This is a genomic window from Streptomyces sp. NPDC017225 (genome assembly GCF_044331465.1).
Lineage (GTDB): Bacteria > Actinomycetota > Actinomycetes > Streptomycetales > Streptomycetaceae > Streptomyces.
The window spans coordinates 348,192-404,718 of the sequence record NZ_JBIRNE010000004.1; the positions used below are offsets into that span (position 1 = coordinate 348,192).

Annotated in this window: 51 protein-coding genes, 2 tRNA genes and 4 pseudogenes (1 of these 57 running past the window's edge); 35 read left to right on the forward strand and 22 right to left on the reverse strand. The window is 69.1% G+C overall.

Annotated elements, in window-relative coordinates; all coding sequences use genetic code 11:
• Positions 1-516: 516 nt before the first annotated feature.
• Together ACH4NX_RS12250 and ACH4NX_RS12255 are read left to right on the forward strand one after the other, a co-directional pair.
• Positions 517-801, forward strand: a pseudogene (locus ACH4NX_RS12250) (recombinase family protein); the annotation flags it as partial.
• A gap of 37 nt (positions 802-838) precedes the next feature.
• A complete protein-coding gene (locus ACH4NX_RS12255; protein WP_351390607.1) occupies positions 839-967 on the forward strand; it encodes a helix-turn-helix domain-containing protein in 129 nt (42 codons plus the stop codon).
• A 22-nt stretch (positions 968-989) separates the two neighbouring features.
• On the opposite strand, the gene ACH4NX_RS12260 is transcribed toward ACH4NX_RS12255, so the two are convergent.
• A complete protein-coding gene (locus ACH4NX_RS12260; RefSeq protein WP_398128882.1) occupies positions 990-1,466 on the reverse strand; it encodes a class I SAM-dependent methyltransferase in 477 nt (158 codons plus the stop codon).
• Positions 1,467-1,541: 75 nt separating this feature from the next.
• On the reverse strand, positions 1,542-1,976 hold the full coding sequence (locus ACH4NX_RS12265; protein WP_398128881.1) for a glycine-rich domain-containing protein: 435 nt from the start codon (positions 1,974-1,976) through the stop codon (positions 1,542-1,544).
• Between the two features lie 450 nt (positions 1,977-2,426).
• Between ACH4NX_RS12265 and ACH4NX_RS12270 the strand changes: the two are divergent.
• Positions 2,427-3,134, forward strand: a pseudogene (locus tag ACH4NX_RS12270) (XRE family transcriptional regulator); the annotation flags it as partial.
• Positions 3,135-3,246: 112 nt separating this feature from the next.
• Here ACH4NX_RS12270 and ACH4NX_RS12275 read toward each other — a convergent pair.
• Positions 3,247-3,504 (reverse strand): glutaredoxin domain-containing protein, encoded by a 258-nt coding sequence (locus tag ACH4NX_RS12275; protein WP_398128880.1) that lies wholly within the window; start codon positions 3,502-3,504, stop codon positions 3,247-3,249.
• 177 nt (positions 3,505-3,681) lie between these two features.
• Between ACH4NX_RS12275 and ACH4NX_RS12280 the strand changes: the two genes are divergently transcribed.
• The 4 genes from ACH4NX_RS12280 (at position 3,682) to ACH4NX_RS12295 (ending at position 7,244) form a co-directional block, all read left to right on the forward strand.
• Entirely contained in the window at positions 3,682-5,883 is a 2,202-nt protein-coding gene (locus ACH4NX_RS12280) for an ATP-dependent DNA helicase UvrD2 (protein WP_351390596.1), read from the forward strand.
• Between the two features lie 164 nt (positions 5,884-6,047).
• The gene (locus tag ACH4NX_RS12285; RefSeq protein ID WP_351390594.1) at positions 6,048-6,380 is read left to right on the forward strand and encodes a hypothetical protein; all 333 of its coding nucleotides are present in this window, start codon (positions 6,048-6,050) and stop codon (positions 6,378-6,380) included.
• 175 nt (positions 6,381-6,555) lie between these two features.
• Positions 6,556-6,924, forward strand: a complete 369-nt coding sequence (locus tag ACH4NX_RS12290) for a WhiB family transcriptional regulator (protein WP_351390591.1) — start codon at positions 6,556-6,558, stop codon at positions 6,922-6,924.
• Entirely contained in the window at positions 6,921-7,244 is a 324-nt protein-coding gene (locus tag ACH4NX_RS12295; RefSeq protein ID WP_351390589.1) for a hypothetical protein, read from the forward strand. The genes ACH4NX_RS12290 and ACH4NX_RS12295 overlap by 4 nt, the downstream gene beginning before the upstream one ends.
• A 104-nt stretch (positions 7,245-7,348) precedes the next feature.
• Here ACH4NX_RS12295 and ACH4NX_RS12300 read toward each other — a convergent pair whose 3' ends face one another.
• On the reverse strand, positions 7,349-8,725 hold the full coding sequence (locus ACH4NX_RS12300) for an ABC1 kinase family protein (RefSeq protein WP_398128879.1): 1,377 nt from the start codon (positions 8,723-8,725) through the stop codon (positions 7,349-7,351).
• A complete protein-coding gene (locus ACH4NX_RS12305; RefSeq protein WP_398128878.1) occupies positions 8,718-9,932 on the reverse strand; it encodes a TOMM precursor leader peptide-binding protein in 1,215 nt (404 codons plus the stop codon). Before ACH4NX_RS12305 ends, ACH4NX_RS12300 begins: the two co-directional genes overlap by 8 nt.
• 316 nt (positions 9,933-10,248) lie before the next feature.
• On the opposite strand from ACH4NX_RS12305, the gene ACH4NX_RS12310 reads away from it, so the two are divergent.
• The 4 genes from ACH4NX_RS12310 to ACH4NX_RS12325 all read left to right on the forward strand — a co-directional run bounded on the left by ACH4NX_RS12310 (position 10,249) and on the right by ACH4NX_RS12325 (position 14,231).
• Positions 10,249-10,845, forward strand: a complete 597-nt coding sequence (locus tag ACH4NX_RS12310) for a M48 family metallopeptidase (protein ID WP_398128877.1) — start codon at positions 10,249-10,251, stop codon at positions 10,843-10,845.
• A gap of 149 nt (positions 10,846-10,994) precedes the next feature.
• Complete coding sequence (locus tag ACH4NX_RS12315) at positions 10,995-12,764, forward strand: TerD family protein (protein ID WP_351390579.1); 1,770 nt, start codon at positions 10,995-10,997, stop codon at positions 12,762-12,764.
• A gap of 13 nt (positions 12,765-12,777) precedes the next feature.
• A complete protein-coding gene (locus tag ACH4NX_RS12320) occupies positions 12,778-13,458 on the forward strand; it encodes an AIM24 family protein (RefSeq protein ID WP_398128876.1) in 681 nt (226 codons plus the stop codon).
• A gap of 17 nt (positions 13,459-13,475) precedes the next feature.
• Entirely contained in the window at positions 13,476-14,231 is a 756-nt protein-coding gene (locus ACH4NX_RS12325; RefSeq protein WP_398128875.1) for an AIM24 family protein, read from the forward strand.
• A gap of 110 nt (positions 14,232-14,341) precedes the next feature.
• Here ACH4NX_RS12325 and ACH4NX_RS12330 read toward each other — a convergent pair whose 3' ends face one another.
• Both ACH4NX_RS12330 and ACH4NX_RS12335 read right to left on the reverse strand, forming a co-directional pair.
• Complete coding sequence (locus tag ACH4NX_RS12330; RefSeq protein WP_351390573.1) at positions 14,342-14,857, reverse strand: NUDIX hydrolase; 516 nt, start codon at positions 14,855-14,857, stop codon at positions 14,342-14,344.
• On the reverse strand, positions 14,854-16,338 hold the full coding sequence (locus ACH4NX_RS12335; RefSeq protein ID WP_351390570.1) for a zinc-dependent metalloprotease: 1,485 nt from the start codon (positions 16,336-16,338) through the stop codon (positions 14,854-14,856). The genes ACH4NX_RS12330 and ACH4NX_RS12335 overlap by 4 nt, the downstream gene beginning before the upstream one ends.
• A gap of 192 nt (positions 16,339-16,530) precedes the next feature.
• Between ACH4NX_RS12335 and ACH4NX_RS12340 the strand changes: the two genes are divergently transcribed.
• From ACH4NX_RS12340 to ACH4NX_RS12355, 4 genes are all read left to right on the forward strand, one after another.
• Positions 16,531-17,652: an SDR family oxidoreductase gene (locus ACH4NX_RS12340; RefSeq protein ID WP_351390567.1), complete on the forward strand. Its 1,122-nt coding sequence runs from the start codon at positions 16,531-16,533 to the stop codon at positions 17,650-17,652.
• A gap of 251 nt (positions 17,653-17,903) precedes the next feature.
• Positions 17,904-18,365, forward strand: coding sequence for a molybdenum cofactor biosynthesis protein MoaE (locus ACH4NX_RS12345; protein WP_398128874.1), 462 nt, complete (start codon positions 17,904-17,906; stop codon positions 18,363-18,365).
• A gap of 120 nt (positions 18,366-18,485) precedes the next feature.
• Positions 18,486-18,650: a hypothetical protein gene (locus ACH4NX_RS12350; RefSeq protein WP_351390564.1), complete on the forward strand. Its 165-nt coding sequence runs from the start codon at positions 18,486-18,488 to the stop codon at positions 18,648-18,650.
• Positions 18,651-18,705: 55 nt separating this feature from the next.
• Entirely contained in the window at positions 18,706-19,800 is a 1,095-nt protein-coding gene (locus ACH4NX_RS12355; RefSeq protein ID WP_351390561.1) for a PDZ domain-containing protein, read from the forward strand.
• Between the two features lie 51 nt (positions 19,801-19,851).
• Here the strand turns inward: ACH4NX_RS12355 and ACH4NX_RS12360 are convergent, their stop codons facing one another.
• Entirely contained in the window at positions 19,852-20,394 is a 543-nt protein-coding gene (locus tag ACH4NX_RS12360; protein WP_351390559.1) for a PPA1309 family protein, read from the reverse strand.
• Positions 20,395-20,558: 164 nt separating this feature from the next.
• On the opposite strand from ACH4NX_RS12360, the gene ACH4NX_RS12365 reads away from it, so the two are divergent.
• From ACH4NX_RS12365 to ACH4NX_RS12380, 4 genes are all read left to right on the forward strand, one after another.
• Positions 20,559-23,561, forward strand: a complete 3,003-nt coding sequence (locus tag ACH4NX_RS12365) for a UPF0182 family protein (RefSeq protein WP_351390723.1) — start codon at positions 20,559-20,561, stop codon at positions 23,559-23,561.
• Between the two features lie 75 nt (positions 23,562-23,636).
• Positions 23,637-23,710, forward strand: a tRNA-Met gene (locus tag ACH4NX_RS12370).
• 232 nt (positions 23,711-23,942) lie between these two features.
• Positions 23,943-25,769 carry a tetratricopeptide repeat protein gene (locus ACH4NX_RS12375; RefSeq protein ID WP_398128873.1) on the forward strand — a complete coding sequence of 609 codons (1,827 nt, stop codon included), beginning with the start codon at positions 23,943-23,945 and terminating at the stop codon, positions 25,767-25,769.
• A gap of 230 nt (positions 25,770-25,999) precedes the next feature.
• A tRNA-Met gene (locus ACH4NX_RS12380) sits at positions 26,000-26,073 on the forward strand.
• A gap of 126 nt (positions 26,074-26,199) precedes the next feature.
• On the opposite strand, the gene ACH4NX_RS12385 is transcribed toward ACH4NX_RS12380, so the two are convergent.
• On the reverse strand, positions 26,200-26,616 hold the full coding sequence (locus tag ACH4NX_RS12385; protein ID WP_279559876.1) for a Fur family transcriptional regulator: 417 nt from the start codon (positions 26,614-26,616) through the stop codon (positions 26,200-26,202).
• 144 nt (positions 26,617-26,760) lie between these two features.
• On the opposite strand from ACH4NX_RS12385, the gene ACH4NX_RS12390 reads away from it, so the two are divergent.
• Positions 26,761-28,212, forward strand: a complete 1,452-nt coding sequence (locus tag ACH4NX_RS12390) for a catalase (protein ID WP_351390553.1) — start codon at positions 26,761-26,763, stop codon at positions 28,210-28,212.
• Positions 28,213-28,428: 216 nt separating this feature from the next.
• Here ACH4NX_RS12390 and ACH4NX_RS12395 read toward each other — a convergent pair whose 3' ends face one another.
• Positions 28,429-28,836 (reverse strand): CBS domain-containing protein, encoded by a 408-nt coding sequence (locus ACH4NX_RS12395; RefSeq protein ID WP_351390550.1) that lies wholly within the window; start codon positions 28,834-28,836, stop codon positions 28,429-28,431.
• 144 nt (positions 28,837-28,980) lie between these two features.
• Complete coding sequence (gene hisN / locus ACH4NX_RS12400; protein ID WP_398128872.1) at positions 28,981-29,781, reverse strand: histidinol-phosphatase; 801 nt, start codon at positions 29,779-29,781, stop codon at positions 28,981-28,983.
• 282 nt (positions 29,782-30,063) lie between these two features.
• Here hisN and ACH4NX_RS12405 point away from each other — a divergent pair, with 282 nt between their 5' ends.
• Positions 30,064-30,672, forward strand: a complete 609-nt coding sequence (locus tag ACH4NX_RS12405; RefSeq protein ID WP_398128871.1) for a TetR/AcrR family transcriptional regulator — start codon at positions 30,064-30,066, stop codon at positions 30,670-30,672.
• A 168-nt stretch (positions 30,673-30,840) separates the two neighbouring features.
• Here ACH4NX_RS12405 and ACH4NX_RS12410 read toward each other — a convergent pair whose 3' ends face one another.
• The 4 genes from ACH4NX_RS12410 to ACH4NX_RS12425 form a co-directional block, all read right to left on the reverse strand.
• The gene (locus tag ACH4NX_RS12410; RefSeq protein ID WP_279559871.1) at positions 30,841-31,164 is read right to left on the reverse strand and encodes a multidrug efflux SMR transporter; all 324 of its coding nucleotides are present in this window, start codon (positions 31,162-31,164) and stop codon (positions 30,841-30,843) included.
• Positions 31,165-31,311: 147 nt separating this feature from the next.
• On the reverse strand, positions 31,312-32,325 hold the full coding sequence (gene rsgA / locus ACH4NX_RS12415; protein ID WP_351390541.1) for a ribosome small subunit-dependent GTPase A: 1,014 nt from the start codon (positions 32,323-32,325) through the stop codon (positions 31,312-31,314).
• 12 nt (positions 32,326-32,337) lie between these two features.
• Positions 32,338-33,654 carry a 3-phosphoshikimate 1-carboxyvinyltransferase gene (gene aroA / locus ACH4NX_RS12420; RefSeq protein ID WP_398128870.1) on the reverse strand — a complete coding sequence of 439 codons (1,317 nt, stop codon included), beginning with the start codon at positions 33,652-33,654 and terminating at the stop codon, positions 32,338-32,340.
• A 137-nt stretch (positions 33,655-33,791) separates the two neighbouring features.
• A complete protein-coding gene (locus ACH4NX_RS12425; protein WP_351390536.1) occupies positions 33,792-34,514 on the reverse strand; it encodes a M50 family metallopeptidase in 723 nt (240 codons plus the stop codon).
• A 656-nt stretch (positions 34,515-35,170) separates the two neighbouring features.
• On the opposite strand from ACH4NX_RS12425, the gene ACH4NX_RS12430 reads away from it, so the two are divergent.
• The gene (locus ACH4NX_RS12430; protein ID WP_398128869.1) at positions 35,171-36,151 is read left to right on the forward strand and encodes an AAA family ATPase; all 981 of its coding nucleotides are present in this window, start codon (positions 35,171-35,173) and stop codon (positions 36,149-36,151) included.
• Between the two features lie 157 nt (positions 36,152-36,308).
• Positions 36,309-38,774: a S8 family peptidase gene (locus ACH4NX_RS12435; RefSeq protein WP_398128887.1), complete on the forward strand. Its 2,466-nt coding sequence runs from the start codon at positions 36,309-36,311 to the stop codon at positions 38,772-38,774.
• A gap of 60 nt (positions 38,775-38,834) precedes the next feature.
• On the opposite strand, the pseudogene ACH4NX_RS12440 reads toward ACH4NX_RS12435, so the two are convergent.
• A pseudogene (locus ACH4NX_RS12440) lies at positions 38,835-39,140 on the reverse strand (helix-turn-helix transcriptional regulator); the annotation flags it as partial.
• Positions 39,141-39,177: 37 nt separating this feature from the next.
• Here ACH4NX_RS12440 and ACH4NX_RS12445 point away from each other — a divergent pair.
• From ACH4NX_RS12445 to ACH4NX_RS12455, 3 genes are all read left to right on the forward strand, one after another.
• The gene (locus ACH4NX_RS12445; protein ID WP_398128868.1) at positions 39,178-39,792 is read left to right on the forward strand and encodes a hypothetical protein; all 615 of its coding nucleotides are present in this window, start codon (positions 39,178-39,180) and stop codon (positions 39,790-39,792) included.
• Between the two features lie 50 nt (positions 39,793-39,842).
• On the forward strand, positions 39,843-40,097 hold the full coding sequence (locus ACH4NX_RS12450; protein WP_398128867.1) for a hypothetical protein: 255 nt from the start codon (positions 39,843-39,845) through the stop codon (positions 40,095-40,097).
• 776 nt (positions 40,098-40,873) lie between these two features.
• Positions 40,874-41,548: a GIY-YIG nuclease family protein gene (locus tag ACH4NX_RS12455; RefSeq protein ID WP_398128866.1), complete on the forward strand. Its 675-nt coding sequence runs from the start codon at positions 40,874-40,876 to the stop codon at positions 41,546-41,548.
• 538 nt (positions 41,549-42,086) lie between these two features.
• On the opposite strand, the gene ACH4NX_RS12460 is transcribed toward ACH4NX_RS12455, so the two are convergent.
• The 3 genes from ACH4NX_RS12460 to ACH4NX_RS12470 form a co-directional block, all read right to left on the reverse strand.
• Positions 42,087-42,428, reverse strand: a complete 342-nt coding sequence (locus tag ACH4NX_RS12460) for a hypothetical protein (protein WP_398153358.1) — start codon at positions 42,426-42,428, stop codon at positions 42,087-42,089.
• A 57-nt stretch (positions 42,429-42,485) separates the two neighbouring features.
• Positions 42,486-43,028, reverse strand: a complete 543-nt coding sequence (locus tag ACH4NX_RS12465; protein WP_398128864.1) for a hypothetical protein — start codon at positions 43,026-43,028, stop codon at positions 42,486-42,488.
• Between the two features lie 480 nt (positions 43,029-43,508).
• Positions 43,509-44,885, reverse strand: a complete 1,377-nt coding sequence (locus tag ACH4NX_RS12470) for an IS1380 family transposase (protein ID WP_398128863.1) — start codon at positions 44,883-44,885, stop codon at positions 43,509-43,511.
• 129 nt (positions 44,886-45,014) lie between these two features.
• On the opposite strand from ACH4NX_RS12470, the pseudogene ACH4NX_RS12475 reads away from it, so the two are divergent.
• Positions 45,015-45,374, forward strand: a pseudogene (locus tag ACH4NX_RS12475) (transposase); the annotation flags it as partial.
• 366 nt (positions 45,375-45,740) lie between these two features.
• Here ACH4NX_RS12475 and ACH4NX_RS12480 read toward each other — a convergent pair.
• A complete protein-coding gene (locus ACH4NX_RS12480) occupies positions 45,741-47,366 on the reverse strand; it encodes a helix-turn-helix domain-containing protein (protein WP_398128862.1) in 1,626 nt (541 codons plus the stop codon).
• 296 nt (positions 47,367-47,662) lie between these two features.
• On the opposite strand from ACH4NX_RS12480, the gene ACH4NX_RS12485 reads away from it, so the two are divergent.
• From ACH4NX_RS12485 to ACH4NX_RS12495, 3 genes are all read left to right on the forward strand, one after another.
• The gene (locus tag ACH4NX_RS12485) at positions 47,663-49,066 is read left to right on the forward strand and encodes a glycosyltransferase family 39 protein (RefSeq protein WP_398128861.1); all 1,404 of its coding nucleotides are present in this window, start codon (positions 47,663-47,665) and stop codon (positions 49,064-49,066) included.
• Positions 49,067-49,212: 146 nt separating this feature from the next.
• Positions 49,213-50,643, forward strand: a complete 1,431-nt coding sequence (locus ACH4NX_RS12490) for a glycosyltransferase family 39 protein (protein WP_398128860.1) — start codon at positions 49,213-49,215, stop codon at positions 50,641-50,643.
• A 145-nt stretch (positions 50,644-50,788) separates the two neighbouring features.
• Positions 50,789-51,034: a hypothetical protein gene (locus tag ACH4NX_RS12495; RefSeq protein ID WP_398128859.1), complete on the forward strand. Its 246-nt coding sequence runs from the start codon at positions 50,789-50,791 to the stop codon at positions 51,032-51,034.
• A gap of 153 nt (positions 51,035-51,187) precedes the next feature.
• On the opposite strand, the gene ACH4NX_RS12500 is transcribed toward ACH4NX_RS12495, so the two are convergent.
• Positions 51,188-51,613 (reverse strand): hypothetical protein, encoded by a 426-nt coding sequence (locus ACH4NX_RS12500; RefSeq protein ID WP_398128858.1) that lies wholly within the window; start codon positions 51,611-51,613, stop codon positions 51,188-51,190.
• A gap of 368 nt (positions 51,614-51,981) precedes the next feature.
• On the reverse strand, positions 51,982-52,362 hold the full coding sequence (locus tag ACH4NX_RS12505; protein WP_398128857.1) for a peptidase inhibitor family I36 protein: 381 nt from the start codon (positions 52,360-52,362) through the stop codon (positions 51,982-51,984).
• Between the two features lie 873 nt (positions 52,363-53,235).
• Between ACH4NX_RS12505 and ACH4NX_RS12510 the strand changes: the two genes are divergently transcribed.
• From ACH4NX_RS12510 to ACH4NX_RS12530, 5 genes are all read left to right on the forward strand, one after another.
• Complete coding sequence (locus tag ACH4NX_RS12510) at positions 53,236-54,051, forward strand: SOS response-associated peptidase (RefSeq protein WP_351390533.1); 816 nt, start codon at positions 53,236-53,238, stop codon at positions 54,049-54,051.
• Positions 54,052-54,130: 79 nt separating this feature from the next.
• Complete coding sequence (locus ACH4NX_RS12515; protein WP_351390720.1) at positions 54,131-54,766, forward strand: alpha/beta family hydrolase; 636 nt, start codon at positions 54,131-54,133, stop codon at positions 54,764-54,766.
• A 257-nt stretch (positions 54,767-55,023) separates the two neighbouring features.
• Positions 55,024-55,707 (forward strand): RNA polymerase sigma factor SigR, encoded by a 684-nt coding sequence (sigR, locus tag ACH4NX_RS12520; RefSeq protein ID WP_003973756.1) that lies wholly within the window; start codon positions 55,024-55,026, stop codon positions 55,705-55,707.
• Positions 55,704-56,015, forward strand: a complete 312-nt coding sequence (rsrA, locus tag ACH4NX_RS12525) for a mycothiol system anti-sigma-R factor (protein ID WP_351390530.1) — start codon at positions 55,704-55,706, stop codon at positions 56,013-56,015. The genes sigR and rsrA overlap by 4 nt, the downstream gene beginning before the upstream one ends.
• 157 nt (positions 56,016-56,172) lie before the next feature.
• Positions 56,173-56,527: the start of an HD-GYP domain-containing protein gene (locus tag ACH4NX_RS12530; protein WP_351390528.1), read on the forward strand. The gene runs 971 nt beyond the window's last position; only the first 355 of its 1,326 coding nucleotides appear in the window; its start codon is at positions 56,173-56,175; its stop codon lies off the right edge, out of view.

Below are 56,527 nucleotides of genomic sequence, written 5' to 3' on the forward strand. Positions count from 1 at the left end.
TCCGGGTCCCCCCCCCCCCCGCCCGCCGCCGGGCCTGTGCGCCCCCGGGGGGGGGGGGGGGGGGCGCCCCCCCCCCCGCGGCCCCCCCCCACCCCTCAACAGCGTCCGAGCGCTCCTGCGCTGTCGCCTACGCGCCGACCTTCTGCTTCACCTGCGCCAGCGACGGATTGTTCGAGCGCACCAGCGCACGACGCCATACGTGTTCCTGTATCTCGGGCTTCCCTTCTCCGAAGACTCAACAGGGACTCCAAAATCTACAGGTCTCCAGAGACAAAAGCGCAGGTCACCGCGTGTGAGGCGCCTCTCAGGCGCACCCCAGAACCGTGGCAGTATTTGGGCCGCCAGGACACGGCGGTCGAGCAAGGCCCCTTCAAGGGGTCATACCCCACCCCCTTCCGCCGTTGCCTCTCACGTCGCCGCGAGAGCGCAAGGGCAGGCAGGCATGCGCACGACCGTGACGCAGCGTGACCAGTAACGGGCGTCTCGAAAACCAAGGTTTGTGAGACGAGACGGGAAGTGCCCCGGAGAGGGGCGCAGTGCGCCCGCATTTTCGAGGACAAGGCCAGCGGGAAGAACACCAACCGGCCAGAGCTGACGGTCGCACTGGACTACGCCAGACCTGGCGACACCCTGTGCGTGTGGAAGCTCGACCGGTTCGCCCGGTCCCTCATCGACCTTGTGACCATGGTCGACACCCTTCGAGAGCGAGGCATCGGGTTCAAGGTGCTCACGGGTGCACTGGCCAACATCGACCCCGGTACGGCGGACGGCCGTCTCATGCTTCAGGTGGTCGGAGCCATGGCGGAGTTCGAGCGCAGCCTCATCAGGGAGCGCACCCGTGCCGGACTCGATGCTGCTCACCGTGGCCCGTGCCAGGCAGGCGAAGGGCGAGAGCGTGAGCGCCATCGCCAAGGCTCTCGGGATCTCCCGTGCCACCTTGTACCGCCACCTCGCAGAGGGCGCCTGAGGCAGCCCGTACAGCCGCGCGGTCAAGTCGACCAGGCGCAGACCAGCATGGTGCCCACGGCCTTGCCCTCCGGTGGACCAATCAGGGAAACGCTCACGTCGGAGAAGCCGTGCCCCGTCAGGATGTGCCTCCACTCGTCTGGGGTGCGGTCGTGCCGCAGCCCGGCTGTGGCGGGCTTGGGCCCCTGGCTTCCTGGGGGCAAGTGCGAGAAGGCCAGGATTCCGCCCGGCACCATGCGCGAGCGGATCAGCGGGAGCAGGGTGTCCGGATCGACGAACCACACGGCACCAAAGATCGAGAGCACGACACCGAACGTCTCGTCCGTCTCGTTCAGGAACGCCGTCGCCTCCGCCGTGCGGAACTCAAGGCCCGGCAGGTCGCCCCAGCGCTCCCCTGCGACCGTCTCACGGGTGGGGGCAACGTCCACTCCAACGCCTGTCGCGCCCAGCGCCACCAGGTGGGCGAGGTTACTGCCGCTCCAGGACTCAGCCAATGACATGCGGTGATCCTTTCCGGCATGAGGGGCCCGCCCCCAACATACGAGGGCAGGCCCCAACTCACATGCCGCTCCCTACTACTTGGGTGAGTCGTGGCACCCGGCGTGGCACTGGTTGCAGTCGGCCGCGTCCTCCATGCCCCACAGGGCGGGGTCGATCTCAAACCCGGCCGCCTTGATGGCCTTGATCGTCTGTTCCAGCACGAGCGGGCCGCCGGTCTTGAGGTCGTGGCCGTCCAGCGTCGCCTTGTCGTCGCTGATGCACTGGACACCATCCGCCGTCCCCGGAAGTTCCGGCACGTGGTGGATGTACCGGCCGAAGTGCCGGCTGGTGAAGTGGTGGTACGGGATCGAGTCGAGCATGAACGAGTGCCATGCCTCGTCCACCTGCTTGGACGGGCCTACGAGAAGGTCCGGGTTCTCGCCGCACGTGACCATGTAGGCGATGGCCTGTCCGAACTTGGCCTCTGCAAGTTCGAGCGTGTTCTCCGGGTTGCGGAGGAGGAGGGCCACCTCCCGCTCTCACACGTCCGGGGTGACGTACGCCTTCGGGTCGCGGATCACTACTGCCGTGCTCATGCTGGTTTGCCTCCACGTAATTGGGGGTCCGTGGTGCTCCGGTCATTTCGCCCACCCCTGCACTTGGGGCACAGGCACGGCGGCATCAAGCCAGTGGCAAGGGGGTCCCCGCCCTCACCCTCGTACAGGGTGCGTGGCTCGGTCCGAGTGCCGTCGGCTCTCACCGTGTAGGCGCTGATGTGGATGGGCATGGCGACCATGTTCCGGATCGGTCGTGGCCATTGCGGCGACGTTCAAGGCGTCTCTCGGACGGCATGCCGGCGTCAGCCCGAGGGCGTCAAACCGGTGTCATTGGAGGCGGGACGTGGCTACTCTCGGATCATGACGACTACGGCCTAGCGTGAGCGAATCCCCAACGATGTGCTGACCTCTGTACGCAAGTCGATGAACCTCAGCCAAGACGAGTTCGCCCAAGGCCTGCGTCGCGCGGGTGAGGAGTTGGGGGAGCCGAACGACGCCTCCAAGCGACTGGTGCAACGCTGGGAGTCCGGGGAGACCAGGACATGCCGCCCGCTTTACGCGCGGGCGCTGAAGCAGCTCACCGGCCGCACCCCCGAGTCACTCGGGTTCGCGATCCCGATGGCACGCGTCCACTCGGATGGGGCAGGAGGCCACGACATGGAGGCTGGGGAAGTCGGCACCGTTGACGGTGTCACAAGCCCGGAGCCGGAGCTACAGAGCGAGTACGCGGGGATCTGGCTGTCCCGGTACGAGTTCTACTCGTCCAGCCGTGACGAGACATTCGACTGCAAGCATCACGTCGTGATCGTCCAGCACGGCAACCGGCTGACAGCTCAGAGCCTGCCCGGAGCGTCGACCAATCCGGACAGCCCGATGTCTCTGGACCTCACCGTCGACCGGAACGTTGTCACCGGTACATGGACCGAGCAGACGGCGGCTGACGGGTACTACCAGGGTGCCCGGTACCACGGTGCGCTTCAGCTGCTCATCGAGCCGACGGGCCGACGCATGGCGGGCAAGTGGGTCGGGTTCGGCAAGGACTTCGATGTGAACACGGGTCCATGGGAGCTGCGCCTACTCGACCGGTCCACGGGGCGCGCAAGCATTGAGCGGTACTCGACCCCCCCGGATCGAGGCGGGTGTGCCCTTGCGCGGGCCCTTCCGAAGGGCGGAGCAAGACAGCAGACGACCCCCGTCGAACTCGATGACGGGGGTCTCTCTGCGTGCTGTGGGGAGCGGGTCGTCAGGCGCCGAGCGCCTGCTTCACCTGGGCAAGGCTCGGGTTCGTCATCACGACCTCGGCGCCACCACCGGAGGGAACTACCAGAACAGTCGGCACCGTCTGGTTTCCGCCATTCGCCTTCTCCACGAACACGGCGGACTCCGGGTCCTGCTCGATGTTGATCTCGGTGTACGCGATGCCCTCGCGGTCCATCTGGCCCTTCAGCCGACGGCAGTAGCCGCACCACGTGGTGCTGTACATCGTCACAGTGCCCGGCATGTCTATCGCGCTCCTTAGGCGGCTCGGGGATGAGGTCGCACCGTGGGAACGTCCGCGCGGGCGCCACCATTCCCGGCGTGACCGCGACGCGTGATGCCTGTCGCATTGGTACGACTATCAGTGCGTGCCTGTGGACAACCGACTCACGCGTCTCCCACGACCTGGCAGCATGGCAGGGTGACAGCAGCAACGCACTCCACCCTCTTCCCGCAGGTACCGGACTCGGCCGACGCGGTGCTCGACGGGCTCGACCCCGAGCAGCGCGAGGTGGCGACCGCCCTGCGCGGCCCGGTGTGCGTGCTGGCCGGCGCCGGTACCGGCAAGACCCGGGCGATCACCCACCGCATCGCCTACGGGGTGCGCGCAGGGATTCTCCAGCCCTCCAGCGTGCTCGCCGTCACCTTCACCAATCGTGCCGCCGGGGAGATGAGAGGCAGGCTGCGCCAGCTCGGGGCCGCCGGCGTCCAGGCCCGCACCTTCCACTCGGCGGCCCTGCGCCAGCTCCAGTACTTCTGGCCGAAAGCGATCGGCGGCTCCCTGCCCAGGCTCGTCGACCGCAAGATCCAGCTCGTCGCCGACGCGGCCGCCGCCTGCCGCATCCGCCTCGACCGGGGCGAGCTGCGCGACGCCACCGCTGAGATCGAGTGGTCCAAGGTGACCCAGACCGTCCCCGCCGACTACGCCCTCGCGGCGGCCAGGGCCGGCCGCGAGATGCCCCGCGACCCGGCCGAGATCGCCCAGCTCTACGCCGCCTACGAGGACCTCAAGCGCGGGCGCGGCGTCATCGACTTCGAGGACGTGCTGCTGCTGACGGTGGCCGTTCTCCAGGACCGTCACGATGTCGCCGACCAGGTCAGGTCCCAGTACCAGCACTTCGTGGTCGACGAGTACCAGGACGTCAGCCCCCTGCAGCAGCGGCTGCTGGAGCTGTGGCTCGGCGACCGCGACGACCTGTGCGTGGTCGGCGACGCCAGCCAGACGATCTATTCGTTCACAGGAGCAACACCCGATCATCTGCTCGACTTCCGCAGCCGTCACCCCGGCGCCACCGTCGTCAAGCTGGTCCGCGACTACCGCTCCACCCCGCAGGTGGTCCATCTCGCCAACGGTCTGCTCGCCCAGGCCCGGGGCCGGGCCGCGGACCACCGGCTGGAGCTCGTCTCCCAGCGTCACGCCGGCCCCGAGCCCGTCTACACCGAGTACTCGGACGAACCGGCCGAGGCCGAGGGCGCCGCCCGCCACATCCGCGAACTCATGGACTCGGGCGTCCCGGCCGCCGAGATCGCGGTCCTGTTCCGCACGAATTCCCAGTCGGAGACCTACGAGCAGGCCCTCGCCGACGCCGGGGTCCCCTACCAGCTGCGGGGGGCGGAGCGTTTCTTCGACCGTCCGGAGGTGCGCAAGGCCATCAGTTCCCTGCGGGCCGCGGCGCGCTTCGGCGGCAACGACTCCCTGCTCGACGACGTCGTCGACCTGCCCTCCCAGGTGCGCGCGGTGCTGTCCGGGGAGGGGTGGACCACGCAGCCCCCGGCCGGTTCGGGTGCGGTCCGCGAGCGCTGGGAGTCGCTGGCCGCCCTGGCCAACCTCGCCCAGGACTTCGCCGCCGCCCGAGCGGGCGCCACGTTGAGCGACCTCGTCACGGAACTCGACGAGCGGGCGGGCGCCCAGCACGCCCCGACGGTGCAGGGCGTCACCCTCGCCTCCCTGCACTCGGCCAAGGGCCTGGAGTGGGACGTCGTCTTCCTGGTGGGCGTCACCGAGGGCATGATGCCGATCGCCTACGCAAAGACCGACGAGCAGATCGAGGAGGAACGCCGTCTCCTCTACGTCGGCGTCACCCGTGCGCGCGAACGCCTCCATCTTTCCTGGGCGCTCGCCCGTTCGCCCGGCGGACGGGCGAGCCGCCGTCCCAGCCGCTTCCTGAAGGGCCTGCGGCCCGGTTCGGGGACGGCAGGTGGGCGTACGGCCGCCGGCGGCTCCGGCGGCGTCGAGCGCGGCATCGGGGGCGGCGGCGCAGCCGCCGCCGTACCCAGACGGACACAGCGGACCCCGGCCCGCTGCCGGGTCTGCGGGCGCACGCTCACCGACGCCGGCGAGATGAAGCTGATGCGCTGCGAGGACTGCCCGTCCGACATGGACGAGGGTGTCTACGAGCGGCTGCGCGAGTGGCGGGCGATCCAGGCGGGAAGCAGCGGGCAGCCCGCGTTCTGCGTCTTCACCGACAAGACGCTGATGGCGATCGCCGAGTCCGTCCCGGAGGACGAGCGCGAGCTGGTACGGATCCCGGGTGTCGGGGTGCGGAAGCTCAACCGCTACGGAGCGGACGTCCTGGCCATCTGCGCAGGCCGGGACGGAGCGGGGCTTGACGGAGACGGCTGATACGAACTCGTCGAAAAAATAGTTTGCGCATGCCCCGGGAATCCCCATAGGTTCTTGGTCACGGGAGCAGCGGCCTTCCCGGAGGCCCTGAATCCGTGTTGTACTTGCATATCCGAGGACTGGTTCGTCCCAGTCCCCCGAGACGCCGAGAGGAGGCGAGCCCAGTGATCAGCATCAACTTCAGCTCCATCATCAGCTCCACCGCCAAAATGACCGATCGCTCGGCCGTCTCCCTGTGCATGCTCGGCGCTTCCAACCCGGGCACCGGTCTGTCCGGCATTCGTGCCGCGCGTCCGGCCGCCGCCTCCGTTGCTCCCGCGGGCCTTCCCTTCCGCGAGTGCAATGAGCGACCGACCAAGGCACTGGAAGCAGCAGTAGAGGCACAGGCGAAGGCCTATGCCTTTACCGCGACCGGTGCCGGATTCCGGAAGCAGACGACGCAGCACCACCTGATGTGGGCCTTCCGTGGGCCAGAACCCTGGAGTGATCCAGCCTGATCGTCGATCAGGCCGGCGCCTTCAGGGCCGCGGAACCCCATCCGGGATCCGCGGCCCTTTTGTTTGTCCCCGAACGGGGGCGACAGCACGAAGGAGCCTCGGGACAAGAAAAGAACCCGGTACCAAGCCGCCAACCGGCCGACCGGCCGGAACGACCAGACGAGGAAGAAGACCCGTGCAACTCGAAGCGCACGCCCCGTCCGTACCGCCTTCCGACACGATCCCCAAGCCCGTCCCCACGGAGGACTCCACCTTGACCCCGCTCACCGCGCTCACCGCGCTCGACGACGCCATCGAGAACCTGGGCGTGCCCGTCCCCTGCCGCTCCTACGACCCGGAGGTCTTCTTCGCCGAGTCGCCGGCGGACGTCGAGTACGCCAAGTCCCTCTGCCGCACCTGCCCGCTGGTCGAGGCCTGCCTCGCCGGCGCCAAGGAGCGGCGTGAGCCCTGGGGCGTCTGGGGTGGCGAGCTGTTCGTGCAGGGCGTCGTCGTCGCCCGGAAGCGGCCCCGTGGCCGTCCGCGCAAGAACCCGGTCTCAGCATGAACACCGCAGGAACGATCGACCGCCCCCTCACGTACGACCCCAAGAAGCAGGCCCCGATGAAGCCGTCCACCCACGACATCGCAGGCTCCACGCCTGAAGACTTCACCATCAGCGACGCGAAGGACTCGCGTCAGAACAGGAACCGCGAGATGCAACTCATCCCAGAAGCCCTGGCTCGTGCGCATATGCACGACCGCCTGCAGGAGGCGGAGCGGGAACGCCGGGCGCTGCGGCTGGCGACCGCTCGCCGGATGCAGCGTCGGGCCGAGCGCGCCTCGATGCGTGCCCGGCGGGCGCTCGCCATGGCGGTCATGCAGTAACCGAGCACACCCGAAGCGCTGGCCTCCCGGCTCGGGAGGCGGAACTCTCCCGTGGGGGCCGGTCCGAACGGACCGGCCCCCACGGCGCGTTCGGCCCCGGCGGCTCACGCCTCCGCCGCAGTCTCCTCCACCTCGTACCCGTCCTCCTCCTCGGGGAGGAAACCGACCAGCCAGTCCTCCAGCTCGTCGCGCAGCCGCACCGTCGCTCCCAACTGGCACAGCACACCGATGGTGCTCAGGGTCACGCGGTGGATCAGGAGGTAGGCCGGCGGCAGGTTGAGCTGCTTGGCCAGCTGGTACGCGGGGGAACGCGGGTCGCCGATGCGGGCCGCCTGGCTCCGTATCCAACCGCGGGTGAAGGTGAACTCGTCGACCCGGGCCGGCTCGATGATCGGCACGAGGTAGTCGAGGACGGTGTCGGGGTCCAGCTCTATCGACTCCTTGACGAAGCCCTCCGCGCAGAGCATCTCGTAGACGGCGTCCGCCTCGCCGTCCAGCGTCATGCGCAGGGCCGCCCCGATGGGCTCGGGCAGGCCGCCCGGGAGACGGTCGACCGTGCCGAAGTCCAGGACGCCCAGGCGCCAGTCGTCCTCGCCGTCCGGCCCACCGGGCAGCAGACGGAAGTTGCCCGGGTGCGGGTCGGCGTGCAGAAGGCCGGTGCGGGCCGGGCCCGAGAACAGGAAGTGGGCCAGGAGCTGGCCCGCACGATCGCGCTGTCCCGGTGTGCCGTCCGCGATGATCTCCGCCATCGGAATGCCGTCGATCCACTCGGTGACCAGCACCTGCTCGCACTGGTGGACGACGTCCGGCACCACGATGTCCGGGTCGTCCGCGAACTCCTCGGCGTGGGTCTGCTGGGCCCGCGCCTCCAGGTCGTAGTCCAGTTCCTCCGAGACCCGGTCCTTCAGCTCTGTGATCAGCGGCTTGATGTCCATACCGGGGACCAGTGGGCCCAGCAGGCGGGCGAAACGGCTGAGCTGGTTCAGGTCGGACAGCAGGGCCTCGCCGGCGCCCGGGTACTGCACCTTGACCGCCACCTCGCGGCCGTCGTGCCACACCGCCCGGTGCACCTGACCGATGGAGGCGGCCGCGGCGGGCTTGTCCTCGAACTCCAGGAACAGGTCGTGCCAGTCCTCGCCGAGCCGCTCCGCGAGCACGGAGTGCACCGTGCGGGTCGGCATCGGCGGTGCCGCTTCCTGCAGCTTGGTCAGCGCTGCCCGATAGGGGCCGGCGACCTCCTCGGGCAGCGCCGACTCGAAGACGGACAGGGCCTGCCCGAACTTCATCGCTCCGCCCTTGAGCTCGCCCAGCACCTTGAACAGCTGCTCCGCGGTGCGCTGCTGCAGCTGCTGGCCGACGATCTCCGCGGACTCGCCCACGATTCGCTTGCCGAGCCCCCAGGTCGCCCGCCCGGCGAAGCCGAGCGGGAGCGCGGCGAGCTTGGCGGTACGGGTGACCGCCTTGCGCGGAAGATCAGACATGCGCCCTCCAAGTCCCAGCCGGCCGCGCCGGTTCTGCCTCATGGCGTACTTCCGCCGACGGCCCTTGCTCAGCCATTGTCGCGCGCCGCCCCCCATCCTCGGGGGTGTGTTCCTGCCCACCTTTTCCGGCGGCTCCGCACGGGCACGCGGGGTGCGCCCGGACCGGCCGTGCGCGCCACCGCAGTCCGGGCAGCGAGACCTCCCAGCGTGTGCCGACGCTCGAGGGTGTCCGGCCGTCCAGGAAGGCGAGCGCGTGGGCCGCGGCCAGGCCGGCGACCGTCGTGGCCAGGGTGAGGTCGCAGGGCCGTACCTGTCGCTGCTTGCCGGAGCGCCACTGCGCGACCAGACGGGGCCAGACCGGGTCCCGGTCGGCGCGGTCGGCGTACAGACAGCCCGCGCACCCCGTCTCGCCGGGCAGGACGAGAGGGCCGACCACACCGGTCCCCTCCACGACACCGGCGTACAGGTGGGGTGTACCGGAGGCCATGAGGGATTCCGCGGAGGCGGGGTCGGGAGAGTGCACCGCGACGTCGTCGCGCGGGGCGACGACCACCAGGGAGAAGCCCGGTGCGTCCTCCTCGGGCGGCGTCGTGGGACCGCGGCGCGGCGGACGGCCCGGCGCGGCCCGGCGGACGACACGACGGGCCGTCTCGTCCCGGCGGTCGCCGACGGACTCGGCGGGGAGCCCGCCCGGGGCGACGTCCCACGGCTCGACACGTCCGCCGTCGAGCACGTCGATCTCGCCGACGCCCGCGCCCGACAAGAGGCCGGACAGCACCGCGCCCACCCGCCCCGCACCTCTCACGCGCACCCGCAGGGCACGCCGGGCGGCCAGATGTCTCATCGCGCCTCCCGGCTCGGAGGTGGTCAGGGACAGGGAGGCCAGGTCGGGGCGGAGCCGGTCGAGGACCTCCTTCCTCTCCCGCAGGGCGTCGGCGTCAGGTCCGCCGCCCCGGGAGTCGTCGAGGAGCCCGGCCCGCGCCAGCCCCTCCACGACCCGGTCGACATGTCCTTCGGGCAGGTCCATGCGATGCGCTTCCTCGCGCAGGAGCGCCGGCCCGCGGGTCCCGTTGAGCAGTTCGAGGAAGCTGCCTGTGGCCGTGTCCACCGGGCCGAGCGTCAGCGCATGCGCCGGCGTCATTCCGAACTGCACGGTGTTCAGATCGCGCCAGCCGCGCCTGAGCGCGGGTTTCACCATCGGATGCATGCCAGATCCCCCGTAAGAATCCGAAAGTCGTCGAACGTCTGCTGTGTCCGGCGGTGGTCGGTCCCGTGTCGATTCATGCGGTCGGTCGCGAATCAGCCGGCCAGTGCCAGCATGCCCGGATGTGCGGCCGGGCGTCGAAAGTTATCCACAGGCGGTGGGTATTCGTCGTACCGGTCAGTCGTACCGGTCAGTCGTACAAGGCGGTCGTACAAGGCGGTCGTACAAATCAGTCGGGGATCGAAAGGTGTGGTGGCGGAACGGCACCGAACCCTCCCGGAGCCGGGACTTCCCCGTGTGCAGCGGGTAACGTCGTGGCGTGTCCGCCGACCCACTGCACCGCGCCGGGGCGCCCCAGCACGCATCGACGAATCCGCCGCCGAACGGCTCGGGGACGAGCGCGATCGAGGTCCGCAGGAGCACCCGGCGACGCCGGACGGTCTCCGCGTACCGCGAGGGCGATCGCACCGTCGTACTGATCCCCGCCCGGATGTCCGAGGCGGAGGAGCAACGCTGGGTGAGCGTCATGCTGGACAAGCTGGCCGCCCAGGAGAGCAGGAGAGTCCTCGGCGACGCCGAGCTGGCCGAGCGCGCGGAGCGCCTGTCGGGCCAGTACTTCGACGGGCGGGCGCGACCCACCTCGGTCCGCTGGGTCACCAACCAGAACACGCGCTGGGGCTCGTGCACCCCGTCCGAGGGGAGCATCCGGCTGTCGCACCGCCTCCAGGGCATGCCCGAGTACGTCGTCGACTACGTCCTCCTCCACGAGCTGGCGCATCTGCTCGTCCCCGGGCACGGGCCCCGGTTCTGGCGGCTGCTGGAGGCTTATCCGCGGACCGAGCGGGCCCGGGGCTACCTCGAGGGTGTGGTCGCCACCGACCGGCTGCCGCACGTGCCCGGGGCCCGCAGCGAGTAGTGGCGCGTCCCCGAGGGTGCCCCGGCGGGGCGTTCGGCACAGCCGCGCACGGGTTCTGTACCGGGTCGGTACCGACTTCCTCCGGTGTCAGGGTTTGCCGTTAGCCTGGCGCGACGCACTCGTATTCGGATGGGGGACGGTCGTAACGCATGGCCAGGGAATTCCAACGCGGCCACAAGGCCAGGATCAGTGACCTCACCTCGGGCACGGATCTGTACGTAGGCGTGCAGATCTCCGGCCCCGGGCTGAGCTTCGACATCAGCTGCTTCGGTCTCGACGCCGACGAGCGGCTCTCCGACGACCAGTACTTCGTGTTCTTCAACCAACCGAAGACCCCTGAGGAGTCCATCCAGCTCCTGGGTGCGCAGGCGGGTGACACGGAGTCCTTCCGGGTCACCCTCGACAGGATCCCGTCGCGGATCCAGAAGCTCTCCTTCACGGCCACGATCGACGGCGCCGGGCAGATGTCGCAGGTCGGCCCCGGGTACATCAGGATCGTCGCGGGCGGCGAGGAGGTGGCCCGGTACCCGTTCAACGGCTCCGAGTTCTCCACCGAGCGTGCTGTGATGCTGGGTGACTTCTATCTGAAGGACGTGTGGCGGTTCGCCGCCATCGGGCAGGGCTTCGACGGCGGGCTGGACGCGCTGCTGAAGAACTTCGGCGGCGAGGTCGCCGAAGAGGAGGCCCCCGAGGCGCAGCAGCCGCAGACCGGCGCCGCCCCGGGCTTCGCCCCGCCCGCCCAGGCCTCGGCACCGCCGGCGTTCGGCGCCCCAGCTCCAGCCCCCGCCCCGCAGCCCGTGCAGCCGGCCCCGCAGGGCTTCGCACCTCCGACCGGTGCCACGCCGCCTCCGGTTCCCGCCCCGGCGCCCGGGCCCGACGTGCACGCCGCGCAGACCATCGTCGCGCCCATGAACACGCCGCCCGGCGGCTCCCCGGTGCCGCCCCCGGCCCCGGCGCCCGCGCCGTACGGCCAGCCGGGCCAGCAGCCGCCGTACGGGCAGATCCCCGGCCAGACCGCCCCGCCGCCTCCCGGCTACGGCCAGCCCCAGGCCCCCCAGGCCCCGGCCCCGCCGCCCGGTTACGGCCAGCCGACCCCGCCTCAGGGGTACGGCCAGGCCACCCCGCCGCCCGGTTACGGCCAGCCCACTCCGCCGCAGGGTTACGCGCAGCCCGCCCCGCCTCCCGGCTACGGTCAGCAGGCCCCCCACGGAGTCCCGCAGGGCATGCCCCAGGGGGCTCCGCAGGGAGCGCCGCAGGGCGCCGGGGTCATGGCCGCGCTCCAGCAGTTCAAGGAGACGGCGACGGGACAGCGCTGGACCCAGCAGAACAAGAAGCTGGTCCGCGTCGACCTCGGAGCGGAGGGTCACCCCGTACTCGCCCGGCAGGGCAGCATGGTGCTCTACCAGGGCAAGGTCGACTTCAGCTACAAGGGCGCCGGATTCGCCGGCCGGGTCGTGGGCAACGCCACCGGCCAGGAGATGCAGCTGATGCGCTGCACCGGCAAGGGACAGGTGTTCCTCGCCGACAACTCCGCGATGCTGCACCCCATCGAGCTCCAGGGCGACGCCATCTGCGTCTCCGCGGAGAACGTCCTGGCCTTCGACGAGAGCCTCCAGTACGAGGTCCGCCGCGTCGAGGGACACGGCATCCCCGGTGGCGCGCTGTTCACGATGCAGTTCCAGGGCACCGGCACGATCGTCGTCAAGACGCATGGCGTGCCCGTGGTGCTGCCGGTCACGCCCACCACCTTCGCCGACTGCAACGCCGTGGTCGCCTGGTCGGCCGCCGCCCAGGTGGTCGTCTCCAGCCAGGTGCGGATGCGCCGCAACTCCTACGCGGGCGACACGGGCGAGAGCGTCAACCTGCAGTTCCGGGCGGCACCCGGCAACTTCGTCATCGTCCAGCCGTACGAGATCTGAGGGAGAGCCCGACATGAACCAGCCGCTCGCGGGCTATGCTCCCGCACCGGTCACCGCCCGCATGGAGAACCACGGCAACCACATGCTGAAGGTCGCCATGCAGACCGGAAACGACCTCCTCGCGCGCGTGGGCTCGATGACCGCCTACGAGGGCTTCGTCCAGTACGAGCCCAACCCGCCGGCCGTCCGCCAGATCGCCAAGGACTGGATGACCGGCGAGGGCGCCCCCCTGATGAAGTGCTCCGGCGACGGCCTGCTCTACCTCGCCGACTACGGCGCGAACGTCGTCGTCATCAACCTCAACGGCGACGGAATCTCCGTCAACGCCACCAACCTGCTCGCCTTCGACGCCCACCTCACCTGGGGCGTGGAGCGGGTCAAGGGCCTGGCCAAGCTCGCCGGGCAGGGTCTGTGGAACACCAAGATCTCCGGACAGGGCTGGGTCGCGCTGACCTCCCGGGGCAAGCCGATCGTGGTCGACTGCGGCGGTGGCGAGGACGAGACGTACGTCGACCCGGACGCGCTCGTCGCCTGGTCCCCGAACCTCAAGGTGAAGGGCAAGCGCAGCTTCAAGGCGCAGTCGTTGATCGGCCGCGGCAGCGGCGAGGCCTACCAGATGGCCTTCTCCGGTCAGGGCATCGTCGTCGTCCAGCCCAGTGAGGACAGCACCGACCGCCTCCGGGTCCGGGGCTGAGGGGGAGCCAGAACATCATGCAGAGCCCGCTTTTCGCCCACAACGACCAGCAGACCCAGGAAGCCTGGAGCCTGCAGAACAAGCACATGCTCCGCGTCGCCCTGGACGGCCACGACGACGTGCTCGCCCGTAAGGGCACGATGGTCGCCTACCAGGGGCTCGTCGAGTTCGACGCCGAGTACCAGAGCAACAACCAGTCACGCTCGCGCGCGCACACGGGTGAGGGCCTCGACCTGATGCGCTGCCACGGGCAGGGCACGGTCTTCCTCGCCAACCTCGCCCAGCACATCCACGTGATGGAGGTCGACCAGGAGGGTCTCACCGTCGACAGCAGCTACGTGCTGGCGATGGACTCGTCCCTGCACCACGAGGTCATCGCGGTCGACAGCCTGTACGGCATCTCCGGCTCGGGGAAGTACCAGCTCAACATCACCGGCCGGGGCAAGGTCGCCCTGATGACCTCGGGCGCCCCGCTGCTGATGCAGGTGACACCCGACAAGTACGTCAACTGCGACGCCGACGCGATCGTCGCCTGGTCCACCGGCCTGCGCGTGCAGATGCAGGCCCAGACGCACTCCTCCGGAGTGTGGCGGCGCCGCGGCAGCACCGGCGAGGGCTGGGAGCTCAGCTTCATGGGCAGCGGCTTCGCGCTCGTCCAGCCCAGCGAGCTGCTGCCGCCGCAGAACGCCCAGGTCGGCCAGGGCGTCGCCGCGCAGTACGGCATGGGCCAGCAGGGAGCCCGTGGTCAGAACCAGGGGAACGTCTGGAGCTGAGCGCGGTCCGGTAGCGCGGCCCGGTGAGCACGGGCCGGTAAGCGCCGGTACGGCCCCGGGTAGCACCGTCCGGTAAGGGGTGATCGCACAGGCGGTCACCCCTTACGGGTTCAGAGCCGGGCTCGCGCTGCCTCGAGCAGGCGTACGACCGAGTCGTCGGCCACGTCCGCGACCTCCGCGTACGGGAACCAGCGCAGGTCGAGGGACTCGTCACTGATCGCCTCCACGGCCCCCTCGGGAGCCACCGCCGCGTACTGGACGTCCAGGTGCCAGGCGCACGGCGTGTGGTGGCGGTCCAGCCGCACGGGACCACCGGGCAGCAGGGTGAGTCCGGCGACGCCCGACTCCTCCGTGCCTTCGCGCAGGGCCGCCCTCGCCAGGGTCTCGTCGACCGGCTCGCAGTGACCGCCCATCTGCAGCCACATGCGCAGCTTCTTGTGGAGGGTCAGCAGGACCCGCTCGCGCGACGGGTCGATCACGAGGGCGCTCGCCGTGATGTGACCGTCCCCGCAGGACTTCCACAGGCCGTCCGGGTGCGTCGCGAGGTGGTCCAGGTAGACCCGACGCAGCTCGTCCTGGCCCTCGTAGCCCTTCAGGACCAGGACCGCGTCGTCGTGGAGGCTCACTCGGCGTCGTCGCCCTTGCCCTCGCCCTTGCCGTCGGTCTCGTCCTGACCCTTCTCGTCCTTCTTCTCCGGGGCGGGCTTCTCCGGGTCGGACTTCTTCAGGTCGGGCTTGCCCGCCGCCTCACCGAGCATCTTGTCCAGCTCGGAGAAGTCGAGCTGCTCACGGTGTACGAAACCGTCCGGGTCGTCCAGGTCGGACGCGGTCGGCAGCATGTCCGGGTGGGCCCACAGGGCGTCCCGGCCGTCGACGCCGTGCGCGTCCGTCAGGGACGCCCACAGACGCGAGGCGTCGCGCAGGCGGCGCGGACGCAGCTCCAGGCCGATGAGCGTGGCGAACGTCTGCTCCGCCGGGCCGCCCGAGGCGCGTCGGCGGCGCAGCGTCTCGCGCAGCGCGTCGGCGGAGGAAAGGCGCGGCTTGGCGGCGGCGTGCACCACCGCGTCCACCCAGCCCTCGACGAGCGCCAGAGCCGTCTCCAGACGGGCCAGGGCGGTCTTCTGTTCCGGGGTGTCCTCCGGCTGGAACATGCCCTGCTGAAGGGCTTCCTGCAACTGTTCGGGATTCTGCGGGTCGAACTGGCCGACCACGTCCTCCAGCTTGGCAGTGTCGACCTTGATCCCGCGGGCGTAGCCGTCGACCGCGCCGAACAGGTGCGAGCGCAGCCACGGCACGTGCGCGAAGAGGCGCTGGTGGGCGGCCTCGCGCAGGGCGAGATACAGCCGCACCTCCTCCTGGGACACGCCGAGGTCCTTGCCGAACGCCTCGATGTTCGCGGGCAGCAGCGCGGCCCTGCCGGCCGGACCGAGCGGCAGGCCCACGTCGGTCGAGCCGACGACCTCGCCGGCGAGTACGCCGACGGCCTGCCCGATCTGCGTGCCGAACATGGCGCCACCCATGGATCGCATCATGCCGATGAGCGGGCCGGCCATGGCCTGCATCTCCTCGGGCAGCACGTCGCCCATGGCGGTGCCGACGCGCTCGGCGACCGGATCGACGAGCTCCCGCCAGGCGGGCAGGGTCGCCTCGACCCACTCCGCCCGGCTCCAGGCCACCGCGGTGCCCGCGCCGGAGGGCAGGGCGGTCGCGTCGTCCAGCCACAGGTCGGCCAGGCGTACGGCCTCCTGGACGGCGGTGCGCTCGGCGGGACCGATGCTGGCGTCCTTCGTGCCGTCCGGCGTGCCCTGGGAGACCGTCTGGCGGGCGATCTGCTTGGCCATGTCCCAGTTCACCGGGCCGCCCTCGTAGGAGAGCATCTGGCCCAGCTGCTGGAACGCGGCGCCCAGGTCGTTGGGGTTCATGGAACCGAACATGGCAGCGAACGGGTTGTCCGCGCCGGGGCCGCCAAGGCCGCCGGCTCCGGGCCCGAATCCGAACGGGTTGGCCGGTCCCTGACCACCGCCGCCCTGCTGGTCCTTCTTCTTGCCCTCGTCGCCGTCGTCCGGCTCCTCCGGCGGAAGGCCGAATCCGAATGGGGTGTCACTCACGGGGTTCCTCGGCTGGTAGGGCCGCCGGTTCTTTCCGGCGGCACGGCTGCCCGACTTCACCACCCAGCGTAGACACCCGGGGCGGTTCGGGCCTCGGTGCTTCGCCGACTGACGGCCTGCGGCAGGATGGATGCCACCTGGTACGTACGCGTCGCTCGCGCCCGTACTGAAGACAACCGCTGGAGACGCCCGGTGAGTTCCCCAGATCCGCAGGTTCGCGCAGCGCGAAACCAGTCAACCAGTTCCCCCCGCCCCGGCGCGCGCGGACCCGTCGTCGCGGTCACCGGCGCCGCGTCCGGTGTCGGGGCGCTGCTCGCCGCACGGCTCGCGGCATCCGACGAGGTCAGACAGGTCGTGGCCATCGACGAACGGCGCGGTGAGTGCGCGGCGGCACAGTGGCAGATCCTGGACGTAAGGGACCCGGCCATCGCCGAGAGACTGCGCGGCGTGGACGTGGTCGTGCACCTGGCGCTCGACCTCGATCTGGAGACCGACGCGGCCGCCCGGACGGCTTACAACGTCCGGGGGACACAGACCGTCCTGACCGCCGCGGCGGCGGCCGGCGTGCGCCGTGTCGTGCTGTGCACCTCCGCGATGGTCTACGGCGCCCTGCCGGAGAACGAGCTGCCGCTGTCCGAGGACGCGGAGCTGCGCGCCACGGCCGAGGCCACCGGGGTCGGGGACCTGCTGGAGATCGAGCGGCTCGCACGGCGCGCACCCCGCGCGCACCCCGGCCTCAACGTGACCGTCGTCCGGCCGGCGGTGCTGGTCGGAGGTATGGACACCGCGCTGACCAGGTATTTCGAGTCGCCTCGGCTGCTTGTCGTGGCCGGGTCGCGGCCGGCCTGGCAGTTCTGCCACATCGACGACCTGTGCAGTGCCCTGGAGTACGCCGTGCTGGAGAAGGCCGACGGGGAACTGGCCGTCGGCTGCGACGGCTGGCTGGAGCAGGAGGAGGTCGAGGAGCTCAGCGGCATCCGGCGGATGGAGCTGCCGTCGGCGGTCGCGCTCGGCGCGGCGGCCCGGCTGCACCGCATCGGCCTTACCCCGTCCCCGGCCGGGGACCTGGCGTACACGATGTACCCCTGGGTGGTGAGCGGCAGCCGGCTGCACGACGCCGGATGGCGGCCGAAGTACACCAACGAGGAGGTGCTCGCGGAGCTGCTGGAGGAGGTCGCCGGGCGGCACACGGTCGCCGGGCGGCGGCTCGGGCGCAAGGACGCGACGGCGGCGGGGGCCGCCGGAGCGACGGTGGCGCTGCTGGGCGCGGCCGCGGTGGTGCGGCGGGCGCGGAAGGTCCGGCGGCGGATCTGAGGCGGACGCCGGGCGGCGCCCGGGTCCTGCCCGCGCCGGCGCCTGGGCTCCCGCCCGTACCGGTCCTCGGCCTCTGCCCGCGCCGGCGCCTGGGCTCCCGCCCGTACCGGTCCTCCGGCTCCTGCCCGCCATGCGGTCTCCTCCCCGGGCGGGCGGCCGCGAGGCCCTGTAGGAGGCTCCAAAGCGGTACGCGTGCGTGCGGGGCGATAGCGCTATTCCGCGCCGTCCGTGGCGTGGGGCACGATGGGCGTATGGCAACCACGAACGACCACCCCGGTGAGCTGGCCGCGCCGGATCCCGTCAAGCTGATCGGTATCCGGGAGGCGCCCCTCTCCGTGGACGAGGTGTTCCGGGCCGTCGGAGACGACGCGGCCGGCGGGACCGCGCTGTTCGTCGGGACGGTCCGCAACCACGACGGGGGGACCGACGTCGACCGGCTGGGGTACTCGTGCCACCCCAGTGCCGAGGACGAGATGCGGCGGATCGCCGAGAAGGTCGTCGCCGAGTACCCCGTACGGGCGCTCGCGGCGGTGCACCGGGTGGGGGACCTGGAGGTCGGGGATCTCGCCGTGGTCGTCGCCGTGTCCTGCCCGCACCGGGGCGAGGCCTTCGACGCCTGCCGCAAGCTGATCGACGACCTGAAGCACGAGGTGCCCATCTGGAAGCACCAGTCCTTCTCGGACGGGACAGAGGAGTGGGTCGGCGCCTGCTGAGACCGTGCCGACCCCGTCACTCCGGTTGCGTAACCGACCCCCCGGCGTGAGCGTTGTCACTGCGGATGGTTAATCTGCTGATCAGTCAGTCGCGGACGCTCATGGGGTTGGGAGGTCGGCATGGCAGCGCTTGCCTGGTTGCTGATTCCGTTTGTGGCCGCTGTCGGCGCGGGTCTGTGGGGCAGTTGGGCCAACCGGACCCGCAAGGCCCGGAGCGACGGTCCCGAGCTGGACGGCTACGCCCGCTTCCGTGAGGCCATGGAGAAGCCCCGCACCGGGGCCTGATCGCACGGCGCATCCCTGACGGTGTTCTGACAGCCCTGTCCCGTACTGTCGTGCCATGCCACGCCGCACCGCGACGATGCTCGCCTCCACCCTGATGCTGATCGCGCTCCTGTGCGCGGGTGTGTTCATCCCCGTGCCGTACGCGGAGATGTCCCCGGGGCCGACGGTGAACACCCTTGGCGATCACGACGGCGAGCCGGTGCTGCGGATCGACGGGCGCGAGACCTACGAGGCGAGCGGCCATCTGAACATGACCACCGTCCGGGTCACCAGCGCCGAGTACAAGATGAACCTCGTGGAGGCCGTCTACGGCTGGCTGGCGCACGACAACCGCGTGGTGCCGCACGAGACCCTCTACCCGGACGGCAAGACCGAGGAAGAGGCCACCCAGGAGAACGCCGAGGAGTTCAGCCAGTCCCAGGAGAGCGCCAAGGTCGCCGCCCTCAAGGCACTCGACATCCCGGTGAAGTCCTGGGTGGTCGTCTCCACGGTAGTCAAGGACTCGCCGTCCGAGGGCAGGCTGCACGCCGGAGACGTGATCAAAGCGGTGGACGGCAAGACCGTCAAGAAGCCCGCGGACGTCGCCGAGCTGGTGACCGAGCACAAGCCCGGACAGGACGTCGTCTTCACGATCGTGCCCGCCAAGGAGCAGGCCGCCGCGGAGAAGGAGGGCCGGACGCCCACCAAAACCCAGGACGTCACGATCACCACCGGGACCTCCGACGACGCCGGTGACAAGCGTGCCGTCGTCGGGATCTCCGCGGGAACCGACCACACGTTCCCGTTCTCCATCGACATCAAGCTGGCCGACGTCGGCGGCCCGAGCGCCGGTCTGATGTTCGCCCTGGGCATCTACGACAAGCTCACGCCCGGTGACCTGACCGGCGGCAAGTTCGTCGCCGGCACCGGAACGATCGACGACAACGGCAAGGTCGGCCCGATCGGCGGCATCGGGATGAAGACCATCGGCGCACGCGAGAAGGGCGCCCAGTACTTTCTGACGCCCGCCGACAACTGCGCGGCCGCCGCCGAGGACATCCCCGACGGGCTCACCCTCGTGAAGGTGGACACCATCGACGACGCCCTCGGCGCACTGGAGGACATCCGCTCGGGCAGGACCTCGGACGTGCCGAAGTGCACGACCGGATGACGACCCGGTGACGGACCGGGCAACCGCTTGGCGCCATCGGCGCCCGCGGAGCTACTCCTCGAAGGTCGCCGTCAGCGCCTGGGCCAGTCCCGGCACCAGGTCGGAGCCGGTGAGGACCTCCGTGGCGGCGTCCTTCTCCCGCAGCCGCAGGGCCGAGTCGCGGGCGCCGTCGCGCAGGACCGCGACCGTCATGCGGACCTCCTGGCGCTCGGGGTGCTCCGCCACCCACTGCGCCAGCTTCGTCTCGTTCAGGCCCTCGGGGACCTGGGCCTCGGCGGACGGCGGCAGCATCAGGCGCTCCACGGCGAGGGCGCAGCCGACCACCGCGTCCGGCCAGGCGATGGTGCCCAGGAACTCGTCGAGCGGCTGGTCCGTTGGAATCTCGTCCTGCTCGATCGGGGTCAGGCCGGAGCTCTCCGACTCGTCCCGCAGACCGAGCCGGTCCGCGAGCGAGGGCTGATCGGCCCTCAGACGTGCGGTGTCGACAAGTGCGAAGAGGCGTGCGGGCTGGTCCCAGCCGAGGCCGGAGACGTACTCGTCGATCTCGAGTACGGCCTGGGTGAGGGGGTTCGCTGCCATGGGGGTGTTGGACATGGTCACAATCCTGCCTCGTTGGTAGCCCGAATCGGGAACCGAGTAAACGATGAGTAAGTTGCATAGGTGTGGGCCCACGATCACGGGGGCGCACGGGGGGCCCACGAACCCGAGGGCCTGACGGATCAACAGCGAACTTCGAGGTGCGCACCTTGGCTTTCCAGATGCCGGACCGCGGCGGAGGCCCCCCGACGGGGCCGCGGATCAGAGTGGGCCGCCCGTCCCGGCGTGTCCGAACCCTGCTGATGACACTCGGTGTCCTCGCCGTGCTCGCCATGGCGTTCACCATGTTCGCGGGATTCTGGACGGACTGGTTGTGGTATCGGTCGGTCCACTACTCGTCGGTGTTCACGACGACCCTGTGGACCAAGATCGGTCTTTTCTTCGTCTTCGGTCTGCTGATGGCGCTCGCGGTCGGGTTCAACATCTGGCTGGCCCACCGGCTGCGGCCGCCGCTGAGCGCCATGTCGATGGAGCAGCAGAACCTCGACCGGTACCGGATGGGCATCGCCCCGTACAAGAAGTGGCTGCTGCTCGGTATCACCGCCCTGGTCGGTCTGATCGCGGGCGCCTCGGCGTCCGGTCAGTGGCGGACCTGGCTGATGTGGGTCAACGGCGTGCCCTTCGGGCAGAAGGACCCCCAGTTCAAGCTGGACGTCGCCTTCTACGCCTTCGACCTGCCCTGGTACCGGTTCCTGCTGGGCTTCGGCTTCGCCGCCGCGGTCATCTCCGTGATCGCCGCCGCGCTCACCCACTACCTGTACGGCGGACTCCGCGTCACCAGCCCGGGCGCGCGCGCCACGGCCGCGGCCACCGGGCACCTGTCGGTGCTCATCGGCATCTTCGTCGCCCTCAAGGCGGTCGCCTACTGGCTCGACCGGTACGGGCTGGCGGTGAAGTCCAGCGACTTCAAGGCGACCGACAGCTGGACGGGTCTGAGGTACGTCGACGCCAACGCCTACCTGCCGGCCAAGACGATCCTCTTCTGCATCGCCGTCATCTGCGCGCTGCTGTTCTTCGCCACCCTGTGGCGTCGCACCTGGCAGCTGCCCGTGATCGGCTTCGGCCTGATGGTGCTCTCCGCGATCCTCATCGGCGGCCTGTACCCGGCGCTGGTCCAGAAGTTCCAGGTCCAGCCGAACGAGCAGGCCAAGGAGGCGCCGTACGTCCAGAAGAACCTCAAGGCGACGCGCGAGGCCTACGGCATCGAGGGCACCCAGGTCACCGAGTACCCGGGCGTGAGCGAGACCAAGGACAAGACCAAGCTCCGTGACGACGTGGACGCCGCGGCCTCCATCCGGATCATGGACCCGAACGTCATCTCGCCCACGTTCCAGCAGCTCCAGCAGATGCGGAACTACTACGCGTTCCCGAACAACCTGGACGTCGACCGCTACGCCAAGGACGGCAAGGACCAGGACACGGTCATCGGTCTGCGCGAGCTGAACCTGGCCGGCATCCCGAAGAAGAACTGGATCAACAACCACTTCCGCTACACCCACGGCTACGGCGTGGTCGCGGCCAAGGGCACCGAGGTCGACTCCGAGGGCCGCCCGGTCTTCACCGAGTCCAACCTGCCGTCCGAGGGCGACCTCGGCGAGTACGAGCAGCGGATCTACTACGGCGAGAAGACCACCACGTACTCGATCGTCGGCGGTCCCCAGAAGGAGATCGACTACTCCGACGACACCGGGGAGAAGACGTTCAGCTACAAGGGTGACGGCGGGGTCGACCTGTCCAACCCGGTCAACCGGGCGGCGTACGCGGCCGCGTTCGGCGAGCCGCAGATCCTCTACTCCGGCGCGATCGGTGAGGGCTCGCGGATCCTGTACAACCGCACGCCCAAGGAACGCCTCGAGGCCGTCGCCCCGTGGCTGACCATCGACGGCGACGCCTACCCGGCGGTGGTGGACGGCCGTATCCAGTGGATCGTCGACGCGTACACGACGACGAACGGCTATCCGTACGCCTCCCGTACGACGCTGGGCGACACGACGGCCGACTCCCTGACCGCGGCCAACGACCAGCGCGCGGTGGTGGCCCAGCAGAACCAGGTCAACTACATCCGCAACTCCGTGAAGGCGACCGTCGACGCGTACAGCGGTGACGTGAAGCTCTACCAGTGGGACACCAAGGATCCGGTCCTGAAGACCTGGATGAAGGCGTTCCCGGACACGGTGCAGGACAAGGGCGAGATCTCCGACGAGCTGATGGCGCATCTGCGCTATCCGCAGGATCTGTTCAAGGTCCAGCGCGAGCTGCTCACGCGTTACCACGTGAAGGACGCCAACACGTTCCTCAGCGGCAGCGAGGTGTGGCAGGTGCCGGACGACCCGACTAACAAGTCGGGCGACGCGGTACCGCCGTACTACCTGAGCATGAAGATGCCCGACCAGGACAAGCAGGCGTTCTCGCTCACGACGACGTTCACACCCAACGGACGTGACAACCTCAGCGCGTTCATGGCGGTCGACGCCGAGGCGGGGACAGAGGGCTACGGCAAGATCAGAATCCTGAAACTGCCCACGAGTACGACCGTCAACGGACCGAAACAGGTCCAGAGCCAGTTGAACTCCGAGCAGGACATCGCCGAGACCATCAGGCTGCTGAGAGGCGGCGACTCGGAGGTCGAGTACGGCAACCTGCTGACGGTGCCGTTGGACGGCGGACTGCTGTACGTGGAGCCGGTCTACGTGCGCGGTGGCGACCTCAAGTACCCGCTGCTGCGCAAGGTGCTGGTCAGCTACGGAGGTGCCACCGCATTCGAGAACACGCTCGACGAGGCCCTCGCCAAGGTCTTCGGGGAGGCGACGGAGGAAGGCACGACCGAGCCACCAACGGACGAGGGCGAGGACACGACCGAGCCGCCACCGACGTCCACCAACCCGACGGTGCGGGAAGCGCTGGGCGATGCGCAGGAGGCCTTCGACGCAGGCCAGAAGGCCCTGGAGCAGAAGGACCTGGCCGCGTACGCGAAGGCCCAGAAGGACCTGGAGGAGGCCCTGCGGCGCGCCGAGGACGCGCAGGCCAAGGCCGACGAAGGCGCCGGCGGTAAGAACGGCGACGGCAAGACCGGGGACCAGGCCGGGGAGAAGGCCGGGGACGGCGAGTCCAGTCCGAGTCCCACCCCGACCGGAGACTCCGGTGGAGGCTCGGACAGCGGCTGACACCGCTGCTTCGAGCCGGGCGTTCGAGCTGGTCAAAGCCCATCCCGCGCCGTGCTAGGGTTGTGAACACAACGGCGCGGGGTGGAGCAGCTCGGTAGCTCGCTGGGCTCATAACCCAGAGGTCGCAGGTTCAAATCCTGTCCCCGCTACTGAATAAGTCGTGAGCTTCGTGCGAACGACAACAAAGGCCCGGATTCCTTTTGGAATCCGGGCCTTTGTGATGTGCGAACGCATGTGCCGGTGAGGCTACGGCCGCGCCGCCAGGGGGAGTTGGGGAGATCTGTGTTTGACTTGTCTCCCTGTGGGCATGTCGACAAAACGCTGAAGTGACCTCACTGGCTGCGGTATACCGGATGTACCCAGGTTGCAGGTGGTGCGACGATGGACGTTATGGGGGACATGGTAAATCTGTTCGGGACAGGGCGTTTTGCCCAGCTGTCCGGTCAGGAGGAGAGCGCGGACGAGGCCCAGGAAGCCGCCGACGAGGCCGCCGAGGAGGTGCGCCGGCGACTCGCCGCCGACGCCGGTGACGTCGAGGCGATGAGCGTCCTCGGTGCGATGCTGCTGCGTCGCGGCGACTTCGACGGGGCCGAGTCCCACCTGCGTGCCGCGACCGCGGCCGGCGACCGGGCCGCCGCCAACAACCTGGGCGTCCTGCTGCACCAGCGCGGATACGCCGACGACGCCGCCGGATGGTGGCGGATCGCCGCCGTCGCCGGGTCCGCGGCGGCCGCCCACGCCCTGGGACGGCACTTCCGCGAGCGCGGGGACGAGCCCGCCGCCGAGTACTGGCTGTGCCAGTCCGCGGAGCAGGGCCATGTGCTGGGCGCCTACGCGCTCGCCGACCTGCTGGAGCACCGCGGCGACGGCGCCGGGGCCGAGCGGTGGATGCGGGCGGCGGCCGAGCGAGGGCACCGGGAGGCCGCGTACCGGCTGGCACGGACGCTGGACCGGGGTGCCGGGCCCGACCGTGACGGCGGTGGCCGCGCGGCGCCCCCCGCGGCCGACGAGGCCGAGCAGTGGTACCGGCAGGCCGCCGCGCGCGGCCACCGGCGGGCCGCACTGCACCTCGGGACGATCCTGGAGAGGCGGGGCGAGCTGAAGGAGGCCGGCCGCTGGTACCTCACGTCCGCCAAGGACGGCGAGGCCCGCGCGGCCTGCGCACTCGGCTTCCTGCTGCGCGACGCCGGGGACACGGAGAGCGCGGCCGTGTGGTGGCTGCGCGCCGCGCAGGACGGTGACGGCAACGCGGCCAACGCGCTGGGCGCGCTGCACGCCGAGCGCGGCGAGACCCAGACCGCCGAGCGCTGGTACCGGGCCGCGATGGATGCCGGGGACGACAACGGGGCGTACAACCTCGCGCTGCTCTGCGCCGAGCAGGGTCGCACCACGCAGGCCGAGCAGTGGTACCGGCGGGCCGCGTACGCCGGGCACCGGGAGGCCTCCAACGCGCTGGCCATCCTGCTGCTGCGCGGCGGGGACGAGACGGGCGCCGAGCCGTGGTTCTCCAAGGCCGCCGAGGCGGGCAGCGTCGACGCCGCGTTCAACCTCGGGATCCTGCACGCCGGGCGGGGCGAGGACCGGGCGGCGCTGCGCTGGTACGAGGGGGCCGCCGCCGCCGGGCACACCGAGGCGGCGTTGCAGGTCGGGATGGCGCGCCTGCGCGACGGGGACGAGCGCGAGGCCGAGCGGTTCCTGCGGTGCGCGGCGGGGGGCGGCAGCGCGGAGGCCGCCTACCGCCTGGCGACGGTGCTCGACGCGCGCCGGCCGCCCGAGCCCGCGCACGAACTGGGCGAGACGGCGCAGGAGAAGTCCGAGTGCGAGGAGTGGTACGAGCGGGCGGCCTCCCAGGGGCACCGGCGGGCCCAGGTGAGGGTCGGGATGCTGGCCGCCGCGCGGGGCGACGTGGTGGAGGCGGCGCGGTGGTACCGGGAGGCGGCCGAGGCCGGGTCCCGCAACGGCGCGTTCAACCTGGGGCTGTTGCTCGCCAGGGAGGGGAGCGAGCCGGAGGCCGTCGTGTGGTGGCGCAGGGCGGCCGACGCCGGGCACGGACGGGCGGCGCTGCGGCTGGCGCTGGTCTGTGCGCGGCGGGGGGAGCTGGCCGAGGGGCAGCGGTGGGCCGACCGGGCGGTGACGCTGGGGCCGACGGAGGTCGGGGAGCGGGCGGCCCGGTTGCGGGACGCGTTGCGGCAGGAGCTGTCGGCGTGACGCGTGCCGCCGCCCTGGGCCGGGGTGCCTTGGACGGCGCCGGCGTTTCTGCTGGGCGGGGTGGGTCGCGTGGTCCGGCGCCGCCCGGGTGCCGCCGCGCCCACCCGTGCCGCACCGGCGGCACGACTGCCCGCAGCGGCGGTGGCGTCGCGGCGGGACTGCCCGCACGCCGTTGTGGTGGAAGCGATTTGCTTCTGGTCGTGGGGCTGACGTAATGTTCCATTCATCGACGCGGGGTGGAGCAGCTCGGTAGCTCGCTGGGCTCATAACCCAGAGGTCGCAGGTTCAAATCCTGTCCCCGCTACTGAAGGCCGAGGGCCGGAATCCGAAAGGGTTCCGGCCCTCGGTGCGTTGACACCCACGCTCTCGCCCACGCGAAGAGCCCCGGCGCCTGTCGGTGCCGGGGCTCTCGTGCGTGCTAGGGGGAGGCTTACGCCGCCGCGCAGTTCGGGCAGGTGCCGCGGTACGTCACTTCGACGTCCGAGACGGAGAAGCCGAAGCGCTCCGAGTCGGGAAGGTCCGCCAGCGGGTTGCCGACGGGGTGGACGTCGCGGATCGCGCCGCACTGGGCGCAGACCAGGTGGTGGTGCGGCTGGTGCGCGTTCGGGTCGTACCGCTTGGCACGCTTGTCCGTCGCGACTTCCAGGACCTCACCGAGTGAGACCAGCTCGCCCAGGGTGTTGTAGACGGTCGCCCGGGAGATCTCGGGGAGCTTGCCCACGGCCCTGGCGTGCACCTCGTCGGCCGTCAGGTGGACGTGTTCGCCGTCGAGGACCTCGGCCACGACGCGCCGCTGGGCGGTCATGCGCCAGCCGCGTCCACGCAGCCGTTCCAGTAGGTCACTCATACAGACCAGCCTAACAGCAAGGGGGACCAGGTCCCGAACGTGTGTGACTTTGGAGTCTTACTTGACTTAGACATTGTCCATTGTAGGATCGGTAGTGGCATTAGCCAAGGGACAGGTTTTGCAGGATTGGCGCAGGAGGCGTACGTGACTCAGGGACCGCTCACTACGGAGGCCGGGGCTCCGGTAGCCGACAACCAGAACAGTGAGACCGCGGGCGTCGGCGGCCCCGTGCTCGTGCAGGACCAGCTTCTGCTGGAGAAGCTGGCCCACTTCAACCGTGAGCGCATTCCGGAGCGTGTCGTGCACGCCCGAGGCGCCGGCGCCTACGGCACCTTCACGGTTACCGCCGATGTCACCAAGTACACCCGGGCGAAGTTCCTGTCCGAGGTCGGCAAGGAGACGGAGACCTTCCTCCGCTTCTCGACCGTGGCCGGCAACCTGGGTGCGGCGGACGCAGTCCGTGACCCGCGCGGCTTCGCGCTGAAGTTCTACACCGAAGAGGGCAACTACGACCTCGTCGGCAACAACACCCCGGTGTTCTTCATCCGGGACGCCATCAAGTTCCCGGACTTCATCCACACCCAGAAGCGCGACCCCTACACGGGTTCGACGGAGATGGACAACGTCTGGGACTTCTGGGGCCTGTCTCCGGAGTCGACGCACCAGGTGACCTGGCTGTTCGGTGACCGCGGCATTCCGGCGTCGTACCGCCACATGGACGGCTTCGGCTCGCACACCTTCCAGTGGAACAACGAGGCCGGCGAGGCCTTCTGGGTCAAGTACCACTTCAAGACCGACCAGGGCATCAAGTGCCTCACGCAGGCCGAGGCCGACAAGCTCGCCGGTGAGGACCCCGACTCCCACCAGCGTGACCTTCGTCAGGCCATCGAGCGCGGCGACTTCCCGTCCTGGACCGTCGGCGTGCAGATCATGCCCGTCGCCGAGGCCGCGAAGTACCGCTTCAACCCGTTCGACCTGACCAAGGTGTGGCCGCACGCGGACTACCCGGTCATCGAGTTCGGCAAGCTGGAGCTCAACCGCAACCCGGAGAACGTCTTCGCCGAGGTCGAGCAGTCGATCTTCTCCCCGGCGCACTTCGTGCCCGGCATCGGCCCGTCCCCGGACAAGATGCTCCAGGGTCGCCTGTTCGGCTACGGCGACGCCCACCGCTACCGCGTCGGCATCAACGCCGACCACCTGCCGGTGAACCGTCCGCACGCCACCGAGGCGCGCACCAACTCCCGTGACGGCTACCTGTACGACGGCCGCCACAAGGGTGCGAAGAACTACGAGCCGAACAGCTTCGGCGGCCCGTTCCAGACGGACAAGCCCCTGTGGCAGCCGTCCGCGGTCTCGGGTGTCACCGGCGAGACCGCGACCCCGTCGCACGCCGAGGACAACGACTTCGTCCAGGCGGGCAACCTCTACCGGCTCATGACGGACGAGGAGAAGGAGCGGCTGATCAACAACCTGGCCGGCGCCCTCTCCGACGTGTCGCGCGACGACATCATCGAGCGCGCGATCAACAACTTCCGTCAGGCCGACGGCGACTTCGGCAAGCGGCTGGAGGCCGCGGTCCAGGCCCTGCGCGGCTGACGTCCAGCACTGGACCGCTTGTCGTAGCGGCGGGCCGGATCCCCGGGGACGGGGGTCCGGCCCGTTCGTCGTGTCGGCGGAAGTGTCGCCAGGTGTGGTCGCCAGGTGTGGTCGCCAGGTGTGGTCGCCAGGTGTGTCACGGGGAGCGCCGTGGACCGTGTCGCGGGGCGTGTCGCCGGGTGTTTCACACAGGATGTGCCGCCGGGCGGGATGTCGTCAGGCGGTCACCGCCGGTGCCTCGTGCCGGGACCGCTCCGGTGCCCAGCAGCGGATGATGTCGCGGACCGAGACGATGCCCGCGGCCTCGCCGCGGTCGAGGACGATGAGGTGGCGGAAACCGCCGTGCACCATGGCCCGGGCCGCCTCCTCCACGGTCCAGGACGGCGTGGCGAACACGACGTCGGTGGTGGTGTGGGCGTGGGCGCGTTCGGTGTCCGGGTCCTGGCCCAGGCCTACGGAGACCAGGACGTCGCGTTCGGTGAGGATGCCGATGCCGCCGGCGTCGGGGTCGTACACCACGGCCGCGCCGACACGGCGCGCGGACATCAGGGCGGCGGCCTGGCGGAGGGTGTGGGCGGGGCCGATGGTGAGGACGACCGTGCTCATGGCTTCGCGGACGAGCATGGGTGGAGCCACCTCCTGCCGGTGAATCCATGAGCTGGTTCACGGATTCACAAGTTCACAAGTGGGGGACTCCCAGAGTGGCAGGCAAAGCGCGGGTCAACAAGGGGCGCGCAAGGAGCAAGTGCGGGGGCGTCAGGAAGGCGCTCAGTAACGCTGGTTGAGGTACCCGAGGAGCTCGTCGTGGAGCCGGCCGTTCGACGCGGCCGCGTTGCCGCTGTTCGGGCCGGGGCGGCCGTCGAGGCCGGTGAAGGTGCCGCCGGCCTCCGTGACGATGATCGCGTTGGCGGCCATGTCCCAGAGGGAGAGCTCCGGTTCGGCGCAGATGTCGACCGAGCCCTCGGCGACCATCATGTACGGCCAGAAGTCGCCGTACCCGCGCGTGCGCCACACCTCGCGGGTCAGGTCGAGGAAGCCGTCGAGCCGGCCCTGTGCCTCCCAGCCCTGGAGCGAGGAGTACGCGAAGGAGGCGTCGGAGAGCTCCGAGACCTGGGAGACGCGCAGCCGGGACGCCGAGGTCAGGCTGCGGCCGGTGAAGGCGCCGTGGTCCTTCACCGCCCACCAGCGGCGGCCGAGGGCTGGGGCGGATACGAGGCCGACGACGGGATGGTAGCCGCCCTCGCCCGCCTCGGTGAGGGCGATGAGGGTCGCCCAGACGGGGACGCCCCGCACGTAGTTCTTGGTGCCGTCGATCGGGTCGATGATCCAGCGGCGGGGGCCGGTGCCCTCGACGCCGTACTCCTCCCCGAGGACCGCGTCTCGGGGGCGGGCGCGCGAGAGGTGGCCGCGGATGAGTTCCTCGGCGGCCTTGTCCGCCTCGCTCACCGGGGTCATGTCCGGCTTGGTCTCGACCTTCAGGTCGAGGGCCTTGAAGCGTTCCATCGTCGCGGCGTCGGCGGCGTCCGCGAGGACGTGGGCGAGGCGGAGGTCGTCAAGGTAGTCGGGCATGTCGTCACGGTATCTGCCGGAGACGGGGCGGGGCTACCAGGGGTTTGACGGACCGGAGCGCGTTGCCGGGGGCGGAGGGCGGTGACGGGCGGGCGTGGGGACCGGTGTTGATGCGGTGCGCGGGTCTGTCGGTGCCGGGCGGAGGTGGCGCCGCGGACCGGCGTGGCGGGGCGCCGCCGTGCCGACCGCCCGCGTCCGCGATGGCGTGCGCGAGGGCTCTTGACAGTGCCCCCATACCCGTCAAATCTGGGCACCAAGTCGCCCGGCCCGAGGGAGGCGCTGGTGCCCGCAGCCCGGGAGTCCCTGCTCGACGCCGCCTGTACGGCGTTGACGCGTCGGCCGTGGTCCGCTGTGCGGATGGTGGACGTGGCGGCGGCGGCCGGGGTCTCCCGGCAGACGCTGTACAACGAGTTCGGGAGCAAGGAGGGCCTCGCCCGGGCGCTCGTCCGCAGGGAGGCGGACGGGTACCTGGCCGGCGTGGAGCGTGCGCTCGCCGACGGCCCCGGCGACTTCCGCGAACGCCTCGCCGCGACCGCCGAGTGGACCGCGTCCGCCGCCCGCCAGAACGCGCTGGTGCGGGCCGTGCTCACCGGCTGCTGGAGCGAACGCCTGCCTTCACCGGCCCTGGCGGCGGTGCCGTCCTCCTCGGCCGTGCCGGCCCAGCGCCGCGCCGACGGTCCGCTGCCCTCGCCCGGCGACCTCGTCGCCCTCGTCCGCGACCGTGCCGTGGCCGTCCTGAAGGTCTCGGATCCGCTCCCGGACGTCACCGAGCTGGCCCGCTCCTGCGAACTGGCGGTGCGTCTCGCCCTGTCCTGCGTCGCGGCGCCGCCCGCCGAGGGCGGGGTGGCGGAACTCGTACGCACCGCCCTGCCGCGCCGGTTGACGGCGTAGCGGTGGAAGCGGCGAACACGTCGAGCACCTCGGACGCGGCGAACACGTGCACCCGTCGAAGCCGTGCACCCGTCGAAGCCGTGCACCCGTCGAAGCCGCGCACCCGTCGAAGACGCGCACCCGTCGAAGACGCGCACCCGTCGGAACACGGCGAGCGCGTCGACCGCCTCAGTGCGCCGAGCCCGACAGTTGCAGCCCGATCACACCGATGATGACGAAGCTGATCGAGACGATCTTCAGGGTCGAGACCAGGTCGCCGAGGAACACCATGCCGTAGATGGCGGTACCCGCCGCGCCGATGCCGGTCCACACCGCGTACGCGGGACCGACGTCGAGCTTCTTCAGGGCCATGGTCAGCAGGCCGAAACTGCCCAGCGCGAAGGCGCAGAAGGCGATGGTGGGCCAGAGCCGGGTGAACCCGTGCGACAGCTTCAGGCAGACGGCGAAGCCGGTTTCGAGCACCCCGGCCACTATGACCAGCAGCCACGCCATGTGTTGTCCTCCCGTAGTCCCGTGCCGTGACCGCCGCGTCGCCTGGTCTTCTTCACTGGGTACTTCGTCCGGCTTTGCTCAGGCTTGGATCCGGCTTGGTGCGATTATGCACTTACCGGTACCACGGCACGGCAAACAACGCGGAGGTCAGTCGCCTTCCTTCGCTTCCCGCGTCGACAGCAGCCGGCGCAGCGAGTACAGCCGGGCGGGGTCGGCGTGTCCCTCGGCGACCCACGCGTCCAGCGCGCAGTCGGGCTCGTCGTGACTGCACGCGCGGGGGCAGCCCTCCGTGCCGGGCACCAGGTCGGGGAAGGCGTTGATCACCCGGGACGGATCGATGTGCGCCAGCCCGAACGACCGTACGCCCGGAGTGTCGACGACCCAGCCGCCCTCCTCCGAGGACAGCGGCAGGGCGAGGGCCGAGGTCGTCGTGTGCCGGCCACGTCCCGTCACCGCGTTGACGTGGCCCGTCACGCGGCGGCGGTCCTCGGGCACCAGGGTGTTGACGAGGGTCGTCTTGCCGACGCCGGAGTGGCCGACGAAGGCCGTGATCCTGCCGTCCAGGTGCTCACGCACGAGGTCGGCCGCCGCGCCGTTCTCCAGCTCCTCGCGGCTGGTCACGACGTACGGGATGTCCAACGCGCCGTACAGCTCGAGCAGTTCGTCGGGCGGCGCGAGGTCCGACTTGGTCATCACCAGCAGCGGGGTGAGGCCGCCGTCGAACGCCGCGACCAGGCAGCGGTCGATCAGACGCGGGCGTGGCTCGGGGTCGGCGAGGGCGGTGACGATGGCGAGCTGGTCGGCGTTGGCGACGACCACGCGCTCGTAGGGGTCGTCGTCGTCCGCCGTACGGCGCAGGAGCGAGGTGCGCTCCCCGATGCGCACGATCCGCGCGAGCGTGTCCTTCTTGCCGGTCAGGTCACCGACCAGCGCCACCCGGTCGCCGACGACCGCCGCCTTGCGGCCCAGTTCGCGGGCCTTCATCGCCATGACGATCCGGTCCTCGACGAGACAGGTCAGCCGGCCGCGGTCCACGGTCAGGACCAGGCCGTCGGCGGCGTCCTCGTGCTTGGGCCGGATGTGGGTGCGCGGCCGGTTGCCCTTGCGGTTGGGGCGGGAACGGATGTCGTCCTCGTCGGTGTGCTTGCCGTAGCGACGCATGGTGAACCGCCCCTATGCCCCGAGCGTCCCGGCCCACAGGTCGGGGAAGTCGGGCAGGGTCTTGGCCGTGGTCGCCACGTTCTCGATCCGCACCCCCTCCACCGCGAGGCCGATGACCGCGCCGGCGGTGGCCATGCGGTGGTCCTCGTAGGTGTGGAAGATCCCGCCGTGCAGGCGGCGCGGGCGGATGTGCAGTCCGTCGGCGGTCTCGGTGACGTCGCCGCCGAGTTCGTTGATCTCCTTGGTGAGCGCGGCCAGGCGGTCCGTCTCGTGCAGGCGCAGATGCGCCACCCCGCGCAGGGTCGAGGGGGAGTCCGCGAGGGCGGCGACGGCCGCGATGCCGGGAGTGAGCTCGCCGACCTCGCTCAGGTCGACGTCGATGCCGTGCACGGCACCCGATCCGGTGAAGACGAGGCCGTAGTCGGTCAGTTCGCAGGAACCGCCCATCTCGGTGAAGATCTCGCGGAGCCGGTCGCCGGGCTGGGTGGTGCGGGACGGCCAGTCGGGGACCACGACCTTGCCGCCGGTCACCAGCGCCGCCGCCAGGAACGGCTGGGCGTTGGACAGGTCCGGCTCGACCGTCAGGTCCCGGCCGAGCAGCGCGCCCGGCGTGACCCGCCAGACGTTCGGCTCGCCGCCGGACTCCGGGGTGTCGACCTGGGCGCCGACCGAGCGCAGCATGTCGACGGTCATGCGGATGTGCGGCATCGACGGCAGCGCGGAGCCGGTGTGGCGGACCTCGACACCCTGGTTGAAACGCGGCCCGGACAGCAGCAGGGCGCTGACGAACTGGGAGGACGACGACGCGTCGATCTCGACCGGGCCGCCCTCCAGGGCGCCGCCGCCCTGCACGGTCAACGGCAGCGCGCCGCGCCCGTCGTCGTCGATGCGGGCGCCGAGGGCACGCAGCGCGTCGATCACTCCGTGCAGGGGGCGCTCGTACGCGCGCGGGTCGCCGTCGAAGCGGACGGCGCCGTCGGCGAGTGTGGCGACCGGCGGCAGGAAGCGCATGACCGTGCCGGCGTTGCCCACGTCGACCGTGGCCGGGCCGCGCAGGCCGGCCGGGATGACGCGCCAGAACTCGCCGGTGCCGTCCGGGCCGACGCCCTCCTCGATCTCGACACCCATCGCGCGCAGCGCGCCGGCCATCAGAAGGGTGTCGCGGGAGCGCAGCGGGCGGCGTAGCCAGCCGGGCTCGGAGGCGAGGGCGGCCAGCACCAGGGCGCGGTTGGTGACCGACTTGGATCCGGGCACGTGGACGGTCGCGTCGACGGCTCCGCTCGCGTGCGGGGCGGGCCAGAGGGCGGTGTGCGCGGGGTTCACGGTCATGGGCCCCACTTTAATGGCTGAGGACCGCCGGAGATCTTGATCAAAAGCGGCGAAACCTGACCGAAAGCGCGACAGTGCAATTGCCGTGCATATATGCGGAGCGCAGGGAGAGGGCGTCCCCAGGGTCACCCCCGGGTTCACAGCTCCAGCAGCCAGCGCCCCCCGCCGATCAGCGAGCACAGGGACACCGCGTGGAAGAGGAAGAACCACACCCCGGCCGGCGCGTGGGTCAGCCGGGCCAGCTGGTCCGCGTCCGAGTCGCCGGCCCCGCCCCGCGCCCGTTTGGCCTGCAGCTCGAACGCCGGACGCACCCCGCCGAGCAGCAGGAACCACACCACCGCGTACGCGAACGCCGCCTGCACCTGTGGTCCGGCCAGCCAGGACACCAGGACGAACGTGGCCCCGGTGAGCACCACCGTCAGCACCCCGTACGCGTTGCGGACCATCACCAGCAGAGCGACCAGCAGCGCCGTCGCCAGCCACAGCAACAGGGTGATGCGTCCCGAGGCCAGCAGCGCGGCGCCGCCGAGGCCGAGCAGCGGGGGAGCGGTGTAGCCGGAGACCGCGGTGAGGATCATCCCGAGGCCGTGCGGCTTGCCGCGGCTGACGGTCAGACCGCTGGTGTCGGAGTGCAGGGTGATGCCGGTCAGCGTGCGCCCGGTGGCCAGTGCCACGAGTCCGTGGCCGCCCTCGTGCGCGATGGTGATGGCGTTGCGCGCCATCCGCCACGGACCGCGCGGCACGACGACGGCGAGCGCGGCGACCAGGGTCGCGATCACCACCCACAGGTCGGGATCGGGCTGGGTGCCGGAGACCTCGTCCCAGAGGGAGGTGAGCGAGGCCGTTGCGAGGTGGTCCATGTCCGGTGCGGGCTCCTCGTGGGTGCGGACTGACGGGTGGGGCGCGCAGCGCCTCACTGAGAGGTGAGAGGTGAGAGGTGAGGGGTGGTGGTCGGGAGGCGGGCGGGCCTGGCAGTGTGGCACGTATGTGCGGACGGTATCTGAGACGCCGACGTAACAGGGATCGTTCCTGACAGCAAACATGCAGGTCACAGCGTTGCAGCCCCGGAGCGATCCGGGGCTCTTGCCTTACCCGTGCTGACTGCGTGCTGACCTGTAGACACCTGTGATCACCCCAGGGAACCCGTCCCGTGCTGGGCTGGTACTGATGTCAGTCCCTTTTAGGCAGCTCGACGCGCTTCTACACGAAGGACACGATCTCCATGAGAGCCTGGTGGAATCCGTCCTGCAGGCGTCGGCGAACGACTCGGCACTGTGCTGTCAGGCATCGGCGTTGGAGGAGTTTGCTAGGCGGTCGATGAGGTGCTGCTTGACTCCGTAGACCGCCTCACTGGCGCACCCGTGCTGCCCGCCTGCCGGCGGCCGTTCGATGTGGTAGGCCGGGCATGATGGGACGACTACGATGATGCGCGCTCTTTGGGGCAAGGCACGGGCTTCGGCAATGTCAGAGGCCCCCACTAGGTTCGCAGGATCAGTCGCTGAAGGAGGCGTGGACGATGACGGCGAGCGCCGACCATCTCAAGGCGCTGCTGGCGGCACATGCTGCGGCCGATGACGACCGCTTCTACAGCATCGCCTTGCAGGTAGCGGCGAAGTCCGCTCGGCAGGGTCATACGCGGCTAGCCGGCGAGCTTCGGGAATTGATCGACGCCTCTCGGACTCAGAAGATCACCCGCAGTGTGGCTCCCACCCCCGTGGTGCAGCCGCGCGGCGAACTCGCGAGCCTCCTCACTGCTGACTATCCCGACATCCGTCTCGACGAGATGACACTCTCGGATGAGACTCGGGCGTTGCTGGAGAAAGTCCTGCACGAACAGAGGCAGCGAGGCCGACTGGAGCGATTCGGATTCACGCCGGTTCATCGTCTGCTGCTGTCCGGTCCGCCCGGGACGGGCAAGAGCATGACGGCCGGGGCGCTCGCCAGGGAGCTGGGGCTGCCGTTGTTCACGATCCGCTTGGACGGTCTGATCAGCCGATTCATGGGTGAGACTGCATCCAAGCTCCGGTTGATCTTCGACACTGCGGCGGAGACAAGGGCCGTCTACCTCTTTGACGAGTTCGATGCTCTTGGAGCGGATCGCACCAGTGGCAACGACATCGGGGAAGCTCGCAGGATCCTCAACTCCTTCCTGCTCTTCCTCGACCAAGCTCCGGCCGAGTCGGTGGTGGTGGCGGCAACCAACCACCGGCAGTTGCTGGACAGTGCTCTGTTCCGCCGCTTCGACCTGGCCGTTCTGTACAGCGCGCCTTCGGCCAACCAGGCGATGGAAATCCTCCAAAGAAGACTTTCCGCGATGGACACCTCTGCTGTAACGTGGCCTGATCTCATCGCTCAGACCGAGCGACTGAGTCACGCGGAATTGGTCAAGGCGGCAGAGTCGGCCGCCAAACGGGCGATTCTCGGGGGGAGCGACGTGATCGATGCAGGCCACTTGAGAGACGCCTTGGAAGAAAGGCACTCCCTGCGTCATGCCTGAGGGTTCCGCCCACCGCGCTGCCCACCTGATAGTCCCCTGGCCTGCGCGGGCTCTCACCCCCAAAGCCCCTACAGGCGGTGGCAGCGCAAAAGCTGTCGCAGACCGGTCTGGCAGCCGCGCTGCTCACGTCGAGCGCTTGACTGGAGAATTGTCTGCAGTGCGCGAGGCGGCTCATGCCGCAGATATCTCCGTGGATCCCAGCCTGCTGGCCGATGGATTCGCCGTTCGCATCGAGGCCGCCGCAGACCACGAACTCAAACTTGAATCTCTCGACAGTTCCGGGCTGTCGCTGCTGACCGTCCACCCCGCCGCCGACGGCCAGCCCCAGGACGCGGTCGTGTGGGTCCCCGACGGCGCGGTCCCTGCCCTGCTGAAAAAGATCGATTCATTTACCGAAGACACCAGGGGCGGCAAACCTAAGAACAACACCCTCGTCGCCAATATCGAGCAGATCGAGCAGGCCACCATAGAAAGCCTGTGGCAGGAAGAAAAGGAGTCCCTCCCCGCCTCCGAGACCACCGCTTGGTGGGAACTGTGGCTCGACACCACGGTCACCGACGCCGACCAGATCCAGACCCTGCGCAGCCTCGCCGACGCCCACGGCTGGCAGATGCTGCCGCGCACCGTCGACATCGGCCGTTTCCGCGTAGCCCAGATCAGCACAACCGCTCACGAGCTTGCCAGGGTCCTGCGTACCAACGCCTGCCCGTCCGAGATCCGCAGGCCCAGTTTCGTTGAGGAATTCCACAGCCGGGACATCCGCGAACTGCACCGCAACTTTGCCGATGACCTCGCGGAACGACTCCGCCCTGCCATTCCCAGCGCGCCGGCGGTCACCTTGCTCGACACCGGAATCGACCAAGAACACAAGCTATTGCGAGCTTGCATTGCCGGGGCCCACAGCGTGATCACGGGAGAAGGGCCGGAAGATAACGCTGGGCACGGCACGCAGATGGCCGGTCTTGCCCTGTTCGGTAGCGCTCTTGACGAAGCGCTCGCATCTTGCCATCCGCTGTACATGGATCACCATGTGGAATCCGTCAAGATCCTACCCCGACGCCGTAATGCCCAGCCTCGCCCCCACGGTGAGGTCACGGCCGTCGCCATCGCAACGGCCGAGACCGCCGCACCTGAGCAGCCGCGCACCCGCGTCTTCGGCATGGCCGTAACCGTCGAATCCGGCAATGGCGTGAACGGCACGGACGGCAAAGCGACTCTGTGGTCTGCCTCCCTGGACGCGCTCGCCGTCGGCACCGACATCGTCGTCACTGAAGACAGGCTCGACCTGACCGGATCGCCAGACCCCGACGTCGCCAGACTCATCATCGTTTCCGCAGGAAACGTCCGGGACCACACGGTGGCCGACCTCGTCGAAGCCGACGGCACCCTGAACCACCTCAACCTGTGCGATACCTCACGCATCGAGGACCCCGCACAGGCGTGGAACATTCTGACGGTCGGTGCGCACACGGAACTCGATCGCGTGCCCACCAGCAGCGACTACGCGGGATATCAAGCTGTGGCCGCCCGTGGTCTGCTGTCGCCGTACAGCCGCACTTCGGTGCTGTTCCCCGACGCGGCCCCGATCAAGCCGGACATCGTGATGGAAGGAGGAAACTTTCTTGTCGACTCAGATCGGATCCAGATCGACGAACCCGACACAGTGGCCCTGACCACCACCGACCGCACCCATCTCGGCCGTCACTTCACCACGATGCGCGCCACCAGTCCGGCGACTGCCCAGGCTGCGCGTCTGGCGGCGCTTGCGCACGCTCGTTACCCCAAACTGCGTTCCGAGGCGGTCCGCGGTCTGCTCGTCCACGAGGCCGAATGGACCGAGGCCATGTTGGAAGGCGTCTACAACCGAAACGGCCGCCGCAAGATCGGAGCTCAGCAACTCGCCCGCACTCTGTTGCGACGATACGGATGGGGCGTCCCCGCTGAGGACCGGGTTCTCTCCAGCACCGCTAGCGCGGTCACAATGATCATCCAGGAGCAACTGATCCCGTTCCGCCGTGAGGCCAAGACCGTACGCCTCGGCGAACTCAAGCTCCACGAACTTCCATGGCCCCGTGAACAGTTGCTCGACCTCGATGCCACCGAGGTCCAGTTGCGTGTCACCCTTTCGTACTTTGTCGAACCCAACCCTGGCCGCCGAGGCATGCTTGGTCAGTACACCTATCCCTCGCACCGGCTGCGGTTTGCTCTCAAGGGGCCCAACGAGAGCGTCACCGCGTTCGAAGCTCGGGTCGCCGAGAATGCGCAAGCGGAGGATGACGCCCGGACCGCGAGCCGCCCCTTCGACACGGACAAAGACTGGCTCATCGGTCGCACCAACCGAGACCGGGGCTCCTTGCATGCCGACATCTGGCGAGGCACCGCCCGCGAACTCGCCGACTGCGGCGTCCTGGCCGTCTTCCCTGCGGGCGGGTGGTGGAAGTACAACAACAGCCGAGACCGTGTCGGTCGGGCTGTTCCTTATGCGCTCTTCGTCTCTCTGAAGACTCCCGATCTGACTGCAGACCTCTATACGCCCACTGCGGTCCAACTCGGTATCCCCGTCCCGGCCGAGATCAGCAACAGAGCAGAGAACACCGTGCCGCTCGACATGCATCTGTTTTGACCCCATTAGCGACGTGCCTGCCCGGCCACAGTAGGACCGCCCCGCTGCACCGCGAGTCGGTCAATCTGTCGGATGGGAGCCCTGTGTGTGGCCGAAGGTGCGCCGGAAGGCGTCGATGAACGCGCTGGCCGAGGACCAGCCGCACCGGTGTGCCACCGCGGTCACCGGTTTCTCCTGCGCCAGCAGGACCAGTGCGTGCTGGAGCCGCAGTTGGGTGCGCCATTGGGGGAAGGCCATGCCGAGGTCGCTGCGGAAGAGCCGGGAGAAAGTGCGGTTGCTCGCACCAACCTGGCGTCCCAGTTCGGCGAGGGCGCGGTTGTCGGCCGGATTGGCTTGCAGGGGCTCGCACAGTGCGCGCAGCCGGGGCAAGGCGGCCGCGGCCACCCCGGAGGATCTGCGGAGGATGGACACGGCCCGGCGCGAGCGGGCCCTGCAGGCGGCGGTCTGGCGGCGCCGGACGTACGTGGTGCCCGAGCTGGCTCGGCTGCGCGACCGCGCGCTGAACATGCTCCGGCTCGCGGTGGCTGGGCGCAACGAGGAGATGAGCGAGCTCGACGACACGAGTATCCGGCTCGTCGGCGAGGGCCTGGGGGCGCACGTCCCCTCCGTCAAGGGCCGCCCGGCCTGCGATGTCGGCGTCGCCTACAGCGAGAACCCCGACACCTGCCCGGTGCACTGCTGGCTTGCCTGGCAGGCTGCCAAGCTCGCCGCCGGCGCCGCTCCCGGCGGTCCCGCCCTGCCCGTCGACCAGTGGGGCAACCTCGGCGCCACGCGGCTGTCCCCGGACGGCTGCGGGCGCGCGATGTCCCGCGCCGCGCAGTACGCCGGGCTCACCGGGCGCCGGATCACCGGCCACTCCGCACGGCGCGGTGTCGTCGTCGCGGGCCGCAAGAGGGGCAAACGCGTCGAGAAGCTACGTGCCCAGGGCGGTTGGTCGAAGAAGAGCCTGGTGTTCTGGGAGTACGCCGACGAGGGCGAGCGCTGGGAGGGCAACGCCACCGACGGAATCGACCTGTGACTGCGTACGTGTCCGGGCACGTACGCAGGTGAGGAGCAGGAAGGAAGGCTGTGGCCGTCGACTACGCCGCGATCTGGCAGGCGCTGAACCCTCGTCAGCAGGTCTATCTCAAGACCATCCACGAGGAGGACCAGGAACGGGAGGCCGCGCAGACCGCGAAGCGGTCGCCGGAGTTCGCCGCTGCCTACCGGCGCCTCGCCCACCGCCGTGGCAAGAAGATCGCCACCACCGCGGTGGCCCGCCGCCTGCTGGCGCGCGCCTATCACCTCCTGCGCGAGGTCGAATTCGCCCAGGAGCACCGATGAAAGCAGCCGATGACAACCGCCAGGGACGGTTGCAGACCCCGGGTGAGCTCGCAAAGTTGCATGAGACGGCCTTCCGGCCGCGCTCGATGACCTGACTGAGCAGCCCGGATCCCCGAACCACGGTCATGGCGCCGGGCGTTGGCCCGGTGCCGAATGGGTGCGTGTGAGAGCACTCCGCCGGCCAACATGTCGGGGATCCTAACGACTGGACCTGCGAACATCCGTGACGCTTCCTCGGTCGTCATGTTCGGCTGCTGCTCGTCGGCGTCCAGCTCGTGCGTCCGCGCCCGCGCGTGCCTCACGGGCTCCGGCGCTCCAACTGCGGGTGTCGGGACCAATCGACCAGTCAGTATAGGTGAAATTGATCTTGGCCTTGGAAGCTGGCCCGGAGCCGGGATCGTGCCTTCAGTTTCACGGTCGTACGGCCGGATGTTCTCATTTGATGCCCGAACTGGACTCCCCCATACGGCAGCCCTGCCAGACAGGCACGAGGAAGCTCCACGAAGAAAAACGCCTCGGCAGAGAACGAAAAGCCGCAGGTCAGGGCTATCTATATGCTTGACAGGCCCGGCCGTCATGGGTGCATCAATCAACCGCTACTCCTGGACGAATGTTGCGGTACGGTTCCGCAAGTCATCCCGTGAGCTGCTGGAGCAGGCCGCGCGGTGCAGTGATCCCCTCCGCGCCACCGGGCCGTTCGCCGCTGACCCGACGACGAAGGCGCGGAGCCGGACGTTACGACCGGCAACAGCACCGAACACAAAGGAAACCAGCAGGTGACGATATACGTCATAGGCACCGAAGATTCCGACCTGGTGAAGATCGGTTACACCGGCGGCGACCCCCACGCCCGCCTCTCCCAGCTTCAGACGGGACAGCCCCAACAGCTGTACTTGCTGTGGACCTGCGACGGCGACCGCGGCCTCGAACGCGCCCTGCACTCTCGATTCGCCCCCTACCGCTCCCGCGGCGAATGGTTCGGCCTGACTCGGCTCGGCGACCCCCGCAAAGCCATACGCGACGCCGCAAGTGAACTCACCGTCACCCGGGCGCCGACCGTAGTGAACAAGGCCGGTGTCTTCGACAGTGAAGACGACAGGGCCCCGCAGGAGATCCCGGACAGCGACGATGAATGGGGAATTCTGCCCTGCTTTGAGCGCTGGTGTGCAGGCTGCGGCAGCGAACTCACCGTCTTCTCCGAGGAAGTCCTGCGAAACCTTCCTCGCGATCACAAGCGGTGGTGCCCGGCCGGTGGCAGAGTCAAGCTCATCGAACACAACCCGGAGATCAGTCCGTACGTGTGGCCGTTCCACGGCACGGTGTGGCGCTGCAACGAGTGCGCGGCGCCCATCGGCATTCCGCCCGGCACCCCATACCGCGAAGCCATCGACGCCCACGCGAAATACTCCTACCATGACCCGTCCGCGCTGTCGGTGTGGTCGCCGCACTGACCGGTTCGCCCGGCACCCCTAGATAAGGAACACAGCGCTGGGAGCTGTGTCGCGGTGAGCATCGCACCTGGGCAGCGTGACCGGGCCGAACATCTTCTGCGCTGTCCTGGGTAGCCGGTGGAGTGCTGTGGCATCAGCCGCCATCGGCCGCCTTCTGCCGGGGGGCTTTGAGTACCAGGGGGCGGGACATTGCTCCGCGAACGCGCTGGCGAGGTCGTTGGTGGTGGCGCCCGTTGCGGCCTGTTCGGCGCGCAGGGCGATGGCCAGCAGGGCGTGGGCGGAGTCGAGGTTGTCCAGGGCCCCGAGGACCCCTTCAACGGCCTGGTCCACGTTGGGCGGCGCATCGGTGGTCAACATGTTGACCGGTACAGCGGCGGCATTCTCTCCGGCTCTGTCCCCGGAGGAGTGGTCAACGGCTTGACCGGTTTTCGTGGGTGCTCCCGGGTAGCGGCGGTTCCGGTCCCAGACCGGGCGCTGCCAGGGGGCGGGCTCGGGGTAGTCGATGGACGCGGGAACGGCGAGGCCCCGGTTGACCTCGTTACGGTCGAAGTGGGCCGGGTCGTATCGGTGGAAGTCCCACTCGCGCAGTTCTCGGTAGCGCGGCCGTGCGGGCCCGGATCGCTCGCAGCGTGCGCTCGTAATCGAGCGGGCCGCCGCAGTCCTCGGGCGGGCAGGCCCGGCGGCCGGCGCTGCAGCGCGGGTATGCGACATCCTGCGGGTTCGTCCTGGCTTTCATCTCCCGTTGCCTCAGGTCAGCCCGGCAGACGGGAGCGATGGATCCGCATAGATCATGATAAACCTTCGGGATTCCTGAAGAACCACCATGATCTCTATACAGACGCACAGGCCGAGGGCGACGAGGTGCCTGGTCAGGCCCCATGCCGAGGAACCGAGGAGTACGGCGAACTCGCGAGATGTTGCACGCACCCCTTTTGGGTCAGTTGTGGAAACCGTGAAGATCAGGAAACGCAGCATCGTGGTTGTCTGGATAGGCCATGCGCCGCTCGGCGAACGTCGCTGGTGCGTACACGGCGTACCGCGATCGAATCCCCGCAGGATCGCGGGGTCGATGCGGGGCAGGGTGCCGGTGCGGGATCAGGCCAGGAAGGGTTTCCATGGTCTCTTCACGGAGTTCGGCCTGTTCCTGCGCTGCCTTACGGTCTCGCAGCTCCTGTAGTAAGCGCTCGGTGTCAGCAGCAGCTCGCTCATGCCGCACTGCTTCCTTTCTGGCAGCGTCAGCCACCCTCCGCTGCTCATCGAGTTGTGAGCGCCTGCTCCGGGGCGAGAAGTGCTTGATCTCGTACCACTCGGCTTCCGGGTCATCCCTCTTGTCGAGGTGAACATTGGCGCCTCGGGCTGCGAGTTTCTCCGCGCGTTCACAGGCCCGGCGGAAGTCCCAGGCGTACTCGGTGGAGGATCGTCGTCTGGAAGGCCAATAGGCAGTGAGCAGATACCTTGGCGGCTTGGGGCGCTTGCTCAAGTAGGTTCCCCCCGGGAGCAATTGGGATGCACGAGGCGACACCAGGTTATGTTGCAGATATTTATGGCTCAAGTGTGCAGCACTCTGCAAGTTCGCCGTGCCCCTCGGTTCCTCGGCATGGGGCCTGACCAGGCACCTCGTCGCCCTCGGCCTGTGCGTCTGTATAGAGATCATGGTGGTTCTTCAGGAATCCCGAAGGTTCATCATGATCTATGCGGATCCATCGCTCCCGTCTGCCGGGCTGACCTGAGGCAACGGGAGATGAAAGCCAGGACGAACCCGCAGGATGTCGCATAGGAGACCGGCAGCGGCGCTTTAACCTCGATCTTTCGTGAGGGTCTGCCGACGGAGTCGGCGGGCCCTTTCGCTTTCCGGAGCTGATGGTGGGTAGGCCGGCGGCCCGGCTGTCGCGTCGGGTGGGCGCCGGGTTCCACTGCCCGGGGCGGGTGATGTTGTCGTCGGGTCGGTGGACGTTGCTGGTCAGCCGGGGTTGGGCAGGAGCGCGAGCCGTGCGAGTGCGGCGGTGATCTCGCCGGTCCAGGGCCAATGCCGGGCCAGGCGGAGGATTCGCCGACGGCCGGTGGTTACGAGTTGTCCGGCCGTGGTGAACAGGCGGAGCCGCAGGCGGCGGGGTTCCCAGAGCCGGGCCTTGCCGGTCAGGGCGAGCATCGGCATCCAGGCCAGCAGGTCGAGGGCGATCTGCACGATCTCCAGCCAGATGCGGTTCTGGGCCGTGCGGTGCAGGGGCAGGTTGCGCAGGCCGGTGGCCCGGGCGGCGCGGATGCGGTCCTCGGCCCTGGCCCGCAGCCGGTGACGGAGCTCGAGCTCGGCGATCGGCCGGCCGGGGGTGTTGGTGGCGAAGCAGGTCAGCCGCATGCCGTCCGCATCCGTGAGCCTCAACTGTGCTCCGGGATGCGGTCGTTCCTTCCTGACGACCAGCCGCATGCCCTTGGGCCAGCCGTCCAGAACGTCGCCGGTGAGTTCGGTGACCCAGGCGCCGTCCCGGATCTCGCCACCGGTCTCGACGGCCGCCGTCCAGGCCGAGGCCGGAACCTTCAGCACGCGGCTGTGGACCTGCTCGGTGATCACCATGCCGACCGAGTAGGACAGCCACCGTCCCCGCTGGGCGAGCCAGGCGACGAAGTCGTGGGTGCCGCCCGCGGAATCGGTGCGGATCAGGGTCCGGCGCCCGCGCCGGAACTTCTTCGGCAACTGGGCCAGGGCCAGTTGGGCGGCGGTGATGTGGTCGGACGCGGTGTTCGATCCCGCGTTGCCTGGTCTGAGCAGGGCCGCGACCGGTTCCCCCGTGCCGCCGCTTCCGTGGTCGACGAAGCCCATCAGCGGGTGATGGCCATAGGTCCGCTTCCAGGTGGGTGCGGCGTCCTCCTTGTCCGAGTGCGCGATCACCAGCACCCCGTCGAGATCGACGGTCACCGTCCCGCCCGCATCAGGCGCTGCCCGGCCGGCCAACCGCCAGACACGTTGACGGGCTTCAGCCCGCTCGTAACGGATGGCCTGCAGGGCTTTCTCCCCGGAGGCTGCGAGGGTGTCGATGAGGCGGGAGACCGTCGGGTCGGAGGCGACCGGCCCGAATACGGCCGGCTCGGCCCGCAGCATGCCAACGTCGGCCAGGCAGTCCCCGCCCATCGCGACCGCCAGCGCGAGGTCCAGGAGGATCTTTCCGGGATCGTGGACGGCCCGTGGTTTCCGCCAGGGCGCCAGGGCTGCGGACATCGCCTGGTCAAGGCCCGTCTTGCGGACCGTCTCCAGCAGCAGGACCGCACCGGCCTGCGAGACCACCTGTCGGCCGTCTCCCCGGACACGGACAAGTGGGTACGACGAGATAGGCTCTCTCACCTGGAAAGTGCTCTTTTCCTTGCAGCCAACAGGACCCTCAGCAAGTCCTATCGTTGCAGGTCAAGGGCACTTTCCGTGTTTCTGATCAACTCTTGGACAGCCCACCTCGTGAAAGCGCGAGGTTAAGCCCTGCTGATCACTGCCGGCGACAACCCTGAGCGACTGAGTAGTGAGGCATCCTTCGCCGCGTTGTGCGGCGCCAGCCCTGTCGAGAAGTCCTCGGGAAAGACCCGGCGCCGTCGACTCAACCGAGGAGGAGGCCGACAGGCCAACGCCGCCCTGCACCGCATCGTGGTCACCCGCATGCGCCAAGACGAACGCACCCGCTCCTACCTGGAACGACGTAGCGCTGAGGGACGAGGTAAGTGCGAGATCATGCGTTGCCTGAAGCGCTACGTGGCCCGCGAGGTCTACGAACTGATACGCACCGACATGATCGTGTGCCACCAACGCCCTGACGCCCCGTCAACCCTCACAACTGCGGCTTGACGAACATAGGGGCATCAAGCACAAATGCCACGGCCTGCTGGTGATCGCGCTCACCGACGACAAGGGCAGGCTGATCTGGGCCTCCGCCGCATGGACGCACCTCGGAGATCACCGCCTCCCGTCACGACAAGCTCAGCGCCCACCTGCGGGCCGCCGGGCTCGGGGCCATCGCCGACCTGGGGTTCGTCGGCCTCGACGACAGCGGCTCGGACACCGACCCGGCGGCGAAGAACCTTGTCGGGCTCGGACTGGCCAGCGGAACCCGCTTCTGGACCTATCGCACATGGGTGTTCCGCAAACAGCCCCAAAGCGTCACCGTTCCCAGTACCACGTGCGAACCTCCCACGTCAGTCGCGTCTCCAGCCCTCACGGATGTTCCCGGTTCAGAAACCAGGTGAGCCAGACTGCGAGTGCGGACGTGGTGAGAACGACGAGCAGGAAGCTCAGCAGTTGGACGCGGCGGGCCGCCCTGGTCGCCTCCTTCCTCTCGGCCTCGTGGGCGTGGACACTGGCGAGCAGGAACGCCTTCTCGGAGTTGTTCAGTTCGTCGACCGGTTGTCCGCCGGCAGCGAGGAAGTACTCGCGTGCTACGACGAGGAGCACTCCGCGATAGAGGGCTCCGCCGTCTCTGTCCAGGGCTTCCCAGGTGCTGGCGGCTTCGGTGAGCCGTCGGTGTTCGTGAAGGCGGTCTCGTTCGCTGGTGACCCAGTGGTGCAGCCGCGGCCAGGCCGTGATGAGTGCCTCGTGTGCCAGTTCGACGGTGTCGGCGTCCACGGCCAGCAGTCGTGCCGCGACGAGGCGCTCAAAAACGGCTGTACGGCGTTCGTCGGCGACGAACTCGGAGCGTGAGACGGGGCGACGGGTGTCGGCTCCGTCGTGGGACGGTGAGATCAGCCGGAGCAGCATGGTGCGGGCCAGATCAGCTTCGGTCTCACTCAGGTCGGCGAACACCGCCTCGGCGGTGTGGGCGATGGCGCCGTGTACTCCGTCGATGGCTTCGTACGCGGCCAGGGTGAGGGTCTTGCCCGAGCGGCGTCGCCACACTTCCAGCAACGCGTGCGACATCAGCGGGAGGGACCCGGGTTCGGTTGCCACGTCGGCGAGGATGCGGTCGGTCAGTGTCCGTTCCACGACGAGGCCGGCGGCTGCCGCCGGTTGGGTCACGGCTGCCCGTAATTGTGTGCGGGTCATGGCCGCGGTGAGCAGGTGCGTCTGGTTGATGACGCAGGCGAGGCCGGGGTGGCCGGCGCAGTGGCCGAAGAAGTCGGCTCGTACGGCGATCAGGACCCGGAGGCGGTCGGTTGTGCAGGCGGTCAGAAGCCGATCGATGAGCCGGTTTTGCAGCGAGCGGTCGTCCTGGAGGGTGAAGAGCTCCTCGAACTGGTCGATGATCAGGAGAGTGTCACCGGCCGCGTCCGCGGGCGCCAGGAGAGGGATCAGCGTCGAGTCCGGGTCTGATCCGGGGGTGCAGATGCGGATGACCGCCGGGGCGGGCCCCGGAGCTTCCGGATCGCGCAGGGCAGGGATCAGTCCCGCACGGAGGATCGAAGACTTTCCACTTCCGGAGGCCCCGACCAGGGCCACGAATCGGTGGACGGTGGTCAGCGCACGTAGCTCCTGTACGAGTGTGTCGCGTCCGAAGAACAAGGCCTGGTCGCTGGTCTCGTAGCGCCGCAGGCCCCGATACGGCGAGGTGGCGGTGTCCTGCTCGTCGACGGTCTCGCGAGCGGCTTCCGCCTGGGCGGAGCGCCAGCGGCGTTCCCAGGTGGCGGCCTCACCTCCGCATGCGGTGGCGTATGCCAGAGCGACCTGGAGGCTGGGGAGCCGTCGTCCAGCGGCTGCCTCGGACAGGGTCGGCGCGGAGAAGCCGACCTGCCCGGCCAGTTCGCGGTAGGGCGGGCTACCGGCCGACGAGCGCAGCTGACGCAGCTCGTGCGCAAAGGCCTGGACAGGACCGGAAGCAGGGTCCAGCTTCTTCTCGCGGCGTCCCATACTGCCCTTCCTCTTCTCGCCTCTCAAACGGTGTTTGGCCAGGTCAACGTAGCTGACGACGAAATTGATAGGCGACCCGATCCTGAGCTGACCATCAACATTCTTCTTGGTGGAGTGAGGAGTGTCGTCGGTCCCCGGGAGAAACGAGTCTGGTCATCGGCACCGCACCCGCCCTTCGTCCCGCCACTGCTCCAAGTGCAGCTGCACAGCCGTCAACGCCTGTGCAGCGGCACCCGGCGTCCTCGAGGTCCGGCCGTCGGCATCGGCTGCTGCTCCTACTTCCTGCGGTCACGGTGATGGTGCTGGGCCTGTGGGGTCTCGGCAGGCAGGGCAGCCTGTGGCAGGACGAGGCCGTGACGTACGACATGGCGCACCGCTCGCCCGAGGTGTTGTGGGCGACGCTCGCTGGTGCCGATGCCGTCCACGGCCTTTACTACCTCTTCATGCACGCAGTCTTCGCGTGCTGGGAGGGCGGTGTGATCGCCCTCCGGCTGCCCTCCGTCCTCGCGATGGCGCTGGCCGCGTGGGGAGTGGGCCTCCTGGGACGGTGGCTGGCAGGGCCCATGGCGGGTGCCATGGCCGGCCTAATCTTCGCGCTGTGGCCCACCGTCCAGCGCTACACCCAAGAGGGACGTTCGTACGCGTTGGTGACGGCCGCGGTCGTCTGGGCCACGGTCTGCCTGGTCCGGGCGTTGGTGTCCTCACGGCGACGTTGGTGGGTCGCCTATGCGCTTCTTGCCGCGGCGGCCTGTCTCCTGCACGAGTTCGCGGTGCTGGCGCTGGTGTCACACGGCGTGACAGTGGCGTGGCTGAAAGCGCCACGCCGCAGGGTGCGCGGTTGGGCCATCGCCTGCGGCTGCGTCCTCGTCACCCTCGCGCCACTGGTCTGGGTGAGTCTGGGCCAGACCGGACAGGTTGCCTGGATCGAGGTGAGCCTGGTTGGAGACCTGACCGGCTACCTACTCCTGGCCGTAGTGGGACTCCTGTGCCACATGCTGGTACTGCGCCGGGCCGGCACGGGGCGGGGCAGGCCGCATGCGACGCACCGCGTGACTGCTGACCGGGTGGTCCTGCCGCTCGTCGTCGTTCCTCCCGGGCTGCTTCTCCTGGTCTCGCTCGTCAAGCCGCTCTATGTCGACCGGTACGTGCTGTATTCCGTGGCCGGAGTCTGCGTCCTGGCCGGAGCCGCCTGCACGAGGCTCTGGCAGTCAGTCCGGCAACGGCCAGTCCGTGTGGGACTTGCTGCTGTGACCGGCCTGGCGACCGTGACGCTCCTTGTGCCGGTCGGACTTCATCTGCGCTCCGCGAGCAGTCGCAGTGACGACGCCACCGCCGTCACTGCCGCAGTGAAGGACCTCGGCGCTCCCGGTGACCCCGTGATCTTCGTTCCGCAGAGCCGACGTGTGTGGATGCTCCGCACGCCACCCGCGTCGTTGGGCATGACCGACCTGGCCCTGGCCCGGACCCCCGCAACATCACACACGCTCTTCGGAACCGAACTGGCAGGCGACGTCATCGCGCGTCGCATGTCCGGTTCCGAACGGGTCGTCGTGGTGCGCGACCGGGACCGTGAGGCCTCGGAGTCAAGCGATCAGGACCGTATCAAGCGCGCCGTGCTGGCGTCCGAGTTCACCCCCTGCCACGGACGCACCGTCGGCTCGGCTCGGGTGACTGTCTACGCCCGAGCCGGCTCCTGCTGACCACTCGCAAGCCGCGCTCCTGGGCGTGACCGAAGAAGGGAAAGCTCATCTCTGCAACCGACGTGGCGCCGGAGGAGCGGCAGGCGACGCAGCCTGCCGGGCCAGGGACGACGCGAGTACGGACGTGGGTGGGCAGAGCAGCTCCGTTGCTGATCCCGGCCGCGACAGCTGCGGTGTTGGGCCTGTGGGGGATCAAACGCCAGGGAAGTATGTGGCGTGACGAGTCGGTGACCTACCAGGTGGCGCATCGTTCACTCAGCGACATCGGAAGCTTGTTAGGCAACATCGACGCCGTGCACGGCCTGTACTACCTGATCATGCACGGGGTGTTCGCGCTGTGGGACGGCGGGCTCCTGGTACTCCGGGCACCCTCGGTGATTGCCACGGCCGTGGCCGCAGCCGGCGTCGGGGCCCTGGGTCGGCACCTGAGAGGAACGAGGGCCGGGTTCCTGGCGGGTTCGGCGTACCCGGCCATTCCCATGGTGCAGCACTTCGCCCAAGAGGGCCGGTCGTACGCGCTCGTCTCGGCAACGGTGGTGTGGGCCTGTTACGTCTTCGTGCGCGGCCTCGACAACGGTTCCACCCGTCTCTGGGTCGCCTACGCCAGCCTCGTGGTTGTCGCCGGTTGGCTGCACGAGTTCGCCATACTGGTGCTCGTGGCCCATGCCGCCACCTTGCTTGTTGTCGGCGCCACCCGCCCCGCCAGACGGGTGTGGCTCATCTGCGCTGCTGCCGCGACAGTGGCCATCGTCCCCTTGGGAGTGGTGAGTGTCGGTCAGTCAGACGAACAGCTCGGCTGGCTCGGTGGGCCGACACTCGTCATGTGGTCGCAGTTCTTCGCCGTGTCGGCGGCCGGACTGGCCATGAGTTACTACGGCGCTCGTGGAATCGCTCCCAGGAGTACCTCGCCAACGTCCCGGTTGGCGTTGCCGTCGATGGCGCTACCGCTTCTGGTGCTCCCAGGCGGCCTGCTGCTGACGGTCTCGCTGCTCAAACCCTGCTACGTGGACCGCTACGTCTTGTACAGCATGGCCGGCCTCGCTCTGCTCTTGGGCGGTGCGATGGACGGTCTGCTGAGTTCGGTGTTGTGGCGCTCGACGCGGGTGCGTATCACCGCGTGCTGCCTGGCCGCTGCGAGTCTGGCTGCCCTGCTGCCCTGGGCGCTTCTGATTCGTTCACCGGAGAGCAGGAAGGACGACACGGTCGCGGTCGCCAAGGCGGTTGAGGCCTACGCACATCGTGGGGACGCGGTTCTGTTCATGCCCTCACGACGCCGTGAGTGGCTGCTCTCAGCACCAGCCGTTTATCACAAGATCGATGACCTGGCGCTCGACGTCACCCCAGCGGAATCAGGAACCCTGCAGGGCGAAGAACGAACAGCACCCGCTATCGGCAGCAGGATGCTCAACGAAGACAGGATCATTTCCCTGTCCGATCCCGCCGGTCAGCCGCTGGACCCTTTCCCCGAGGAGGTGGTCAAGCGTCAGGTCCTTAAGGAGCACTTCGAACGTTGCACGCGCAAGAAGGTTCATGGCGCGGAGATTTCAGTCTATGCCCGGCCCGGGCAGTGTGACTGATGCCCAGCAACTCCGGACGTCGCGTTGTCGTTCTGTGGATGGTGGCCGAACCTGACCATCCTCTACGGACAGAGGGGCGACCGGGCAAGTGAGGAAAATAGAGAGTGGAGGCAGCCCGCTGTGCCTTTGGGAGGGAGGAGTGGTCATGCACGCGGATTCCGGGACTATCGTGCTCCTACTTGTGTGGGCGGGACTGGCGACCATTGCGTCTTTCGTCTGGACAGCCCGCCTGATAGGCCGCTACGCCGCATCGGCGCCCGAAGTAAGGGAGTTGGAGCGTGTAGACGCCCGCACTGAGCGGTTCTTCCGTGAACTGAGGCCTGCCGGGTGGCTGCTCGCTTCAGCCTTCCTTGCGATGGCTGCAGCGCTGTCCGTGTGGCTCGCCTTCTGAGGTGAGAGAAGCGACGTCATCCGGTACTTCGTAAAACGGCTCGCACGTTGGATATGTTGATCTCCTTGGCACGCCTCAGTGAATCGAAGTAGCTTCGATGCTCTGCCACGGCCTCCTGTTGGAGCCGAGTCTCCGCCCAGTACAGGACAGTGATCAAGCTGCTGTCGTCTTGGCAATCGACATCAGCTGTGGCCGAGCAGATGACGCGCGTTCGGAGTCGTCTGACCACCACTGCTGATCAGCCATGGCGTCAACGGGCGCCCTGTATCTGAAGCCCCGTTCGGCCATACAGGAACTCCAGGCACGGGACGCCTTCTCCACGTCAGGCTGTTTGCGAGCCTCTTCGAGGATCTCCGCGTTCAGACGCCTGAACAGTTCATTGTTTGCCTTCCCTCCGTTGCGCACCAAGTAGTCGCCCGCCTTCTTTCCGCAACCGCCCTTCTCGTCATAGACCAACTTGAAAGCTTCAGCGCTCAGTGATTTGTCTCGTTCCTGCCGCTGCTCGACAACGTCACGAGACCCCGTCATTCCCGGGGAGGGGTGGTAGCCGAGCTTCTCGGCAACAGCCTTCTCGATCACGCCGTAACGCCGACGATTCTTCGGGTCCGCATCCCTTCCGGGTACTCGATGACCGGCCAGTCGTGCCCCCTCTTCTCAAGGCGCCGACGTGTTAGTTCGTCGCGCGCAGCAGAGTCCCTGTAGGTCTCTTCGAGAGACAGATCGTAGGAATCGAAGGGAAGGACTATCCCGTATACCTCGTCTGTCGGAGGGGGCGCCAGAAGTGCTGCCGTTTGCGGCTCCTCGTGGGCAGAACAGCCCCGGCGAGCAGGGTGAGTAAGAGCAGCGCGGGAAGCGGACGGACACGGCGGTAGCGCACAGTGATTCCCCCTGATGGGCAGACATGCCGAAGGTGGCGGGCGTGAACGCCCGCCACCTTCGGCGACGGATCAGCGGAAGTCGACGCAGCTGGCCCGGTTGTCGAAGTTGTTGTTGCTGAAGTCCGAGTCCACGGAGTGCGGACGCGCGAAGTAGGTGACACCGGAACAGCCGTTGTTCTGGTACAGCACCACGTCGCTGCCGGTCTGGTTCTTCATGGAGCTGGCGCCGTTGTCGACCCGGCTGGACGTGCCGTTCCAGTTGGTGTTGTTCAGGTACCGGTCGTCGCCGCTGAAGTTCTTGCTGCTGCCGCCGTAGTTGTCGTGCTGGAAGAGCCAGAAGTAGCTGGCCTGGGCCCCCGTCTCGCCGGCCGTCGCCGTCTGGGTCACACCCAGCACGGCGCCACCGCACAGGGCCAGCACCCCGAGCGAAGAAGGGATTCTGCGCTTCATGACGTTCCCTCCCGTGGATAGCAAGTGGCAGCCGCACAGCAGGTCAGCGGGTTGTCGAGTGCACGGTCAACGCCGACTCGAACGTTTGTCTTGATGTCGGGGGGTGTGAACCGACTCGTTCCGCAGCTCTTGATGCAGGCGATGAGCAGGTACGTTTACATGGCAAGTGACGCGTGATGTGTCCAACGTGTGTCCAGAAGTGGCTGTTCTGTAAAGCAGTTGGTCTCCTTCGGTCGCAGGTTCAACGTGACCCACGTGAGCTACCTCCGTGGCGGAGGCGAGACACGCCTTGTGGGCTCCCCCACCTGCGGCTTGCGAGCCGAGCGACTGGGCTGTCCGCGCATGCATGCCGAGGCATTGCCACGTTGACCACTTGAACACTCCCCCACCCGCCGCCCCTCGGGCGGGGGCGGGAGGCGGATGGTCTCTCCATGGCAGGGTGAAGGGCGCGCCGAAGGGGTACAGGCGGGACATTCCGTTGGCGACGGACCTGGCCGAGGCCGTGGGCGAGCACGTGGTCCGCTGTGGCACCGCCCGGGCGGTGCCCTCCTTTAGACGATCACCGGAACCCTGGTCACCACTCGGACTACTCGACCGTGTTCTGTAAGGTCATGAAGACCCTGGGTTACGACTGGTCACGTCACTACCTGCGACTTGGTTCGCCTCGACCGCGCTCAGTAGCGGTCTGTCACTCTTGCACATGTCCCGGTGGCCGGGGCACAGGAGCATCAAGGAGACGGCGAACACGTGCGGGCACCTTACGCCGGACGCCACTGGCCGGACGGTCAAGGTGATGGATGTGACGCTGGCCAGCACTGTGCTGACTTGGTGCTGACTGAACAGATATTTCCGCAGGTCAAAGGGGTTATCCATATGTGCGGACGGTATGCGGCGAGTCGTCGACCCGAGGATCTCGCGGGAATCTTTGAAATCGAGAAGTGGGAGCCGGAGGAGACCCTGGAACCCGACTACAACGTGGCCCCCACCAAGGAGGTCTACGCCGTCCTGGACCGTCCACTGAAAGACGTCGAGGACCCGAAGCCGGTTCGCCAGCTGCGCAAGCTGAAGTGGGGACTGGTCCCCTCCTGGTCCAGGACGCCCGAGGGCGGCGCCCGGATGATCAACGCGCGCGCGGAGACCGTCCACGAGAAGCCGTCCTTCCGCCGCGCCTTCGCCACCCGGCGCTGCATCCTGCCCGCCGACGGCTACTACGAGTGGGTCACCGGCAAGCAGGAGCGCGACCTGGAGGTCGAAGGGCGCAGGAAGCGGCCCCGCAAGCAGCCGTACTTCGTGACCCCGGCCGACGGGTCGGTGTTCGCCATGGCGGGGCTGTACGAGTTCTGGCGGGACCGGACGCTTCCGGACGACCACCCGCGGACCTGGTGGGTGACGTGCTCGGTGATCACCACGGAGGCGGAGGCCGCACCGCTCGCGGCCGCCCCGGCCGACGGCCCGCACGCGCTGGCCGACATCCACCCCCGGATGCCGCTGATGCTGACGCCGGACCGCTGGGACGACTGGCTGGACCCGGCGCGCACCGACCCCGACGAGCTGACCTCCCTGCTCACGCCGCCGCCCACCGGGCTGATGCGCGCGTTCCCCGTCTCCACGGCCGTGAGCAGCGTGCGCAACAACGGGCCGGAGCTGCTGAAGGAGCTGGACGGGCCGGAAGAAGGCACACTCTTCTGACATGACGGATGGGACGGCGGATGCGGCAACGGATGACGCGACGGCGGATGCGGCGACGACTGCGACGGACGTGACCGATGTGACGGAGACCGTCGCGACGGACGCCGGCCCCGCCCGCGTCACCTGGCACCCGGCGAAGAGGCCGCGACTCGTCCTGGGCGTGAGCCACGGCGCCGGCGGCGGCATCGAGGCGCGCGACCTGCGGGCGCTGGCGGCCGCGCTGCCCGCGCACGGGGTGAGCGTCGCCCTCGTCGAGCAGCCCTGGCGGGTGGCCGGCAAGAAGCTGGCGCCCGCGCCGAAGACCCTGGACGCCGGCTGGCGGGGCATCTGGCCCGCGCTGGCCGCACCGGGGCTGCCGGTGATCTCCGGCGGACGGAGCGCCGGCGCCCGCGTCGCCTGCCGTACCGCCACCGAACTGGGCGCCCACGCCGTCCTCGCCCTGAGCTTCCCGCTGCACCCGCCGGGCAAGCCCGAGAAGTCCCGCGCCGACGAGCTGCTCGGCGCCGGGGTGCCCACCCTCGTCGTACAGGGCGGCAACGACCCCTTCGGCAGACCGGCGGAGTTCCCCGAGGCCTCCGCGGGGACGTACGACATGGTGGAGGTGCCGTACGGCGACCACGGCTTCGCCGTTCCCAAGCGGGCGGAGACCACGCAGCGGCAGGCCCTGGATCTGATCACCGAGGGCGTCGCGAAGTGGGTCGGCTCACTCGGGTGAACGCCCGGGAATGACCGACGGGCGACCACTGTTGTGGCGGACATACGTTGCTGAGAATCAGCACCGACGCCGTAGGAGAGGAAGTCCGCCGCATGGGTTCAGCCTTCTGCCCCAGTCGCAGTAGCCGGTCCGACCTGGACTGGACAGTGCTGCATGCGGCGAAGACCGCCCCTGTTCGGGCGGCGGGCGGACCGGATCGTCGTCTATCCTCCGATTCGAGCGGGGCCGCATTCGGCTCCGTGACAACACTGGAGGAGGTGGGTCCGGTCACTGGGACCGACGCAGGGACCGAACACGGCCAGGCGGAGCAGCCCGAGGGCCGGGGCACGGGCGCGGAGTCGACCGCGGAGCGCAGCGCGCGCTTCGAGCGGGACGCGCTCGAGTTCCTCGACCAGATGTACTCGGCCGCGCTGCGCATGACACGTAATCCGGCCGACGCCGAGGACCTGGTGCAGGAGACCTACGCCAAGGCGTACGCGTCCTTCCACCAGTTCCGCGAGGGCACCAACCTCAAGGCGTGGCTGTACCGCATCCTCACCAACACCTTCATCAACTCGTACCGCAAGAAGCAGCGCGAACCCCAGCGCAGCGCGGCCGAGGAGATCGAGGACTGGCAGCTCGCGCGCGCCGAGTCGCACATGTCGACGGGTCTGCGCTCCGCGGAGTCGCAGGCGCTCGACCACCTGCCCGACTCGGACGTGAAGCAGGCACTCCAGGCGATCCCCGAGGAGTTCCGCATCGCCGTGTATCTGGCGGATGTGGAGGGCTTTGCCTACAAGGAGATCGCGGACATCATGGGGACACCCATCGGTACGGTGATGTCCCGGCTGCACCGTGGACGCCGTCAGCTGCGCGGCATGCTGGAGGACTACGCCCGTGACCGCGGCCTGGTCCCGGCCGGCGCCGGAGAGTCGAACGAAGCGAAAGGCTCGGGGTCATGAGCTGCGGAGAGCCGCACGAGACGGATTGCAGCGAAATCCTCGATCATCTCTACGAGTTCCTCGACAAAGAGATGCCGGACTCGGACTGCGTGAAGTTCGAGCACCACTTCGAGGAGTGCTCGCCCTGCCTGGAGAAGTACGGGCTGGAGCAGGCCGTGAAGAAGCTGGTCAAGCGGTGTTGCGGACAGGACGACGTGCCGGGTGACCTGCGTTCCAAGGTCATGGGCCGGATCGACCTGATCCGCTCCGGGCAGTCCGTGCCCGAGCACGACGTCACGGTCGCGCCGCCGGCTCCGCAGGAGTCCTGACTCCAGGAGCCGGTCCGAGGCCGGACCACGCACGAGACGGGTCACGTCACTCAGGTCACGTCACTCGTACGTGCTAATTCGCGGGTTATCTGCCCGCGTTCCCCCTGCCGCCGCCCTAGGCTCCGGAGCCTGACAGGCATGGCCGGGGGAGGGGCTCATGGACGCGGTACCGGCGCGGGCGCGTGTGTACGTCGCCGGTGTCGTCCTCGCCGCCCTGGTCTGTCTGCGCCCGCTGCCCGAACTGCACACGCCCTGGTGGGCGGTGCTGCTGCTGGCCGGCCTGTACGCGGGCTCGGAGGTGGTCGCCCGGTCCCGTTCCGTCGGGACCTGCTACCCCGTACTGCTCGCCGGGGCCTTTCTGCTGCCGCCGCCCGCCGCCGCGCTCGTGGCGCTGCCGGGGGCCCTGTTGTCCCCGGTGGCGCAGCGGCCGTTCGGGCTGCGGCGCGTCTGGCGGGCCGCGCAGTTGACGCTCGCCGTGGGGGCCGCCGCGCGGACGCACTGGGAGCTGGGCG

Coding starts and splice junctions, on each gene's coding strand:
- ACH4NX_RS12260 (WP_398128882.1), bottom strand. CDS start 1,466: ATGTCATTGGCTGAGTCCTGGAGCGGCAGTAACCTCGCCCACCTGGTG.
- ACH4NX_RS12275 (WP_398128880.1), bottom strand. CDS start 3,504: ATGCCGGGCACTGTGACGATGTACAGCACCACGTGGTGCGGCTACTGC.
- ACH4NX_RS12295 (WP_351390589.1), top strand. CDS start 6,921: ATGAACACCGCAGGAACGATCGACCGCCCCCTCACGTACGACCCCAAG.
- ACH4NX_RS12300 (WP_398128879.1), bottom strand. CDS start 8,725: ATGTCTGATCTTCCGCGCAAGGCGGTCACCCGTACCGCCAAGCTCGCC.
- ACH4NX_RS12305 (WP_398128878.1), bottom strand. CDS start 9,932: ATGCATCCGATGGTGAAACCCGCGCTCAGGCGCGGCTGGCGCGATCTG.
- ACH4NX_RS12315 (WP_351390579.1), top strand. CDS start 10,995: ATGGCCAGGGAATTCCAACGCGGCCACAAGGCCAGGATCAGTGACCTC.
- ACH4NX_RS12320 (WP_398128876.1), top strand. CDS start 12,778: ATGAACCAGCCGCTCGCGGGCTATGCTCCCGCACCGGTCACCGCCCGC.
- ACH4NX_RS12325 (WP_398128875.1), top strand. CDS start 13,476: ATGCAGAGCCCGCTTTTCGCCCACAACGACCAGCAGACCCAGGAAGCC.
- ACH4NX_RS12345 (WP_398128874.1), top strand. CDS start 17,904: ATGGCAACCACGAACGACCACCCCGGTGAGCTGGCCGCGCCGGATCCC.
- ACH4NX_RS12350 (WP_351390564.1), top strand. CDS start 18,486: ATGGCAGCGCTTGCCTGGTTGCTGATTCCGTTTGTGGCCGCTGTCGGC.
- ACH4NX_RS12355 (WP_351390561.1), top strand. CDS start 18,706: ATGCCACGCCGCACCGCGACGATGCTCGCCTCCACCCTGATGCTGATC.
- ACH4NX_RS12360 (WP_351390559.1), bottom strand. CDS start 20,394: ATGTCCAACACCCCCATGGCAGCGAACCCCCTCACCCAGGCCGTACTC.
- ACH4NX_RS12365 (WP_351390723.1), top strand. CDS start 20,559: ATGCCGGACCGCGGCGGAGGCCCCCCGACGGGGCCGCGGATCAGAGTG.
- ACH4NX_RS12375 (WP_398128873.1), top strand. CDS start 23,943: ATGGACGTTATGGGGGACATGGTAAATCTGTTCGGGACAGGGCGTTTT.
- ACH4NX_RS12385 (WP_279559876.1), bottom strand. CDS start 26,616: ATGAGTGACCTACTGGAACGGCTGCGTGGACGCGGCTGGCGCATGACC.
- ACH4NX_RS12395 (WP_351390550.1), bottom strand. CDS start 28,836: ATGCTCGTCCGCGAAGCCATGAGCACGGTCGTCCTCACCATCGGCCCC.
- hisN (WP_398128872.1), bottom strand. CDS start 29,781: ATGCCCGACTACCTTGACGACCTCCGCCTCGCCCACGTCCTCGCGGAC.
- ACH4NX_RS12410 (WP_279559871.1), bottom strand. CDS start 31,164: ATGGCGTGGCTGCTGGTCATAGTGGCCGGGGTGCTCGAAACCGGCTTC.
- rsgA (WP_351390541.1), bottom strand. CDS start 32,325: ATGCGTCGCTACGGCAAGCACACCGACGAGGACGACATCCGTTCCCGC.
- aroA (WP_398128870.1), bottom strand. CDS start 33,654: ATGACCGTGAACCCCGCGCACACCGCCCTCTGGCCCGCCCCGCACGCG.
- ACH4NX_RS12425 (WP_351390536.1), bottom strand. CDS start 34,514: ATGGACCACCTCGCAACGGCCTCGCTCACCTCCCTCTGGGACGAGGTC.
- ACH4NX_RS12430 (WP_398128869.1), top strand. CDS start 35,171: ATGACGGCGAGCGCCGACCATCTCAAGGCGCTGCTGGCGGCACATGCT.
- ACH4NX_RS12445 (WP_398128868.1), top strand. CDS start 39,178: ATGGACACGGCCCGGCGCGAGCGGGCCCTGCAGGCGGCGGTCTGGCGG.
- ACH4NX_RS12460 (WP_398153358.1), bottom strand. CDS start 42,428: ATGGGGCCTGACCAGGCACCTCGTCGCCCTCGGCCTGTGCGTCTGTAT.
- ACH4NX_RS12480 (WP_398128862.1), bottom strand. CDS start 47,366: ATGGGACGCCGCGAGAAGAAGCTGGACCCTGCTTCCGGTCCTGTCCAG.
- ACH4NX_RS12485 (WP_398128861.1), top strand. CDS start 47,663: ATGGTGCTGGGCCTGTGGGGTCTCGGCAGGCAGGGCAGCCTGTGGCAG.
- ACH4NX_RS12495 (WP_398128859.1), top strand. CDS start 50,789: ATGCACGCGGATTCCGGGACTATCGTGCTCCTACTTGTGTGGGCGGGA.
- ACH4NX_RS12505 (WP_398128857.1), bottom strand. CDS start 52,362: ATGAAGCGCAGAATCCCTTCTTCGCTCGGGGTGCTGGCCCTGTGCGGT.
- ACH4NX_RS12510 (WP_351390533.1), top strand. CDS start 53,236: ATGTGCGGACGGTATGCGGCGAGTCGTCGACCCGAGGATCTCGCGGGA.
- rsrA (WP_351390530.1), top strand. CDS start 55,704: ATGAGCTGCGGAGAGCCGCACGAGACGGATTGCAGCGAAATCCTCGAT.